A 57,671-nucleotide genomic window follows, 5' to 3' on the forward strand; every position below is an offset into this window, starting at 1 on the left:
CGAAAAAAATTGACTTGTCATGTCTTGTATATATCTAGTTTTCAAAGAACTTCTTTGCTATCAAAAGCAAGAATATTATAACACTAATTATTTTTTTATTCAAAGTTTTTTTAAAAAAATAAAAAAATAAATTACTTGATCAAGGTAATTTATTTTGATTATATATGTTTAATTTAAAAGTATTAGAGAAATGATTAAATTAACCCTTTGTTTTTAAGAGTTTTTAATGTTTTTGCACTTACTCTTAATGTCATTTTTTGACCGTCTATTGTAACTCTAACTTTTTGTAAGTTAACATTAAATTTTCTTTTTGTAGCATTTAATGCGTGTGAACGTTTGTTACCTGTTTGAGGTCCTCTACCTGTTAAAACGTCTCTTCTTGACATAATTTCTTCCTTTCTATAAGTAATAAATGTTTATAAACTTTTATTTAATCTTTATAAAAAGAGTAAAAATAAAATTCTTTGATATTATATCAAAAAACTTTATTTTATTGTTTTTTTATAAAAATCATTTTGATTAATTAGATATGTTTAATTTTTCAATGAAATTATCTTCAAGTGTAAAGTTTACATTTTGATCAATTCAATATCTTCTGTTTTCAGCATTTTCTCCCATAAGAACCGAAACTCTTCTTTCTGCAATAAGAGCATCTTCAATTGTTACTTGAACTAATGTTCTTGTTCTAGGATCCATAGTTGTTTCTCACAATTGATCAGCATTCATTTCTCCAAGACCTTTATATCTTTGGAGTTCATATGATTCTTTTATATTTTCCAGCATATCACTTAAATCATCTTCGTCTCATGCATAAAGAATTTTTTTACTACTCTTAAGAGTCACTTTATATAATGGAGGAAGTGCAAGGAAAATTTTTCCTTGTTCAATCATTTGTTTCATAAATCTATAAAAGAATGTTAATAATAGAAGTTGAATGTGAGCACCATCGGTGTCAGCATCGGTCATAATGATTATTTTTCCATATTGCGATTTTTCAATATCAAAATCTCTACCGTATCCTGCTCCAATTGCATTAATAATTGTGTTGATTTCTTCATTTTCAAGAACTTCAACCATTTTTTTCTTTTCAGAGTTAATGACTTTTCCACGTAATGGTAAGATAGCTTGAAATCTTCTATCTCTTCCACTTTTTGCCGAACCACCGGCTGAGTCACCTTCGACTAGAAATAACTCATTTTGTTCATTATTTTTACCAGTCGCAGGTTTTAATTTGTCGCTTAAAATTAATTTTTCTTTACCTGTTTGCTTTGTTTTTCTACTTTCATCTTTTAATGATTTTTGTTTTTGTCTTAAATCATATGAAGATTCAATTTTATCTATGATTAATTTAGCTTGTTCTTTATGTTCACTTAATCAAGAATCCAAATATTTAAAGACAATTTCTTCGACAACAGGCTTAGCGTCTGGAGTCCCTAATTTATCTTTAGTTTGACCTACGAATTCAAGAATACTTTCAGGAATTTTTAAAGAGAGAACGCAACTAAGTCCTTCTTTAATGTCTGCTCATTCATAAATTCTTTGACCTTTGACTACATTTTCTTTTGACACAAAGTTATTAACTGATTTAACAAATGCAGTTTTTAGTCCAACCACATGTGAACCACCATCACTTGTTTTAACATTGTTAACAAAACTCAGAATTGTATCTTCATATTGAGTTGTTCATTGAAAAGCAAAATCAACAGAGATACCTCTTTTTTCATCTTGAAATGAAATAGGTTTTGAAACTAAATCTTTTGAATCATTTAAAAAGTTTAAGAATGATTCAAGACCTTTAGTATATTCATAAATTTCTGTTTTATCATTATTTTGATCTCTTAAGATTATTTTTAAATTAGAAATTAAGAAAGCTCTTTCTTTAAGTCTTTCTGAAATTTTGTCAAAACTTAACTTAGCTCTTTTAAAAAGTGGATAATCAGGTCAGAAAGTCACTATTGTTCCAGTATTTTTAGATACACCTACCTCGTGAGTTCTTTGAAGGATTTTTTCTTGTTGAAATTCAGTTAAATAGATCTTTTTATCTCTGGAAACTTCGACAACAACTTTTGTTGATAAAGCATTAACAACACTAGCTCCAACACCGTGAAGACCTCCTGATGTTTTATACGCACTATCATCAAATTTTCCACCTGTATGCAATTCAGTGAAAGCGGCTTCTACAGCTGTTTTTGTTGAACCTTTAATTTTATCAACCGGAATACCACGTCCATTGTCTTGAACTGAAATACCCCCATCATTTCTTAATGTAACAATTATTTCAGTTGCATAACCAGCTAGTGCCTCGTCGATTGAGTTATCTACAATTTCTCAAACTAAGTGATGTAAACCATGTACATCGGTTCCACCAATGTACATACCAGGTCTTTTTCTAACAGCTTCAAGCCCTTTTAATTGTTGAATATTACTTGCATTATACGTATTGTTTTGACTCATAGTTTAAATATTATAAAAGATTAAATAAAAAACATACGAATTAATCGTATGTAACTCCTTCTAAATTTTTAGCTCAATTTATAAAATGTTGGTAAGTTTTTACAGTGTCAATTCTTTGGTTTTCTTTGTAAATTTTAAATCTTTCACCATAGTTAAATAATTGTGAGTAAATTTCAATATCATCTTGAGATGGTTTTAGTCCTAATTGTTCTAATTTTTCTGGATAATATTTTGAAATTAATCCATAAAACTTCATTGAAGCAACCTCTGGTGAGAAATTATCTAATTTAATAGCACCTGTGATTAATAATTTAACAGCAACTTCTTGATCTTCAAATTTAGGAAGCAAAATACCTGGTGTATCTAAAAATAAATATTCACCATTGACAACTCACTTATTTTCTCTGGTTACACCTGGATAGTTAGCGACTTTTAAAGTTTTTTTGTCTGAAACTAAATTAATAAGTGTGCTTTTTCCACAGTTTGGAACGCCAACAACAAATGATTTCATTCTGGTTATCAACATCCCTTTTTCTCTGTTTTTATTAATTCTTTCTTGTGAAAGTTTTTTAATTGTTTTTAAAATAACTTGTTTTGAAGATGATTTTCTAAGATCTAATCATAATAACGTTTCGTTTGCAAATCTTTTTTCAATTTTTGCTTTTTTGGATTGATCCATTAAATCTGATTTAGTAATAATGAACAATCTCTTTTTTTGTGGTGCAATTTTATCAAAGTCTTCGTTATATGAACTAATTGGACATCTTGCATCTAAAACTACTATAAAAATATCAGCTAATGAAGCTTTTTCTTTTAATTCCTTGAAAGCCTTAGCCATATGACCGGGGAATCATTGAATTAAATTCTCATATTTTTGTTCTTTGTGTTCTAATTCCATATTTATCCTATTTATTTAATTTTTCCAGTTCTAATCTAAGTTTATTAACTTCTTCAGTAAGAATTTTATTTTCTTTGTAAAGTTCTTTATATTGAGCTTTATATAATTCTGTTCTTTCTGTTGATTCATTTATTTCATTAACAATTTCATTAATTTGTCTAATCAATTCATTTAAATGACTTTCAACTTCTGTTTTATTGTACCCTTCTAAAGATAAATGAAAGTTATAGTTTTTAATTTGTTCAATTAAATTATCGAATTTATTCATAATTACCCATTTCTAACTTTGTTCAACACAATTGCTGCAGCAGTTGCTACATTTAAACTTTCAAATGAAATTGGAATGTAAACTTTTTCATCAGATAATGAAGCAACTTGATTATCAATTCCATTACCTTCGTTTCCTAAAATAATGACAATTTTTTCTTCTCTTGAAAAATCAATTTCATTTAACTTCTTAGCATTTGTGTCTAACATAGTTGCATATAAAATATAGTTTTGTTTTTTAAGTTCCACTAAAATATCAATATTATTTGTCTTGATTAAATTTAAATCAAAAAGCGCCCCTTGTGAAGAACGAATAACTTTTGGATTAAAGTAATCAAAGTTTTGGATGATAACAGTATCAAAATCAAAGGCTCTTGCCAATCTAAAAATTGTCCCTACATTTCCAGGTTCTTGCAAATTATTTAAAAATAAAACTCTGTTACTAATTGATTTTGAGACATCAGGAAATTTACAAATACCTATAATCCCTTGTGGTGTAGATGTGTCTGATAAATAATTTAAGATGTCCTCTGTGACTAAAATCGAATCAGCAAATTTATTTTTATCAACTACTTCGATTGTTTCTAGCAAAATTCCCTTTTCTTTTGCTTCATTGACTAAGTGATAACCTTCAACTAAAAACTTAGATTCTTTACTTCTATATTTTTTATCTAAAAGTTTATAAACATCCTTGATAAACTGATTTTGTTTACTGGTTATTATTTTCATCATATTGTTCTAAGTAATGTTTTCCTTTTTCAACTTCAAATTTTGATAAATCTTTAAAATCAAGTTGTCTCATAACTTCAAAACCTAAAATAGCAACACAGTTAGCAAGATTAATTGAACGCATAGCTGAAACCATCGGTATTCTGATGCAATCTTCTAAATTTTCTTTTAAGATTCTTTTATCAATACCTGTAGATTCTCTACCAAACATTAATCACACTTCACCAGTTTGTTGGTGAACTTCATTATATTTAACATTTGTATATGTCTCTAAACCATATCTAGTTACATAAAAGATTTTTTTATCTTTATACTTATTGTAAAAATCTTCATATGAGTCATGAATTTCATGTTGAATGTCACTGAGCATTCTTCCTGCCCCTGCTCTTTTAAGATATTTAGGATGAAGATCAAAACTTGTTGGTTTGATAATGTGTAATTTTGCACCTAGTGCATAACAAGTTCTGATTATATTCCCTGTATTTGGGGCGATTTCCGGTTGATATAAAACTATATTTAACATAATACTATTATACATAGTATTATGATCCTGATTAATAACTCCTTGATTATTGAGTTAATTTTACTTTTGCAATAGTGTATAAGTTAAATAAGTAAAAAATAAAAAGTAGGATATACCTACTTTTTTAAATTATTTAAAGTGAAAATTTAAATATTAATCTTCATCTTTATCTTGAATGTTTCTACGTTTAATAATTTCATCAGCAATTGATTTTGGAGTTTTTTCGTAGTGATCAAATTGCATTTGGTATGTTCCACGTCCACTTGTCATAGATCTAAGTTCTGTTGAGTAACCGAACATTTCTGAAAGAGGAACCATTGCTCTAACAATAACAGCTCCATCATTTCTTTGCTCTTGGTCGTTAACAAGTCCTCTACGTCTTGATAAGTCACCGATAACATCTCCGATGTGATCTGATGGAACAACTACTGAAACATCCATAATTGGTTCTAATAATACTGTACCAATTTTATCTTTTGCTTTTGTAAGTGCTTTAGAAGCAGCGATTTTGTAAGCCATTTCTGATGAGTCAACGTCGTGGTATGATCCATCAAATAATGTAGCTTTAACGTCGATCATTGGGTAACCAGCTAAAATACCAGCTGCCATTTTTTCTTCAAGACCTTTTTGAATTGATTTAATGTATTCTTTAGGAATTTTTCCACCAACAATTTTGTCCACGAATTCAAATCCACCATCTGGGTTTGGTTCGAATTTGATTCATACGTGTCCATATTGTCCTTTTCCTCCTGATTGTTTGATGTGTTTTCCTTCAACTTCAGCAGGAATTGTAATTGTTTCACGGTATGAAACTTGAGGTGCTCCAACTTTAGCTTTAACACCAAATTCACGTTTTAAACGATCAACAATAATGTCTAAGTGTAATTCACCCATTCCGGCAATAATTGTTTGACCTGTTTCTTCATCAGTATATGTTCTAAATGTAGGGTCCTCAGCAGCTAATTTTTGTAATCCTAATGATAATTTTTCTGTAGCAGCTTTTGATTCTGGTTCTAAAGCTTGTGAGATAACTGGTTCTGGGAATACCATTTTTTCAAGAACGATTTTTGGTGATTTTTCTCCAACTAATGTATCTCCTGTTGTTGTGTATTTAAGACCAACAGCAGCAGCAATATCTCCAGCTCTACATTCATCAATTTCTACACGTGAGTTAGCGTGCATTTGTAAAATACGTCCGATACGTTCTTTTTGTTCTTTAGTTGTATTGTATACGTAGCTTCCTTTTTCAAGAACCCCACGGTATACACGGAAGAATGTTAATGAACCTACGTAAGGGTCTGTCATAACTTTGAAAGCTAATGAAGAAAAGTCTCCATCGTCTGTTGCATTAACAAATATTTCTTTATCCCCATCAAAAGCAGGGATTGGTGGTACATCAAGTGGTGATGGTAAATAATCAACAACAGCGTCAATCATTCTCTTAACACCTTTGTTTTTGAATGATGTTCCACATACTACTGGGAAGAATTCTGATGTTAAAGTAGCTTTTCTAATTGCAGCTTTAAATTCTTCAACACTTAAATCTCCACCTTCAAGAACTAACATCATTAATTCTTCATCAAAGTTAGCAACCGCTTCTAATAATTCTTGACGTTTTTCAGCAACGATGTCTTTTAAGTGAGCAGGAATTTCTGTTGGAAATTCTTCTTCTTGTGGTTCTCCGTTGTATTTAATTGCTTCTAATGTAACAAGGTCAATAATACCTTCGAAATCTGATTCAGCACCGATAGGTCATTGGATAGCAACTGCATTTCCACCTAAACGTTGTTTAACTGAAGCAACTGAAGCTGCGAAGTCAGCACCAGCTTTATCCATTTTGTTAACGTAAACAATACGAGGAACTTTGTAGTTTGTAGCTTGTCTTCAAACTGTTTCTGTTTGAGGTTCAACTCCTGATTGAGCATCAAGAACTGCTACAGCACCATCTAATACACGTAATGAACGTTCAACCTCAACTGTGAAGTCAACGTGTCCTGGTGTATCGATAATGTTAATTCTTTTTCCTTTTCAGAAAGCTGTTGTAGCAGCTGATGTAATTGTAATTCCACGTTCTTGTTCTTGTGCCATTCAGTCCATTTGTGAAGCACCATCGTGTGTTTCACCAATTTTGTGAATTTTACCTGTGTGGAATAAAATTCTTTCTGTAGTTGTTGTTTTTCCAGCATCAATGTGGGCCATAATACCGATATTACGGTAATCTTTTAATTCATATTCTCTAGCCATAAATAAACCTTAGACTATCATCTGAAGTGTGCAAATGCACGGTTAGCTTCAGCCATTTTGTGTGTATCTTCACGTTTTTTGATAGCTCCACCTGTTTTGTTTGATGCATCAATGATTTCGTTAGCTAAACGAACATCCATTGTTTTTTCATTTCTTAATCTTGAGTATTGAACAAGCCATCTTAATGCTAATGTTTGTTTTCTACGAGGAGAAACTTCTGTAGGAACTTGGTAGTTTGTTCCACCGATTCTTCTTGTTCTGATTTCTAATTGAGGTGTAATGTTTTCTACTGCTTCTAAGAAAACTTCCATTGGTTCTCTTTGAGTTTTTTCTTTAATAATGTTAAATGCTGAATATAAAATATCTTGAGCGATAGATTTTTTACCATCTAACATAATTTGGTTAATTAACTTTGTAACAATAACAGAGTTAAAAACTGGATCTGCAAGTACTTCACGTATTGGGGCACTTTTTTTTCTTGACATATGTCCTCCTTATATTAATAATTATTGTTTGTATAAATTAATTTAAATTATTATTCTGATTTAGGTTTTTTAGCACCGTATAAACTACGTCCTTGGTTACGTTTTGCTACCCCAGCAGCATCTTGTGTTCCACGAACGATGTGGTATCTAACCCCAGGTAAGTCTTTAACACGTCCTCCACGGATTAAAACAACTGAGTGTTCTTGAAGGTTGTGTCCTTCTCCTGGAATGTAAGCTGTAACTTCCATTCCATTTGATAATTTAACACGAGCATATTTACGTAATGCAGAGTTAGGTTTTTTAGGTGTCATTGTAGCAACACGAGTACATACACCACGTTTAAATGGTGAAGCCATTTTTTTAGCTTTTTTAATTAATGAGTTGTAGCTAACGCTTAAAGCAGGAGCGTTTTGTTTTTTAATTTTTGAGCTACGACCATTTGTAACTAATTGATTAGTTGTTGGCATTTTATGCTTCCTTTCGTTTGTGATTTGATAAATTTTAAGATTAATATTGTTAAGCTATTTATTTTGATAATAATTTAGCAAAGCAATTATATAACAACTTACCCGTGTGTATCAATATTTTTTAATTTTTTTATTTAGTTTTATTAATCCCTGAAAAAATACTTTTAACACTTACACATAAATGTTTTGGTATTTATATTGAAAGTTGTTTTTGAAAATATCCAAGCTTAACAGAGTTTAAAAATCGCACAAAATTAAACAAAAATGTGAAATTAATCGCAGATAAACTTGCTCAAAGTATATAAATTTAAAAATGTTATAATTACATTACTTTTCTAAAAGAAAAGTTAATTAATTTAAATGTACATTAAAAATTAAATAAAGGAGACTAAATGTCAGCAATTAAAAAAATTCACGCACGTGAAATTCTAGACTCACGTGGTAACCCAACTGTTGAAGTTGAAGTATTCACAGAATTCGGTGGATACGGTATTGCTAAAGTTCCTTCAGGTGCATCTACAGGATCACGTGAAGCTCTTGAATTAAGGGACAAAGGTTCTGAATATGAAAGTAACTGATTTGGTGGAAAAGGAGTTATGTTAGCAGTTGATCATGTTAACAAAGATATTGCTCCTTACATCGAAGGTATGGAAGTTACATTACAACGTGAAATTGATAGAAAAATGATTGAATTAGATGGTACAGAAAACAAATCTAAATTCGGTGCTAATGCTATCTTAGGAGTTTCATTAGCTGTTGCTAGAGCTGCTGCTAATGAATTACAAATTCCACTTTACAAATACTTAGGTGGATTTAACGCTCACGAATTACCAGTTCCTATGTTAAACGTTATCAATGGTGGAGAACATGCTTCAAACACAATTGACTTCCAAGAATTTATGATTATGCCAGTTGGAGCTAAAACATTCCGTGAAGCTTTACAAATGGCTAACTTTGTTTTCCATAACTTAGCTAAATTACTTAAAAAACACGGACACGGTGTTCAAGTTGGTGATGAAGGTGGATTTGCTCCAAACTTCAAATCACACGAAGAAGCTTTAGACTTCTTAGTTGAAGCTATTAAAGCGGCTGGATATGTTCCTGCTAAATCAGGTGAAAATGCTGTTGCTATTGCAATGGACTGTGCATCAAGTGAATTATATGAAGATGGTGTATACACATTCAAAAAATTAAAAGCAGCTGTTGAAAAACAATTACCTGGATTTGAACACTTAACAGATACTAAATTCACATATACATCAGATGAAATGTTAGATTACTTAAAACACTTAGTTGACAAGTACCCAATCATTTCAATCGAAGATGGGTTTGCTGAAGGTGACTGAGAAGGATTCAAAAAATTCACAGCAGAATTAGGAAACAAATTACAAATTGTTGGAGATGATTTAACAGTTACAAACACAGCAATTTTAAAACGTGCTATTGAAGAAAAATCAATGAACTCAATCTTAATTAAAATTAACCAAATCGGTTCATTAACAGAAACTTTTGAAGCTATTCAAATGGCTCAAAAAGCAAATATGACAGCAGTTGTATCACACCGTTCAGGTGAAACAGAAGATACAACAATCGCTGATATTGCTGTTGCTATGAACACAGGACAAATTAAGACAGGTTCATTATCAAGAACAGATAGAATTGCAAAATACAACAGATTATTAGCAATTGAAGAAGAATTAGGTTCAGTATCTTCATTCAAAGGTAGAGAAGCATTCTACAACATTGAAAAATAATGATTTAATTTAAAAAAAAATAGAGAGACTTTAAAATCTCTCTATTTTTTGTTACTTCTATCTAAAAAAGATAACTTTCTTTCCTGATTCTTCAAAATTCTAACTAAATTATCTCTGTGCATTATAACTATTAGTAGCACTGCTGCTATAAAGAAAATTCCACTAGCTATTTGATAATTGTAAAGTGATGCGCTTGTATGCTGATTATAGTCAGCAAGTCATTTCATATTAGTTGCTCAAGAAAGATCTGAACTTAAAAATCAGTGACCAAACATAATTACAGGTGTCATTAAAATAGCTGACACAATACTTGCTAATGAAACATATTTTTTTCAGAATAATACTGCAAAGAATATAACTGCAGCAATTGGTAAAAGTGCAATGTTGATAGAAATTAATAAACCAATTGATGTAGCAACTCCTTTTCCTCCTTTAAATTGGAAGAAAATAGGGAAACAATGCCCAACAACAACGCCTAAACCACATAAAATCGGAAACACATATAAGCTCATATTTAAACTATTTTTATTGATACCCTTGCACAATCCATATGCAATTGAAACCATTAAAATTGTTTTAAAAATATCTATTAATAAAATGCATAGTCCTGCTTTTTTTCCTAGTACTCTAGAGGAATTAGTTGCTCCTGCATTTTTTGAATGAAGCTCTCTAACATCTTTTTTAACAATTTTCCCTCATATAATTGAAGTGTTTAAGGATCCTACAATGTATCCAAAAACGAATAATGAAATATTAAACAAAATTGAATTGCTAAGTTGAATCGCTGTCATTGTCTCTCCTAATTAATTAAATATACTTCGTTAGCTAATTTATATTAAATTATAATTAATTTAATATATTATAATTAATATTATGAATAAAAAATTTAAAGTAGAAATCGTACAATTACCAGAAAAAGTACTTAGAAAAAAATCACAAGATGTGCCTCTTCCATTAACAGATGAGGATATTGAATTAGCTGAGAAAATGATTTATCACATTGATGATTCGCAAAAAGAAGGTTCTGAATTTAGAGCTGGAGTTGGTGTAGCAGCAGTTCAATATGGTGTTCTTAAAAATGTCTTTTATGTTTTTATACAAGATGAATTAGGTAACACAATTTATAAAGATGTTTTATTTAACCCTGTTATTATTGCTAAAAGCGATAAGAAAATTGCACTTTCTGAAGGTGAGGGTTGCTTAAGTGTTTCTGAAGATTGACCAGACCAAGAAGGATATGTTTATAGATCTGAAAAAATAACAGTTAGAGCTTACAGCTATTTTGCTAGAGAATTCCAAAACTTAACAGTCGACGGATATTTAGCAATAGTATTTCAACACGAATTAGACCACTTAAACGGAATGTTATTTATCGATAGAATTGCTAAGAAAAACCCTTGAAAGAAACTACCTAAAGCTAAATTCTTGTAATTTAACTAACTAAAAAATATAGAAAGGAAAATATGCTTACATTTTTTGAAACTCAAGCATCATCAAGTAGTGAGTCATCGAACGCAATGGATAAGTTATATGACTTCTTCGCGAATTTGATGTCGTCTAAAATTTCAGACCCAACTATTTGAATGCCTATTTTAATTGTTACACTTGTTTTATTTTCATTTGTAACAGGTTGATTCTTAAGATGAAAATGAACTATTTTCAAAACAGTTTCAATAGTAATCACAATTATTGTTTCTGTTATTTTATCAGTAGCTCTTAAAGCTGCATTTGAGAAAAAAGCACAAGAAGATCAAAAATTTCAATCTGCATATGAAATTCTTACATTTGCAATAACATTCATTTCTTTAGGAGTTTACTGAGGCGTTAGAGGATTTTTATGATTCATAATCGGAATCATTCATTTAGCAACAATAAAGAAAAGAAAAGAGAAAAATAAGAAAAGAAGCAGATTATCTAGAGCAGGTTTCGGTGGGTTATGAGGAATTACAAACGTAATTCTTACCTTACCTGGTTCATTATTACTTGCTAACGTAATTTCAACAATGGCACCCAACTCGAATAAAGCAAATAAAGCTACAGAACTTGGTGTGAAAATTATGACTGGTGGTCAAGGTTCATCTGTAACAAACTTGGCTTCAGGAATTTACTCAATGGTTCAATTATTTGTTGACTCAGAATTACATGATTTAGCAATTAAATTTATCAAGGATCCAAGTTCATTATCTAAAGATGATATTGAAAAATTACTTAAAAACTCAAACACTATTGCAGCTATGTTAGAAAATGAAAAATTTGTTGATATAGTTGCCAAAAACATTCCTACATTATTAGATGAAAAATCTAAAAATGAAATCGAAAACAATAGAGAACTTGAAGCTTACATTACAAAATATGAAGCTCAATTTATTGCATCAAATCCTGGTTCAACATTGAACTCAAGCGAACAAAATAAAGCAGACTTTACAAAATTTGTTGTTGATAAAATCAATGAAGAATTACAACAAAATTCAATTACATTAATTCCGGAAGAAGTCAAAAATGTCTTCGGAATGCTAGGGTTAGCAGCAGCTAAATCAGATAGTTCACAAGAGCAAAACTTATCAAAAATTGTTGATGCGATTTTAAAAATTAACCCAACAATCTCTGAAAAAACAAACACAGCAGTTTTAGCTTCAGGAATTTTAGGAAACCTTAAAAATTCTGTTTTAAGAGATCTTAATAAACAAGAAACAACTGAAACCTTAGCCAAAACAAATAACCAACCAAATACAGAGAATCCACAACCAGGTGCAAATATGTCAACTGGAGCAAGTGAGTAATTATGAATAATCAAGAACAACAAAATCAAAATCCAGTTTCAGTTCAAAACTCTTCTGGTTCAACTGGTGTTTATGCAAATCAAACACAAGTTCAAAATGTTACCACAAACGAAGTTACTAATGTAAATCCAAAAAGCATAGTTCCTGAAAATATTCTTAAATTATTTAAAAGAGAGAAAAAACTAGCATTACTTTCTTTCTTGATATGATTTTCTATTTTCTGTCTTTGTATAGTTGCTGCAATTATTAATTATTTCGTTAATACATTTAATTCACAACCACCTCATACACAAGGTATTGCTTGATACATTGGAATAAGCATTATGTTCTTAATTTCATTAAGTTTATGAATTAAAGCTTTAACAAGACGTAAGTCATGAATTAAAACTGAAGAAATAACTAAAAACAGTTACATTAACGGAACACAAATGAATGGTGTTCTTATTGCTGAAGCATATAGAGCAATTACACTCAAAATGCTTCGTTTAAGTTGAATTTATGCTTTCTTCTTAACATATACTGGATTGTTCATTGCTGTTGTTTGCTTACTTTACTTTACATCTCCTTGAGAAGTAAATACGGGGCAAGAAGGTTCATGAATTTACATTAACTCAAAAGTTGAATGAACTGACATTTTAGATAATGCTTTTGGGAGCACTAAAAATATGCTCATTATTTTAGGAACTACAATAGCAGCTTCTGCAATTGTATTTACCGTTCTTAGAATTTACGATAGAAAAAGACAAGCTGAAATTAAATTAGCAATCTTAAACAACCCTGAAGAAGTTGTTGCTAAAACAAATACAGATAGAAGATTAGAGAATAAAGCTTGAATTAAAGCTTACATTATTGTTTTCATCTTAGTTGTATTATTACCTTTAACAGTATTCTTATACTTAATTTGAAAAGGTGTGATTAAAAGAGGTAAAAAATAATGAAACTTCTTGTAATAATTGAAGATAAATTTAATGACATAGAACTAAATACAACTTTATCTGTTTTAGTTGCTTCAGGCAAACTAGAATCAATTACTTATTATTCTCCAAACTTAAAAGAAGCTTCAGGACAATTTAATATTGTTAAAATAACAAACATTGTTAATTCAGTTAATTTAAATGAATTTGATTTAATGTTCGTACCTGGTGGTAGAGGTTGTCAAACACTTAGGAAAAATCAGCAGTCATTAGAATTAATTAACAAATTCTTTAATGACCTCAACAAACCTCTTGCAGCTATCTGTGATGCACCAAACGTTTTAGCTGAATTTAATATAATCAAAGATCAAAAATACGTTTCATTCTTTTCTGAATGAAGTAAACCATTTTGAAAAGATGGAAAAATTATTAACTCTGACAGTTGAAAAAAATCTCCATTCACTAATATAGACAACAACCTTATTACAGCTTCAAATGCAACTGCTTCATTAGATTTTGGCTTCGCTATATTAGAATACTTTTATGGTGAAGACTTCTCTGATACTGTACGTTCAAATATGACTTTTGGAAAGCTTGCACAAATATAATCAAAATTACCTACACAATATTTGTGTAGGTTTTTTGTTAAAAAAACAACCAAAATTGGTTGTTCATTCAATTATTAAGCACGGTGTGAATGTCTTACTGTTGTTTTTTGTGTTGTAAATTTATCGTGTAATGTAAATCCTAATTGGATTGAGAATAGTGTTAATGAAATTGATTGTCATACTAATCCACCGACAGCTGATGTGATTGATTGCTTAGGAGTTGCGCTAATATTAATAAGAATTAATAAGATTCAGTAAACTATTCAAATAATGTTGTTTACAACATATAAAACATACATTCAGTATGAAACACCTTGTCATTGTTTTGTTTTGAACGATGTTATTAACTGAGGTAAGAAAGCAAATGTAGTAAATGCCGGGAAGATGAATCCCATAACAGTTGAAATTTCAGAAGGTAATTTTCCAATTATATATGGAGCTTTTTCACTACCATTTCTACCGTAATCAATAATGTAAAATACAGTAAATATTCCAGCGATAATTCATGTAGCTAAAACAGCAAGATAACCTTGTAATTTTTGTTTCTTAGTAAATTCTTTTTTGTAGTAGTAAAGTAAACCTGTCATAATTCCGTTTACAAGTATACCTACTCCATCTGCGACCATAACAGTTATGAATTTTTCATTATTCGCATCTGTTGCACCTCAAATTACTCAAAGTAAAATCCCAATATGGAAAATTCAGAATGACACAAAGTTAACAGGTCCTGTCTTTTTGTCTTTAAGAATTTTCAATAATTGAGGAATACTTAATGAGATAACAGTAATTGCACAAATTCATTTAATAATTTCAAATGCAGTTGACATAGTATTCCTTTCAAATATAAATTGTTTCCTTTAATATGATGTATATTTTATATTATTTTTTATTTTAAGTAAATTAAAATAAAAAAGCACAAAATGTACTTTTGTGCCTATGTATAGGTGTTAAAAGTTTTCTGAAATGAATTGTCCAATTGTGTTTGTGTCATTGTCGCCAATAACAAAGTTAGCAGCTGATTTTGCTTCAATTGTTGCGTTTCCCATAGCTACACCCACGTGTGCTTCAGAAAGCATATGAACATCATTTCCACTATCACCAAATGCTACAACTTGATAATCTTTTAATTGTTCTAATTCAACAATTTTCATAATTCCAGCTCACTTAGAAATATTTTTAGGGTTAATATCTGTGTAAACTGAGTTTGTTAAGTAAACTTCACAATCAAAATCTCTTAAACTATTCATAATGTTTTCTGTAGCATCTTTAGCATTGTATGCTTGGTTTCTCATGGCCATTTGAGTTATTTTTGTTTCAGGATTACTGATTGCTTCTTTTACTTCTTCAATTGTAGCTTCATTAAAAATGTTCATATTTTTAACTTGCTGTGGTGACATTCATTTTGGATAAGTTCCATTAGGTAAAATTGAACCATTATAGTTATTTCCATCAACCGAAAGAACTAAATCATATTTAAGTGCATGTGCGTGAACTGTATCTAACATTTCTTTTGATAATTCACCTAATGTGTATGTTGTATTAGTTTTCATATTGTGAACTAATGCACCATTTGAACACACTAAATAATCAACAAATTTGAATGTATCGTGATTTAATGCAAGCATCTTAACTAAACCACGACCTGTTGCAATAACAATTTTATTTCCTTTAGTTTGCTCTTGAAGTAAAACTTCTTTTGTTGAAGGGTGAATTGTTTCACTTTTTGTAAATAATGTACCATCTAAATCGAATGCAAATATTTTTGTTTGCTGCATAATTTTAATCTCCTTGTTCTTTGTACGGAATGACGTGAATATGTGTGTGGAACACAACTTGTCCTGCTTCTTTACCTGTGTTGATTAATATTTTAAAACCTGGGATGTTGTTATCTATGACTCTCTGTTTAGCTAACGTTCTAGCAACTTTCATAGCGTGTAAGAAAGTTGCTTCATCGTGTTCTAAAATATTAGATTTCTGCTCTTTAGGAATAACTAAGAAATGCCCTTCTTGTTGTGGAAATGCATCTAAAATCGCAATAACAACATTATCTTCATAGATGATGTTTGAAGGAATTTCTCTTTTAATTATTTTTGTAAAGATTGAATCATTCATTATTCAAGACCTGCTGTTTTATCTTTAAGTTCATCAATAGATGAAATTTTGTAACCCATTGCAATGTAAGCTGCTTTTGCATTTTTGTATAAGTTTTCATCACTGATTGAAATGAAGATAGCTAATTTATCTAATGAATCTTTGTAAATTGTTTGGTCGAATGATAAAACTGTTTTTTCTTCTTTTGTTCCGTTTTCAGCTGCATCAACTGTAATTTTTTTAGCAACTGGAACAATTTTAGCGAAGTAAGCTACTTCAACTTTTTTACCATCTTTTGAAACAGGAATTGCTTCAGCTAATTGTCCATTTTCATCAACTGAAACTAATTTACCATTTGTTAAGTTATAGAAACCAACTAAATTTTCAGGTGATGTTACTTTTAATAATTCATCAACAGTATAGTCTGATTTGTAAGGGTTAGATTTAATACCTTGGTATCCACCCATTGTAGCTTCAAATTCAGCTTTAGCAGGAACATTATTGAAAATTAAATCTGCTGTTGCAATGTTTTGAGCTTCTTTAGAATTCTTTAATAAGTTATTGTAATCTAAAACGTGTTTAATAACTTTATTAGCATCTGTATACATTTCATTTACATTGTCATTTGTGTAACTTCATAATTGAACTGTTTTATTTGAGATAACATATTTAATTAAGTTAAATTGCTTGTTATCGTATTTTTTACCATATAAATTGAATGAACTTGGATCGATTTTTTCTAATGCAACAACATCTGAAATAAAGAAGTAGTTTTTAACTAAAAGAAGTTTATTAACTGTGAAAGCTACATTTGTATTTTCATTGTTGTATAAGATTTGAAACTGTTCATTTGTTAAGTTAATGTTGTAAACATCTCTATATAAAGCGTTCAATGCAGCTAATTCAGTTTCATTGAAAATTCCGTTTGATTTTCACTTGTTTAATTGAGTAGCTAAATATAAGTTATTCTTTTGTGATTCTGTAGCTAAAAATCCTTTGTAAGCAATTAGAGCTTCATTAAAGAATTTTTTATTTGAAAGTAAGTTTGTATCTTTTTCAACTTTGTATTGGTCTTGTAAAACCGATTTCAATCATAAGTTTTCTGCAATAGTTGAAACTGCAGGTTTATCAAATAAAATGTTTTGTTTGTTTTTTTCTTCTGTGTTTTTATCAACTCCACATGAAAGCGCAACTAATGGTGTGAAAGCAACTGGTGCTAAATATAAAGATTTTTTAAATATATTTTTCATTATTTGCCCCCTTCATTTTTTTCGAAGATTGAATAAACTAAGTCATTAATAACTTCAATAGCTTTTTTATCGCTATATACATTATCGTTATGGTTGTAAACTATTTTTGTAAGACCTTTATCAACTATAAAGTTGTAACTGTTTCCATAGTTTAATTGTTTTTGAATGAACTCACTTACTGATGTTAATACTGAAATTAATTTGCTTGTGTCTTCTCCACTTTTTACACTAGTAGCTTTTGCTTGCAAGCTTGTTACATCAGAATCTGTATAGTTTGCTCCTGTAATTGTATTTGTTTTTGTTTTAAGTTCTGCAACAAATTTTTCATCACTTAAAGCTAATGAAAGAATTTGTGAACTTGATAAGTTATTTGAAATTTGTGCAGGTGTGTTGAAGTATGAAACATTTCCTAAAGTTAAGTTTTTAGCATCCTCAGCAATAAATTGTTTGAATTTATCTAATTCTGTAATTTGTGAATATCTTACAATTTGCACATTACTATCTGTAATTATCATAAATGCATCTTTCATATCTGATAATTTGAACACGTAAGGAATTAATGGATTATTTGTTGTTTGTGCATCTTGCACTTTTGAAAAAATATAGTCAGCAATAACTTTGTTAATTGTGTTAAATCTTGAAGCCTCAAATTTTAAGTCTTCTAACTTCTTATCGATTTGAACATCGTAATCTTTAACAATTTTTGCTGCTTCATCAAAGTTTGTAGCTGATGTTAAATCAGGTTTCTCTGGAATGTTTAAAGCACCTTTGATTGCGTCAATTAATTCTTTTAATGAGAATTCAGGTAAGTTATTTTGTTCGTTAGCAAAAATTGAAGTTGCATTTACACCTAATGCAAGATCTAAATCTTTAGTAAATAAGTTGATGTTTGATGTTAAACCTGGTGTTGCTAATTTTTCAACATCAGAATTTGTGATTGATGATAAGAAGTTTTTATATTTTTGAACTCTACTTACAAATTCTTCTTTAGTTTCATTTTCTTTTTGGAATGCATATTCTTCTGCTTTATTAAATTTTGTTAATGATGCAACGTTTGATTCTGCAATAAATGAATCAGCTGTTGGAGTTACATTTCATTTTAATAAGTTAAATAATTTCACTTTGTCATCGTCAGATGAAATTTTTCATGGATAAACTACATCATTTTTAGAAATGGTTCCTGCTAATTTGTAAACTGTAGGAATGATGATGTTATTTTTGTTGAAGTATTCAGAAATGAAGTTTGCTGGTGATTTGAATTCTGTAATGAATGATTTTGTTGTTAATAAAGTAACTTTTGTTGAATCTGCTGATGGTGCAAAGTAATTAACGTTTTCTTCTAAATATGGGAAAACTTTGTCACCTTTACTGAATAATTTAATCGGTTCACTGTTTTCACCTTTAACTTTGTTTCCGTTTTTATCAAGTTTATAAATATCTTTTGTAGCAGTTCTATTTACAAATGTTCTATCAACAACTTTGTATTCTAATTGATATCTACGTGTAGCAATTTCTTCAACTTGTTTGAATAATAAGAAATTTGTTGCATCTGTTTCATTAGCTGAATTTCCGTATTCATCTTTTTTAAGTTCTTCAAAAAATTGTTTTTCTCAATTTTGGAAACCATAAACTTTTTTGAAGTTAACTTTTAAATCTTCAAATTTAGCTTTAATTTGTCTTTTGATTTCATCTAATGATTTAAGTTCGATTGAATTGTTAACTTCTTCATCTTTTTGTAATGAACTATTGTAAATGTTTTGATATTGAATTGATGCTTCAACTTCTTGTTCATACATATAGAAAATTGCTTCTCTGTATGCATTTTTGATTTCTTCTGAAACTTCTTGACTTTGTGATTTTACTAAATCTGTTAATTTACCAACTGTTAATGAGTTAAGTTCATTACCTTTTGCATCATTAACAACAAAAGCAGATTTTTCTCCATCAACTGGTTGAATGTAGTTGACCTTTGTAGTTGTAATTGTTAAAGGAATTGTAATAGATGCAATAACTCCAACTGTTAAAGCAGAAAAAATACCGATTAAGGTTTTAGATCTTTTTGATTTGTTAGTTGAAGTTTTATGTTTCTTCTCATCATGTCTATCATTTAACTCAACTAAACGTTCAAAGAATGATTTTTGTCTTTTAGCCATTAATACCTCTTAGTTTTATAAAATTTATTTATTATGTAATAATAAATATTGTTTTAATTATATCAAATTTAATTTATTATAATTTCACTATGAAACAAGCAGAAATTAAAAATGTTTTTGAGGAATTGCTCAAAATTAGCAAGGAAGAAAAATTCATTTTCTCCCTATTCTCTAGCACTTTAAGTCAAATTAAAGAGAAAAAAGAGTTAACTAAACCAATTCAAATTGTGATTGATGTTTATGCATTTTTGAAATTAAAAAACAAGTTCCCTGAGTTAATTAACATCTCTAATAAAATGAATAAAAACGAGAAATTTCTGCCTATTTTTTCTTTAAATAACACTGATATTATCCTTAATTTGCTGATTCAATCAACTGATAATAATGCTAAAAAGATTAATTTAGCTAAGAAAATTGTCGAAAAAGAAAATAACAAACAAAATCAATATTGTCATGAATTAATTGAAGTTTTGTTTTCACAAAACCCAAATACAAGGTTTTTAATTTCTAGAGATAAGGAAGCTAAACTAGTTATTTCTAGAGTTAAAAATCTTAACCCGAACTACTATGATGTAATTGAATTTGATGATTTAAAACTTCCTTATTTTCATATAGAAAATGTTGATTTAGATTAAAAACACCACCTGAAAAGGTGGTTTTAAATTATTATTTTTATAAAAAGATATAAAAAAAGCAGCGGCTCCCTATTTTCACTGTAAAGCTATCTTCGGCATTAAAGGGCTTAACTACTGAGTTCGGAATGGATTCAGGTGATCCCCTTTGCTATAACCACTGCATATATTATAGCACTATTAAAATAAAGTCAAGTAAATTTTTTATTTTTTTAATGCTTATTATTTAAATGAAAAAGTTATTTATCGAGTTTTCTTATTTATGAATTTCTCTTTAAATTTCTTAGAATGTATAAGTTTATGAATAATTAATGTTTGCATAATTGTTCATATTGAACCGAATAATCAATAAACTTGAACACCAGCTGTAAAGATTAAGGTAATTGCTGTGAACACAAGCATCATAATCTTTTGTGTTCTTTCAGATTTCTTAAGTGCTTCAGCTTCTGCAATTGTTGTTTTACGTTTCATTTTCTTTCTATTAAGAAGTCTTGGTAAGAAGCTTGAAAGTAATTGAAACCCAACAACAAGTACTAAAATTCATAAGTAAACTCATTCTCCCTCAAACAATCTCTTATATGATGTTGAGGCGAAGTTAATACCAAGCCATGTTGTTTGTTTGATTTCAGGAATACTTTGAATAACTCTTCACATAGCAAGGAAAATCGGCATAGTAAGCAACATATTTCCAAATTGGTCTAATGGATTTATGTTGTATTTTGTATATAAAGCTTGAATCTCTTGATTTTTCTTAAGTTTCATAGCTTTATTATCTTCTAAACCTTTATATTTAGCTTCAATAGCAGCTTTTTTGTATTTAAGTTCTTCCATTACCGATTGCATTACGGTTGTTCTAAATGTAAATGCAAGTGTAATAAGACGTGAAATAATGATTGCAACTATAATTGAGATAACAGAAGCTCATCCAAGCATATCAGGCATTGATTGACGCATTGATTGCACCAACACTGAAAGTGGATATACTAATAAACCGTAAAATGGTCCATATTTTCAAGCTTCCCCTCAAGTTGTAATAGCTTGTAATGGTAAATCACCTCTTAAAGGAAGTGTGTTAATGTTTTCAGAATAAAGAATATTTGTATTGTAGTCATATTTATCAGTTCTATTTAATTTGTATTGATTTTGAACTTGTTCTCTTCTTTCTTTATATTCTTCAGAAGATGAGTTAGGAACTTCTCCATTAAAGAACCCTAATTCATTCATGTATGACTGCATTGTATTTTGATATTCAATAAGCAATTGGTATTGTTCTTGAGTTAAGGTAAATAATGTGTTATTGTGTTCTGAGATATTTTCTTCTTTAACATTTGCTGGAATGTTATCAACTAATTCTTTAATAAATAAAGAAGGTTCTTTTCCTAATTTTGTAGCAAATTTAGATCCTTCACCAAATGAATATGTATATAACATTTGGAGAATATCTCGAGCAAACTTATTAGAAACAGATTCTTTTTCTGATGTGTAGTTATAAATTTTTTGAATACCTGAAATGTATGTAATTTCGTATTCTTTTGCATCAGTAAGAACAGGGATTATTTTATCTACTTCTTGTTTACCATTGACTTCCTTGTATTTTTTTTCTGTTTTGAAAGTCATGTAACTTTGAAGTTTACCTTTATCGTAGTTATTTTTTTCATCTTGTGGGAAAGTGAATGGGAAAATAAAGATATCTGTAGGTTCTTTTACAAAGTTGTAAGTTTTATCAGATGCTGTTGCAAATAAATAATTTTTAGCATCATCTGAACCTGTGTAAATTAATTTGAATTTTTCATCAAATTTGTAACCTGCGTTTTTAAGAATTTCAGAATTAAATGGAATTCTTAAAACAGACATGTATCCACCAGGGATACCATATTCACCCTGATGTGATTTTGTTTGTTCTCTAAGTTTGTTTAATATCTCTTTATCAGTAACAAAAATGTTTGATTCAGTATCAAGTGCTAATCTGTCGTATTCAAATACTTCTGATGTTTTGTTTTCTCCATTTGGATCTTGAAGTGTTACTAAATCTCTTTTTTGATTTGTGCTCTTTAAAGTATTAACTCTAGGTGCTATGTCACCTTTATCTCTATAAAACTCAAGTCCGTTACCTACGTTGTAAGAGTTTTTAATAACAAAGGATTGAACACACCCTGTTACAGTAAGTCCAAAAATTAACACATAGAAAACTATTTTTAATCATTTAAGGATTTTTTTAGTTAACTCTTTACGGTTGGTTTTCGGATCGTTACCGTTAGTAAAGTATGAAAAATTTTTTGCGTTTTTCTTCATTATTTAAATTTCTCAAAGAGTTTTGCTATATGTTGTTTTTTGATAGCAAAATCTTCCTTCATAAATTCTTTACGAACAATCAAAACAAAATGATATTTGAGGTGATATAAATTCAACTCATGCATAATTGCTCTTAATTGTCTTTTAAAAAAATTACGACCTACAGCTTTTGCGAATTTTTTTGGAACTGTAATTCCTGCAGCGAAGTTTTTGCTTTTCTTGAAATAGATGATTAAATATCTATTTGAAACAAAGTTACCTTGTCTTGCGTTAATTACGTCTTCAAATTCTCAATTCTTCTTTAGTCGATATTGTTTTTTCATTGTTTAGAATTATTTATCAGAAACTGTTAATCTTTTTCTACCTTTAGCTCTTCTTCTTGCTAATACTTTTCTACCATTTGCTGTTTTCATTCTAGCTCTAAAACCATGAACCTTAGCATGTTTACGCTTGTTTGGTTGATAAGTTCTTTTACTCATAATTTCCTCCTTATGTGAATAATTTTATATATTTTATATAAGCGTGTTTAAATTATAGCAAATGACTAATTTTTTAGCATCTATTTTTTTAGTATCATTTTTTGAATTATTTTGCTTAATTTAAGGGTTAAAAAATCTATTTTCAACATAATAATTCATTAACTCTTTATTAATGTATAATTTAAACAATTCAAATTACGAGGTTGAAATGCTAGATATAAAATATGTTTTAAATAATGAAGAAAAAGTAAGAAAAAACCTACAAAACAGAGGTTTTAAAATTGAAATTTTTGATGAATTTGTTTCATTAGCTAAACAAAGAGGTAGCGTGATGAAACAATCACAAGATAAAAAAAGTGAATTAAACAATCTTTCAAAACAATTTGGTTTATTTAAAAACGATAAAGGTAAATTAGTTGAATTAAAAGCACAAATTGAAGTAGTTAAAAACGAAGATTTAACTTTATCTAACCAAGAGCATGAGTTAAATAGTAGAATTAATGAATTAATTTTACAAATCCCTAACGAAACTTTAGAAGAAGTTCCTGTTGGAGAAGATGAAAATCAAAATGTAATCATTAAAGAGCATGATAAATTAGGTAGAGGTCTTGTTAAAGATGTGTTACCTCACTATGAAGTTGCTAAAAATTTAGGTATCTTAGATATTGAAAGAGCTGTTAAATTATCAGGTTCAAGATATGTAATTTACAAAAACAATGGTTCAAAATTAGTTCGTGCATTAATTTCATTTATGTTGGATTTACACACTTCAAAAGGTTATCAAGAATTCACAACACCTGTAATTGTTAAAGATAAAATGTTATATGGAACAGGTCAATTGCCTAAATTCAAGGAAGATTTATATAAATTAGAAGGATTAGATGAATATTTAATCCCTACTGCTGAAGTTACATTAACAAACATTTACAATGATGAAATCATTGACTTAACAACTCCTTTTAGAGCTACAGCATATACAGAATGTTTTAGATCTGAAGCAGGAAGCTCAGGTAAAGATACAAAAGGTATCTTAAGACAGCATGAATTTAAGAAAATTGAACTTGTAAAAGTTACATCTGCAAAAGATGCTATGGTTGAGTATGAAAAAATGGTTGAAGATGCTAAAGATGTGCTTGAAAAATTACAAATTCCTTACAGAGAATTACTTTTATGTACTGGTGACTTAGGATTTTCTTCAAGAAAAACAATTGACTTAGAATTATGATTACCTTCAGAACAAAGATATAGAGAAACATCTAGTGTAAGTTATATGGGTGATTTCCAAGCTCGTAGAGCTATGATTAGATATAAAAATGATGAAGGTAAAACTGAATATGCTCACACAATGAATGGTTCAGGTTTAGCTGTTGATAGAGTAATTGCAGCTATCTTAGAAAACTACCAAAACCCTGATGGAAGTGTTTCTGTTCCTGAAGTGCTTGTGCCATATATGGGTGGATTAAAATCATTATAATAACGCTTATGCGTTATTTTTTACACATTTTGTGAAAAAAATAACTATTTACTTAACTTATAGTTAAGTATGTAATAAAATGAATTTATATTTATTATTTTATTCACTCAATTTACTAAGGAGATTTATGAAAAAATTAAAATACTTATTATTTGGAGCAGGTTCAATTATTTTAGCCGCTGCACCTATTGTCACTAACTCATGTCATTCAGAAAAAAAACCTGAAGCACCCAGAGTAAAAACATACACAGAAGAAGAAGTTGCTGAAAAAATTAAAACAGCTCAAACTCTAATTGCAAATGGTGGAGGAATTGGTAGTTCAAATGCATGAAACTCATTTTCTGGAGAAAAACACGCTATGGGGATGCAAGTTTACAAAAATGCTAAAGCTGCTTTTGACAAAATGATTACACAACCAAATGTTGATTTAACTAAAGTTAATATTTCTGGTAATGAAATTGTTGTTTCAGCACCAGAAGAAGGTAAATTCATTCCAGTGGTATTTATGGATTTAGATGAAACTGTTTTAAATAACTTTAAATACCAAAACTATTTATTCCTTAACAACAAATCATACGATGGACGTGCATGAGACGATTTTGTTAGTCAAGCTATTTCTACAGAAGTTCCTGGAGCAATTGATTTTATTAAGCATGTTTACTCAAAAGGTGGGGTAGTATTTTTTAACTCTAATCGTTCTCAAAAATGACATAAAGAACCAAGTAAAACAAACTTAATTAATTTAGGGCTTGAGGCTAAATATATGCCTGATTTTGTTTGATGAATGCAAGGTGTGGATTTAGCTAATAAAGAAAAACCTTATTCATCAACAACCACTACAAGATCAGAAAAAGAAGAAAGAATGCATCTTGTAAACAATAATAAAATTACAATTGGTGAAACACCAGTTCAATTCAAGGTTGTTATGAGAGTCGGAGATGATATTTCTGATTTCAATGACAACTTCACTAAAAAATCAGGTGTAACTTCTGAACAAGTTGTAGGTGAACTTAAATCTGATTCAAATAGATATGGTGATTTATTCGGAAATATGGATATTTCTGTAATGGGAACATACTACAACAAAGAAACAGGTACTTGAGAGGATGAAACTCACTCTGAATCATATGTTTTAATCCCTGGAAATTCATCATATGGAAGTTGATTATCACATTTAATCGGTCAAAAAGGATACAACTACGCTAAGATTGCTGAAAAATTAAAAGGATTCATTTACGTTCCATCAAAAGGTTAGTTAATTTAATATAAAAAAATAAACCAATAAAATGGTTTATTTTTCTTTTTCAATTACATAAATTTGGTCGTTTATTCAAACAACATCACCTGGGTGTATTTTTGAAGATCTACCTTCAGGTTTTTTATTATTAATTTTAATATCATTTGTCTCGATAAAGAATTTAGCTTGACCACCTGTATCAGTCTCATTAATTTTCTTTAAAAATTGACTTAATTTGATTGAATCACCTGTTATTTTAATTGTCATAATTAATTGTTATAAAACTTTCTTAATGGTGTAATTAACTGAATATGTGAATTATCATTTTCCGTTAATAAAAGTACTCTATCTTCTTTTTCAGAAATGAAAATATTAATATTACCTGGTTCTAACTGTGAAACTGCATCTTTAATATAAATGTAGTTAAAGTCCATATCAATAGGTTTTCCTTTTAAAATTTGAAATTTATTTGAAATAGCCTTACCTGTTCCGATCTCAGGAACTTCAAATAAAACTTTAATTTCATTTTCATTAAATGAGAATTCCATTTTTCTATCTTTTTCTGTGATTTGGAATAAAGCTGTATTAATAACTTTTAATAATTCATCTTTTTCAATAGAAAATCTTCTTGTATATTTTGTCTGGAACAATGATGAAATATCAATATATTGAATTTTACTTACAGAAATATAAATTACTGTATTTTCGTAAGAAATACCTATTTTATGCTCATCAAAGAATAATTGAACTTTTTCTGGTGCATCTTTTGTAATAAGTTTTTTAAGACTTTTTGCATCAACTGTTAAATCGATATCAACTTTCTTATCAACTTTTAAAATTTCGGTTGAAAGTCTATATGAATCAGTTGCTACAAATCTTACATTTTCTGAATTTTTAGATGTTATATTAATACATTTAAAAACTATTGAGTTTAATTTATCATTACTTATTGTTGTTGAAATCGAAACATTGTTGATAATTTTATCTAATCTCTTAGCGTCAATTTCTAGAGTATTTTTTTGATCTTCAAAATTTGTATCAATATATTGTGTAATATCATTTGTTGTTAAAGTAAATGAAGTTGAACCTTCATAGATATCAATTAAATTACCTCTTTGTTTAAAGGTGATTTCTTTATTAAATTTCTTAATAATGTTTTTTAATAAAGAAGCTAAAATACAAAGTTTTCCTGCTTTTTCAACTTTAATTTTATCTTCATCAACTTTAATAACTTTTCTAGCTGCTATAGATGCGTTAGCTGCTGTTAAAACTAAGTTTTGACTATCTAATTCAATCTTAATTGTTCTTGATAAATAATGCATATCATTATTATCAATATAATTAGACATAAATTCAATCAATTGATCTATTAAATGTTTTGAAATTGTAAATTTCATATCTTCTCCTTAATATAAATATTAACAGTTGTTAATATGTTTATAACTTTCAAAAAATTAAATTTTAATGTGTTTTTCTATTATTTTTTAAGTTTTTAGTTAAAAATAAATGTTTATAAATTATTAATAATTCTTGCGCATCTTATCTTCTACTTCATTTATAACTTTTTTAACTTTAATATCATCTTTAGTATTTATTTTCTTTAAAGCACTTAATATAGTTGAATGATCTCTTTTAAATAATTTACCTAATTCATTAGATGAATAATCTAAATGTTTTTTAATCATATAAATCGCAATTTGTCTCGCTAAAAAGATATTAGATTTTCTTGATGTGCTTAAAATATCTTTAACTGGTATTTTGTAATATTCAGAAACGGCTTTTAAAATTATTTCATCAGTAATTTCTGCTTTATCTTTAATAAAATCACCAAAAATATTTTTAATTGTTTTTATAACTAAAGTTTTTGGTAATGATTTAATTTCTTTTTCGTAGAAACTTAATCTTTTCACAGCTCCTGTAAGTGTTCTAATTGAATTTGAATGATTTCTTATGATGAAATCTTTTGATTCATCATCTAATGTGTTTGTGTCGAAGTTGTTTTCTGTAAGTAAGAAATCCAAAATCTTATGTAAATCTTCTTGTTCAGGTTGTTTGATTTTTGTAATAAACCCAGATTGAATTCTCGAAACAAGTCTTTCATCAAATATTTTAGAAATTCCATTTATATCTGTATCTGAACAAAAAATGGTTAATTTACCTTTTTCCATTCTACTATCTAGAACTTGGAAAATATAATCCTTTGTAGCTTTTTTATTACCTGAACCATACAATTGGAAATCGTCAAACATTAAAATGTCGTAATTATCAATCAATTTCTTCTGAAATTTATTAAGAACATCAACCGAATTTTCTTTTAATAAAGGCTGAATTCATCGAATAAACTCAGTTGCATTAACAAGAAATGATGATTTACCTTCTTTGTTTAAAGCGTTAGAAATAGCTTTTAAAAGGTGAGTTTTACCTAAACCAGAGTTACCTGTGATAAATAAAACTTCTAGTTTGTATTCATCATCAATAATTGATTTACAAATATTTAAAGCTTCATCATTGAATGAACCATGAATATAGTTATGAAATGTATATTCAATACCATCTGTTTTCTTTTTATTTGTTGTAGGTATCTGAATATTTAAGTTTTTACTTTGTTTTTCAGTTTCTTTAAGTGCATCTAAAGTCTCTTTATCAATTATTCTGTAAGCAACATTAGCTCCAAAAATTTCTTTGACTGACTTATCAAAAACATTTTTGTAATAATTTTTAAATGAACTTAAATTAGGATGGACTTTAGGAAAATAAATAACAACTTCATTGTTTTTGAAACTAAGAATTGTTAAATTTTTAAAAAACGTTTTAAAAGCGAGATTATCTTGAATTTCATTCTTTATATACTCAATATAAAGTTCATTGTAAGAGTTTAATTTCGCTTCTTCTTTGTTTTTCTCTTCATCGAAATTATTAATATTCATAGCTAAATTTTATTACTATATAAAAAACATATTTAAAAATAAGTTATAAACAACTTTAACAACATAGTTATGCAAAAGTTATCCACAACTAAAGTATCTAAAATGTAAGTAAAAAAGTACTTATTAACATATTTATATTTTATTGTTTTAAGTATGTGGATAACTTATTAAAAACAATCTAATTTGACACCTAAAATAAAGGGTGCTATATAAAAATTAAATCTTTATAATTTAAATAAATAGACAGAAAGCAAGGAGAGAAAATGAAGGGTAAATTTATTAAGCAAATTAAAGGTGGTAAAGAATTAGGTTGAGCACTTATGCTATTTTTACCTGAAGGTAAAAGTCAAACATTCTTAGTTTTTGTTACAAATGTCTTTCCGAATTTGTATAAAAAATACGAAGTTGAATTTGGAGATAATCCTAAGGCTAGTTACAAAAACTCAAAAATTATTAAGAATTTAGAGTTGATAATCGAAGATGTGCAAACAGATTGAGTTGATTATCTTTCAAAAAATGTACCTAACATCGGAAAATTAACCGCTAAAAAAATAATTGATGAATTTGGTCAAGATTTATTTACTAAACTAGCAGATATTGAAAATTATAGAGATGAATTATTAAGTGTAATTACAGATAAACAACTAGAATCGTTAGTTAAATATTATGAAGAAAATAGTGCAAGATTAAAATCACTACTAAACTTAACTGAAGAAGATAAGAAAAATATAAATTTATTCAATAACCCAAGAGTTAGTGATTTAGTTGAAAAATTAGCAACTATTCACGGTTCTAGAGAATTTAACTTCATCGAATATTACAAAAACAACTCTCCTTATTACTTGTTTATAGATAAAGTAATTGATGATATTTTTAAAGTTGATACTTTTGCATTCTTATTGAACTGAACTAAAGAAAATTATCAAAGATACGTAGCTTACTTATATAAAGTTGTTTGAGATTTAGAAACTCAAAACAGTACAATTTTTGATTTAGATACATTGCAAGTGAAATTTAAAAAAGCTATTGAAGATGCGAATATAAAATGAAATTCATTAATAAATGAAGAAGAAAGTGATTTTGCATTCATAAAAAACGAAATTGATGTAGATATCATTTTTGAAAGATTTATTAGAGATGAACATTTAATTCAAGTCTTACCTGGTTTCTTTACTTTGAAAGCTACATTTGATAAAGAAGCATATATTTACAACAGATTAATGAAATTAGCTAATTCAGAATTAATTTGCAAATTAAAACCTGAAGATATGATTGATTTAAAATTCTTATCAAAGCAACAAAAAGCTGCTTATGATAATTTCATAAACAAAAATATTTCAATAATAAGTGGTGGACCAGGAACAGGGAAAACATTTGTTATTAAGCATATTTATGAAACATTAAAGAAAAACAAAGTTAAAGCAAATGAATTCGCTATCTTAGCGCCGACAGGTAGGGCTGCAACTAATGTTTCTATAAAGATTAAACATCAAATTAGAACAATTCATAGCTATCTACAAATAGCTAATACTGACGAAAAAATTTCTTTAACTAATTTAGAAGAAATTGTTGATTTAAGAATTTTAATTATTGATGAGTTTTCAATGATTGATGTTAACTTATTAGATAAATTGTTAAAAGCAAGTCCTAAATTAGAAAAGATTGTTTTAATCGGGGATGCTTTCCAGTTACCAGCAATTGGACCTGGTAACTTATTAGATGATTTAATCTTTTCACAAAATATACCTACAACATACTTAACTAAGTTTTATAGAAGTGATTCAGAAACAATTTGAAAACATTTTTCAAATATTAACAGAGGTGAAGTTGATGATTCAATGTTTGAACCTTCTGAAGTTGATTTAGTTAAAGTAGATAACAAAAACTTTCATAATGATTTATTAACGCTATATACAAAAGAAGTTGAAAAATTCGGAATTAATAACGTTATTATCCTTATTCCAACTTACAGACATCAATACGGAATTAATGAAGTTAATAAGAAAATTCAAAATGCAATAAATAAAAATGATGTTTTTGCAACAAATTGAAAAAACTATAGTCAAATCGAATATAGAATAAACGATAAAGTTATGCAGTTAGAAAATAGAAATAATGAAAATATTTCTAATGGTGATATCGGTTATATAACTGATGTTGTTTATGAGGATGCAGCCTCTAAATCAGGTAACAAAAAAGTTAAAAAAATTAAAGTTACTTTCTATAGAGGGGATGAATGAAAAAAAGAAATTGAGTATTCATTAAGAGAATTTCAAGAACAAATTCAACTTGCGTATAGCACTACAATTCACAAATTCCAAGGTAGCGAAATTGACTCTGTTATTATGGTGATTCATAATGAACATGCATTTATGCAAAGCAAAAAAATGCTTTATACAGGTGCATCAAGAGCAATTAAACACTTGCAAATATTTATTGACCAAAGTGTTGATTACAAAAATTTAATTGAAAGAATACACGCAACAAGTGCTAATCAAGTGCATACAAACTTAAGATTCTTTATCCAAACAGAAAGAAGGGCGTAATGAAATTAATAGTTGGTTTAGGAAATCCGGGAGATAAATACAAATACACTAGACACAATGTTGGTTTTATGGTTATTGATAAAATCTGTAAGCAAATGGGTGTAGAGTTAAATAAATCTAAATTTAATGGAGAATATGTTAAGTTAGATGATTTAATAATTGCAAAACCAATGACTTATATGAATAAATCAGGTGAATTCGTTCAAGCAATAGCTCAATTTTTCAAAATTAACCCTGATGATATTTTGGTTATTCACGATGAAAAAGACTTTCCACTAGGGAAAAGTGCAATTAAAATTGGTGGTTCAGGAGGGAGTCATAACGGTGTTTTAAACATTGTTCAAATACTTAGTACTCAAGAATTTAAAAGATTAAAAATTGGGATTAATACAGAACACAGAGAACCGTTAAGAGATTTTGTTTTAGGTAATTTTACACCTGAACAAATGTTGGTTTTAGAACCTGTGTTAAATAAAGCTGCAGAAGCTTCAATTTCATTTGTCTACAATGATATCCTAACTGTTATGAACAAATACAATGTCAAATCAAAAAACTAAATATTTACTAGCTGTTAGTGGTGGACCGGACAGTATGTTTATGTTGAATGAATATAAAAACAAAAACATAATTGTTGCTCACGTTAATTACAATCAACGTGCTGATAGTGGTTTAGATCAAAAAGTAGTTGAAGATTTTTGTAAGAGGCATAATATCAAGCTTTATGTTTTAGAGTTATCTAAAAATGATTACGTTAAAGGTAACTTTCAATCTTGAGCTAGAGAGCAGAGATACAAATTTTTCAAAGAAGTTTATGTAAAAGAAAATTGTGACAAATTATTAATTTCCCATAATAAAGATGATTTTTTTGAGACTGCATATATGCAAAAGCAGTCTAAAAGAAATGTTTTATTCTATGGAATAAAACAATCAAATCTTATCAATGGGATTAATATTTATAGACCTTATTTATTTAAGTATTTTAAGAATACAATAACAAAGAAAAATCAAAAAAATCACACACCTTTTTGTTTTGATTACACGAACAATTTACCTAAATATTCAAGAAATAAAATAAGGTTAGATTTCGCTAAAAAAACAATCTATAAAAATACATTTATAGCTTGTACACTAGTAAAAAACTTCTTTTTAAGTTTCAAAAGAAAAAAAATTCAAAAAGAATTTCAAATTTGAAAAGAATCAAGATTTAATCAAGATGTTTTTAAAAAACTCAAGCACAAAAAGCATTTAGTTTTTCAATACATTCACACATATTTCTCTGATGAAAACATTGAATTAAGCTCATCGAAAATCAAATCAATTATTGATTTTATTCTGTCTAAAAACAGAACTTCAAAATACCTTTTAAAGAACGGTTTATATTTTGTCAAATTAAAGGGTGAATTGCTAAATTAATAAGGTATAATATAAAAAAATATTAAATAATAAAACATCTCAAAGAAAGGAGATAAAATGCCAAGAAAAAGACGTTGACCTGGTATATTGATAGCTTTTGTTGTTGTTTTAATAATATCAGTTGGACTTTACTTAATTATCAGTAAGTTAACAGGTCCTCAAAATATTTCAACAAGCAAATTTGTTGAATACATCAAGGATGCAGCAAATAGTCAAGATGATGGAACATACTTTAAATTAATTAAGTTTGATCCTTTCACTAACCAAATGCACGGTACCCTTATAAAAAATAATAGTCAACTTGAGATTGTTGCACCTGGTTCATTTAACTTCATAAATGAAGTGTATGAAATTAAAGATCCTCTTAAAGAAGCAACAAAATTTGTAAATAATGGTGTGGTAAGTTCAGGAGAAATTCAAAATGCAGCAGCACCACAACCAGGATTTTTCTCAACATACATTCTTCCATTTATTCCTACATTATTATTCCTTGGAATAATGTTCTTTATTTTTAGATCACAAGCTAAAATGATGTCAGGGCAAGGTGGGGCTATGTTTGGTGACAATAGTCCTGCTCAAATTATTAAATCAGATAAAAAATTCTCTGATATTGCAGGAAATAAAGAACCGATTGAAGAAATTTCAGAAATAGTAGATTACTTAAAAAACCCTAAAAAATATGAAGTGTCAGGAGCTAGAATGCCTAGAGGTATCCTTTTAGGGGGTCCTCCTGGTACAGGAAAAACTTTATTAGCTAAGGCAACAGCAGGAGAAGCTGATGTTCCTTTCTTCTTTGTATCAGCATCTAACTTTGTTGAGTTATTTGTTGGTATGGGGGCTAAAAGAGTAAGACAAGTTATAGCAGAAGCACGTAAAAATGCGCCAGCAATTATTTTTATTGATGAGCTTGATGCTATTGGTAGAACAAGAGGAAGCGGTATTGGTGGAGGTCACGATGAACGTGAACAAACCCTTAACCAACTTCTTGTTGAAATGGATGGTATTAAAGAAAACTCAGGGCTATTATTTATTGCAGCTACAAACCGTACAGACGTTTTAGACCCTGCTTTAACAAGACCTGGACGTTTTGATAGAGTTATTACAGTTGGATTGCCAGATGTAAAAGAACGTGAAGCAATTTTAAAACTACACGCTAAGGGTAAACGTGTTTCAAGTGATATTTCGTTTGAAAATGTTGCAAGAAGAACACCTGGTTTCTCAGGAGCTCAATTAGAAAACGTAATTAACGAATCTGTTCTTTTATCAGTTAGAGAAAATACAGGTATTATTACAAGAGATCAAATCGATGAGGCAATCGATAGAGTTATGGCTGGTCCGGCTAAAAAATCTAGAACTATTACTAAGGAAGAATTAACATTAGTTGCTTACCACGAAGCAGGACATGCTGTTGTTGGTATAAAAGTTCCTGGTGGTAATAAAGTTCAAAAGATTACTATTATTCCACGTGGTCAAGCTGGTGGATATAACTTAATGATGCCTGAAAATGAAAAATACAACTATACTAAAGAAGAATTATTAGCTTCTATAGCAAGTTTTATGGGTGGTAGAGCAGCAGAAGAAATTATTTATGGAGAAGATAAAATTTCAACAGGTGCTGCAGACGATATTTCGAAAGCAACAGCAATTGCTAGAAGAATGGTTACTGAATTTGGTATGTCTGATTTAGGTCCGATTAAATATCAAGAAGAAGAAGGTTCTCCATTCTTAGGAAAGACTTTAGCTACAAATTCATCAATTTCTAACCAAATTAGTCACGAAATTGATCTTGAAGTTAGAAAAATAATGTTAGAAGCTAAAAATATAGCTACAAAAGTCATTAAGAAAAATAGAGAACTTTTAGAGTTGATTAAAACTTCATTACTTGAAAAAGAAACAATTGTTGCAGAAGAAATTGAATACATTGCTAAAAACTTACAATTACCTCCTGAAAAAGAAAAATCAGAAGAAAAAGCTAGTGCTGTAGGTTTAGATGAATTAATTGAAATGACTTCTGACCCTAATATTGGACAAAGTACACAAACTGATTTTTACAATAATAAAGAAGAAAGTATTTCTGCTGACTTAGTTTCAGATGGAGTTATTGATAGTGACAATTCAGTTATAGAAGATGGAACTGAAATTGAAAAATTATAGTGATTAAACAACTGGTTTTCCGGTTGTTTTTTTTATACAAAAATCCTTTATAATTAATAAATTAATTATAAGTAAATTTTTAAAGGTGGATTTTATGAAGAATTTGTTTAAAGAAGTCTTTAAGTCATTATTTAAAAACAAAGCTACTGTTATAGGGTTAACTATCCTTGTATTTTTAACAGCAGGAGTTTTCACTGTTTTAAATGATGCTGCTAAATCAATGAAGCAACAATATGAAGCTGCTAAGAAAAAATCAGTTTCGCACAATGTTACAATCGATTTAAATCTATCAACAAATGCGAAAGCATACAATGATGGATATTTTGTTAACGGACTTTCTAAATCAGATTCACTTGTTTACGAAAATAAAAGTGTTTATGATAAGGGGATTAACTATATAACGGATAATTACAAAAAAGAAGGTTATGTAATTGACTTAACAAGAATTACAGATTCATTTATTCCATTAAGTTTATTTGTTGATGAAGAAAAATATAAAGACAAATACATTGATAGAGTTGACTTTATAAAAATCTACAACACTTATGACTTCAAGAATGAAAACGCAAGTTCATTAACATTGGATTTTGATAAAGCAATCAAAACAATGAGAATGAAAACTGATTTCATTGTTAACTTATACAAAAAAGAAAATGACTCATATTCACCTGTTACAACACAAGTTGTTTTAAATTTAAATGACCACTTTGTGCTTGAAAAAACTTATAAATTAGAAGACATTGGATACATTACAACAGATACTGAAAGTAATGTTATTCTTTCTCAAGTTAAAACTTTATTCTTAAATATTGTCACAAAAGAAGCTACTTTTGACGTGGTTAAAGGTAAAGAATGAATGTATGAAAGAGTTTGTTTAAGTGTTGAACCAGCAACACTTGCTGACAAACTTGGTTTTGATAAATATCAAAATAACAATTACATTTTCATTCTTAATAAAGATAAAAACTCAACTTTAATTAACATTCCAGAGGATGCTAAACCAACTGATGTTGTTAATGTTGAATTAAATTCAGAATTTGATTATTCATCTTTATATGATGAATCAAGAACATTAGACAAACCGATTCCATTTGTTTTTGAAACAAATCATACTTACAATATTCCTTTAAAATGAGCTGCAAAACAAGAGGAATATACATACTACCAAAGAAAAGTCTATGAAACAACATATGTAGATCCATTCAAGAAAAACTGAGATGGAGCATATGTTACATTTATGGAGAATTTAATTAAAGGAAACAATGGTGAATTACCATCAGAATTTAAAAAATTCTCATATTGAAATAAAAACTCACTTAAATACTTTATCCACTTTGATGAACAAGGTGTTTTAAAAGAAAACAAAGAGTTAATTTATGAGAACAATTCAGTTCTTACATATGATTTAACATACAATGAGCAACTTAGATTAGCTGATTTATCAGATCAACCAGGTTATTTAGATAGAGACTTTGCTATTAAAGAAATTATTATTAATGACTTAAAAACTCTTATTTTAAAAATTTACAACTTCACAAGAAAAGAAGTTGATAACCATCCAGAGTACAAGAGTAGAGTTCCAGAAATTGATGCATTAGCTAACAATGTAAACACAAGATTGCAAACTGCATCAATTAACAAATCACAATCAGTTTCAGAATTAACTGATATTTACAACAAGTTACTTAATGATGTAAGCGCTATTGTTCCAAACAATGTTTTACTTTTACCAGAGTTAAATTATGAAAAGAGAACGAAGATTCCTAATTATGCAGAATATGCATTTGATGGATATAAAACAATTGCACAAATTGAAACATCAAGAGATAGGTTAACAGAAGAAGAATTTGAGAAGTTATCTAATAAAAAAATCTGAGATATCACATTCACAAAAATTAAAAATGGTGCTTTGGATATTGTTAAAAAAGATATCTACAACCAAGTTTCAGAAAAAGTTGGTGTAGATAACATAGGTATCAAGAAATCAATCACAATTGATGCATTCGACACATCTAAAAATGAAAAATTCGTATATCACTTTGTTAATATGGGTGATAATGAACAAAAGATCGATGGAATCAAAAACAATGTAAACAAACTTTTCAATGAAATTGATAATCCAACAGGTTTATTTAATCTTTATTCAAATGTTGATGGTTACTTCAAAACTAGAGAATTACCATATTATGCAATTCACAATATTTTAACCCAAATTATTGGTAACGTCATTCCATATGAAAAATACGTTTCATTAGATATGACATATGGACAAGTGAAAATTTATCAAAACTACCCAGAAACTAAATTATTTGAAGTTTGAGATAGATCGAAAATTTATAAATTAGCAAAATTTGTTGGATCAGAAACAGATGCACAAGGTAATTTATTACCTGATAGCGACTTTAATCAATTTGCTGAATTAGGAATTACTTTTGCTCCATCAAGAGAAGAAGATACATATTACATAATTAAACCTGTTTATGATGCTAATAAAAAGTTACTTTACTGAAAAAATGTTTCATTATCAAAAAAAGGTGTTTCTGAATTTGATAAAGAACGTTTATCAACTGGTAGATTAACTTTAAAAGAAACAGATTCATACTTAGAAAACAATAAATTGACGTTAATGGCAAAAATCAATCCAGAAGGATGAGTTGAACATAGTAATGAATTTGATAACGTTGTTTATTTACCTTTTGGTTATAGAGCACCATTAAGTGATGTTTTAAACGAAGCAGCTACACAACAAACTTTAAATAAAGCTTTTGAAAATATACAAAAAGTATTGTTAGATAGCGATTTAACAAAACAAGGATTTTTAACTAAAGACATTATTTATGCATTTATCGAAGCTGCTGAATATTCAGTTAATATAAATAAATTTGCAACAATTTTCTCATCAGGACGTATTGATTTAGGGATTATTCCTAAATTGTTCCTTGATTTCCTTTACAAGTTATCACACAATGTAAATGGTGATTATGCAAACAAACTTATTGTTAATTTATTTACAAACTTAAGAAGATTTATTGCACAAAAAGATACTCTTGAAGAAAGAAAACAATATTTAACTGAACAAATTCAAAAATTATTTAATGTTTTAAATGTACTTGGTGTAGAAATTCCGGTTAAAGTAGGAACTTTATCAAAATTTATTAAAGATCCTGTTGTTATGCTTGATTCAATTATTGGAATTATTGAATCAGTTAACTTTGTTAAGTTCACAGAGCAATCAAACAATTTTTTCTTAAATGAACATGATCATTTAGTTGATAAAGAAATTACAAAAGCTGATGGAACTAAAGAAATTGTTAAGTACGTAAGAAAATTATCAACGCTTGAATTAATTGAATGATTTATTAGATCAGTTGATCAAAAAGCATTCAAAACACATTTATTTGACTTATTAGACAATATTAACATTGCTTTATTAGCTGATGTTAATGATCGAGCTAACCCATTATATGACGTATTTAATTCATTTATGCCTCAACTTAAACCTATTTGACAAATTATTAACTTGTATCCAGGTTCAGCTGATAAATCATTTAAAAACGTTATAGATTGAACTAAGTATGTAATTAACTTATTTGATTTTGACATCTTTATTGATGCTGTTTTAAGCAAAAAACAAATGTTCTACACTGAACATCAAAGTGTAGATAGAGTAAACAAATATGCGACATCAGGAGTTGGATCAAAAGACTTTATTTATGCACTTATTAAATCATTATTTGCATTACCGGGTTCAAATAAATCATTTAAAGAATCAATAATTTCAATGTTTAACCTTTCAGATAAAGGGACAAATATTGAAATTGATGACAACGGATTATATTTAACAATTCCAGTTGCAGATGATGAAAAATTAGACTACTTTGACCTTCTTAACATCTTTATATCTCCTCAACCTTCTTCATCAACTGAAACAGAAGGAGATACTAATACATCTACATCAACTCAAAATTCATTAAGTTTATTTGACAAACTTTACAACTTTGTTCACTCATACAAAGTTAGATTTGAAAATTGAAATGGAAACACAGTTTCACTAACATCATTCCCATCATCAGAAACAAATGATGCTATGGGTTTGTTTGGATTTGCTAAAGACAAAAGAGAAATACCTTTAAGCGAAGCTAAGCAATTAGTTAATGAATGAATTCAAGTTCTTAACTTAGTTGTGCAAACAACTTCAAATGTTAAATTACAACCTAACTTATCAATTGGAGATATTTACAAATACTTTGCAGAATACAAGCCAATTGAAAACAATTCAGTTCATTCATTAGTTCAAGAAGCTATTAAGAAATTCTTAGATATTTCCAACAAAAATAATGACCCATTCTTCTATGTGAAAGAAGCATATCCATTATTCAAAGTTTGAATGAAAATGTTTGATAAATCAGTAAATTCTGACAGCGCAAAAACTAAAGAGTTTGCTCTTGAATTATTAAAATTAGCTAACAATTCAGAAATATTGTCTGATTTTAGTTCATTTGACTTAATTCAACCATCATCACAAAACATTGTTTCATTTGAAAAAACGGGATTTGGTATTACTAAATCACTTGCAAATACTTTAAAACTTAAAGAAATCTTCTTCGCAAAAGATGAACAAGGTAACTATACAAATTCATTATTAGCTGAATTAATTAAAAAATTCCCTGAATATAAACAATATGTGCAAGATAATGAGTTAGAAATTATTCAATCATTTGCATACATTGCAACAGCTGAGTTATACGGTAAATTCAACCCAGAACACTTCAAAGATGTTTACTCATCAGAATTTACAAACATTGATTCAGTTGTGTTAGAAAACTTAATTAAAGGTGTATTTTCAAACGAATTATTTGTAAAACACTTTGATACATTTAACATTTACTTAAGTAACTCGATTAATGAAATTCCAGTTGTTAGATTAGGAATTTCAGATGCATTATTACACCCATTAACAATTGTTAAACATCCTGAAGTTGCAGTTTGATTCTTAACAAACACAAACAACCTAGGAGACAGTGGTAAAAATAAAGCAAATATTGCTTACTTGATAATGGATAAGATTATTAACTTTGAGGAATTAGCTAGAAATGATGTTGAATTAAGTGAATTTATTAGTTCATTCGAAAAAGGAAAACCTGTGTTTGCAACTATTGGTAAAGAATGACTTTTAAATGTTGCTTTTGACAACGAAATTATTCAATACTGATATTCAAAAGTTGGAAACAACATTGAAAATTATTCGCCATTTGGTGTAAACATTATTAAACTTATTGAAGATGTTTTAAACACAATTACAGGTGTTAACAAATTAGATAACACGCTTAAATTTGACCAAACAAGTTCATACATTGCAAAAGTTAACTATGTATGATTAGCTAAAAACAACAAGAAAATTTACGATGGTGAATTGCCAAATAATCCAATCGGAATGCTTGAATTAATCAAAAATCTTCCTGAAGATTACAAAATTAATGTAAATGGTTCAGAATTCATCATTATCGGTGACGATTATACATATGACAATATTTATCCAGTTGTGGATGAAGCAAACTTACAAGTTAATACAAATAACCAAGCTATTGTTTACGTTAACTCACAAGGGTTTGACAAAATTGCACAAGCTTACAGAGGAAATGTTGTTAAAGAATACTTGCTTGTTAAGAATTCAACAAACTTAACAAATGAAGACCTTAAACAAGAATTAATTCAGGTTGTTAATAAAGCAACAAATAATTCAAATGATTTACCTAGAGTTTATCTAGATGATGAAATTGATGGAATTAACCCTGAACGTGCAATTAGAATTACTGCAGTTAAAAACTTCATTAAAGTAATCGGATTCGTTTCAAAAATCTTATTATCTATCTTAATTACATTAGTTGCTATCTCAATTATTTTCATTATTAAGAGATACATTACAAACAAAAACAAAGCTATTGGTATTTTAGTTTCTCAAGGTTATACACCATTAGAAATCTCATTATCAATGACTGTGTTCGCGTTCTTTACAATCATTATTGGAGGTATTGCAGGATACTTAACAGGTTTCTTAATACATGCTGAAGCTGTTAAGTTATTAAGTGATTATTGAGCTATACCTATTCAGACGCTAAACTTCTCAATAGTTTCATTTGGAATAAACATCATATTACCACTTGCAGCTATGTCTATACTTATTATTGTTGTTTCAATTCGTTCATTAAGATATAAATCAATTGACTTAATGAGTGGAATAACAGAAGTAAGTACAGGTGACTTCCATGCTAAATATGCAAGCTTATTCAAAAAGAGAAATATTAAAACTAAATTTAGTGCTTCATTAATCTTCCACAGCTTCTGAAAACTGGCATCATTTGGTATTTCAATCATTTTAGTTGCTATAACTACATTGTTCGGAATAGCAACCTTTGGTGAATTTGAATCATCAATTAGAAAAACATATAAAAACAGAAGTTACAATTACAAATTTGACTTAAGAACACCTACAATAGAAGGTGGTGGAATTAATTTATTCACAGCACAAGATTTAGAAAACACACTTTATGTACCTGTTGGTGATATTGCTGAAATTAACCAATATCAAAGCGATTACTTCAAACCAGGTACATCAGCAGCTGTAAATAAACTTGCAATTAAAAACCCTGATGGAACTACATCATATAGATATCCAAACGGAAATCCTACAGATTTTGATGGACACGTAATTTCACAATTCTCAGTTAACATTAAGATTGATTCATCAGTTTCAATTGACCCTTGAGATCAAGTTTACAATTCATTACCTGACTCACAAAAATCAAGAATTACATCAGTAAGAAATGAAATTGGTAGAAGACTTGAAAGAACACAATCAAACTTACATTACAAACAAGATGGTGATAGAAAAATTCTTGATATGACTAAAATGATTGAGTTAGTTCAAGCAGGAACAGTTTCAGGATTCTTCCGTTATGTAGAAAATGAAACTAGCCCAGAATTAGGTAAATTTGTTTATCTTCAAGCTAACAAAAATAAAACTGATTTTGATGAAATAATAATTTCAACATCAGCTTATAGAGATGAATATAGAGAATTCTTAATCAATGGATACAAACAAATCTATAAAGAAAATGGTGAATTATTAAAACGGAATCCTAATGCATCAGTTGTAAGTGACTTCTTAGTTTCATTTGGTGGCTTATATTTCGACCCTGAATTTGATGAGCTTTATACATACGTAGATGCAAATCAATTTAAGAAAGGTAAAATCAAGAACGAAACTATTAAGTTATATGGTTACCAAGAAGATTCAAAACAAATTAAGATTAAATCTACTAGTGGACAAGATTTACTTAAATTAATTAACGACGAGTTTAGTCAAAACGGATTTGATGTTAATGATAAACCTATTCCACTTATCATTAACGAAGTTTCATCAAAAACATTTAACTTATTAGTTGGATCAAAATTTGAAGTTGTTGTAAACAATAATGTAAATAGATTCAAAGATAAGATAAATGAATATTATGAGAAATTAGATAACCCTGAATATAAAGAACCAGAGAGACAAACTTACAAATTCATTGTTAGAGGTATAAACCCAACATATATTAATAATGAGTTTATTATTCCTAAAAAAGCTGCTGATATACTTACAGGATTAGATAAAGTTAAACATAACCCTAAATATGAAGTGTTTAACGGTATTATGTCTAAACACCCATTACCAATGCAATTATTATCATCAGCTGGATTATATTCAAACAGTGGTTATTGACCAGCTATCCAATCATTTGACACATCTACTTTAACAACTAAATATCTTGAAGATATGTTTGATGCATTATTTGGATCAAGACAAACAGTAGATAACTCAACAATCGATGGAGTAATGAGTACTTTAGGATATTCAGACTTACAAATTGCTAAATTTATAAATCCTGAATATAAAGAAACTGAAAGCATTAAAGATAACTACTTATTAGCAAGAGCTAATGCAGAACAACACATTAACAAGTTTGCTAATATATTCAATAACGACTTATATATCCCTATGGCTAATACTTTAGATTCTAAAGTTATTGAAGTGGGTTACACGATGTCTATTGCGCAAACAGTTCAAAAAATTGTAACTATTGTAACAATCTTAGCATTCATAATTTCTATAGTTATATTAGTAATCATTTCAACAATTCTTATTGGAGAAAATGAGAAGAATATAGCTATCTGATCAATCCTTGGATATAATGAAAAAGAAAAAATTAAGATTTTCTATGGAATTTACTTACCGTTTATTCTTATATCTATCTTAATAGCTATCTCATTAGCATTTGGATTTATATCAATCTTTAGTGGTTTCTTAACATCAGCTGCATCTATTGCAATTCCTATTGTTATTTCACCTCTAAACATATTAGTGACAGTATTAGTTATTCTAGGAGTATTCTTAGTAACATCAATATTATCTTGAATCGGAATTAACAAAGTTAAACCAATTGATTTATTGAAAGGTAAATAATGGAAAATAAAAACGTAAATGTAAACAATGATACAAATAAAGATACTCAAGAAGTTGTTGTTTTAACTAAAAAAACATCAGATGTCAAAATTACAAAGAAAAATGTATTTGACATTCTTGATGCTGATGGTGGAAGCAACAAAGTTGTATTAGACAGATCAATTGCTAGAGTTATTAGAAAAGCTTCAAACAAAAAGAGATCTAAAGATGGTAATGAAAAACTTAAAAACACAGGTAACGCAGTCATAGAAGTTAAAAACGTAAGTAAGTTTTACTTGTCAGGGACTACAGCTACTAGAGTTTTAAAGAATGTTTCATTAACAATTAACAAAGGTGAATTTGTTATGATCTTTGGTAAGTCTGGAGGTGGAAAAAGTACATTACTTAACCTTATAAGTGGACTTGATAGACCAAGTAGAGGACAAGTTATTGTATGTAATCAAAACTTACCTTACTACTCAGATTTCAAACTTACTTTATTTAGAAGAAAACACGTTAGCTTTATCTTCCAAAATTACAACTTATTACAAAATCTAAATGGTTATGACAATGTTGAAACTGGTGCTTACTTACAAAAAGATAAAAGCAAAAGATTAAACATTGATAAGTTATTTGAAGAATTTGAACTAGAAGATGTTAAAAACAAATATCCATCACAAATGTCTGGGGGACAACAACAACGTATTTCAATCCTACGTGCATTGGCTAAAAATGCTGAAATCATTTTCGCTGATGAACCTACAGGAGCACTTGATGATGCTACTTCTAAGATTGTTTTAAATTACTTATATGACATTAATAAAAAATATGGTGTTACTATAGTTATGGTTACTCACAACCCTCTTATAGCACCAATTGCTGATAAAGTTTTCACAATCAAAAACGGAAAAGTTGCTAATATCACAGTTAACAAAACTACAAAGCATCCAAAAGATATTGATTGAAAAGAATAATTAATTATGTTGAATAATACTTACCACAAAATGGTGGTGAGTATTTTTTTATACCTTGGAGACTATGGAATAAGTACAATTGGACTACAAAAAGTATAATAAAAAACAGACTTTAAAAGTCTGTAATTTAAATACTATTTACGTTTCATTGTAGGGAATAAAAGAACATCACGAATTGAATCTTTTTCAGTTAATAACATTGTTAATCTATCGATTCCAATTCCACATCCACCTGTAGGAGGCATTCCGTATTCTAACGCTTCAACGAAATCTCAATCAATGTCACTAGCTTCATCATTTCCATTGTTCTTTTCTTTTAATTGGTCTTCAAAACGTTCTAATTGGTCAATTGGATCTGATAACTCAGTGTACATGTTTGCATATTCTTTTGTGTTAATGAACAATTCAGCTCTTTCAACGAATCTTGGGTCTTGACCTTTAGCAGTAAGAGGAGAAATTTCTAACGGATGTCCATATACAAAAGTTGGTTGTATTAATGTTTTTTCAATAAGTTCTTCAAAAAGTTCATTAATAATGTGACCTAATTGATGGAATTTTTGAATTTTAATACCATATGATTTAGCAACCTCAACAGCTTCATCAAATGAAATGTTTCTAAAATCTTTACCTGTAGCTTTAGAAACAGCTTCAACCATATCAACTCTCTTAAATGGTTTTGTTAAATCAATTTCAACACCTTTGTTAATAACTGTTGATTTACCTAATTTAGCTGCAACTCTTTTAATAAGTTCTTCTGTACGTTGCATCATTCCTTCAAGGTTTGAGTAAGCTTCGTAGAATTCAATTGAAGTGAATTCAGGGTTATGAGTTGTGTCGATTCCTTCGTTTCTGAAAATACGACCAATTTCATAAACTCTATCAACTCCACCAACTAAAAGTTTCTTAAGAGGAATTTCGGTAGCAATTCTAAGAACAAATTCTTGATCTAATGCATTGTGATGTGTTTTAAATGGACGAGCAGAAGCACCTGATAAATAATCATGTAAGAATGGGGTTTCAACTTCCATATATTCTCTTTCATCAAAGTATCTTCTAATTTCACTAATGATTTTTGTTCTATTTCAGAACACTTGCATTGATTCATCATTAACAATTAAATCAACATATCTGTGTCTGTATCTTTCTTCGACATCAGCTAATCCATGGTATTTATCAGGAAGTGGTTTAAGAGCTTTTGTTAAAAGTTTAATATTTTGAACTTTAACAGTAACTGCACCTGTGTGAGTTTTCATAACATTACCTTCAACATAAATAATATCTCCTAAGTCTAAAGATGATACTAATGTATTAATAGATTCATCATGTTCTTTTTTGTTGAAGTAAGCTTGAATTTTTCCATGGTAGTCTTTGATTAAAATGAAAGGCCCACGCATTGTTAAAATTCTACCTGCAATAGCAACAGAAACTGGATTTTGCTCTAATTCTTCTTTAGATACATTTTCATATTTGGAAACTAATTCATCTGAATATGATCTTTCTTTCAATCCATCTGCTTTTGCAAAAGCTTCAATATTATTTTCTTTGTAAAAGTTTAATTTATTACGTCTTACTTGTTCTTGTTCTGTGTATTTTGTCATATCTTTTACTCCATTAATAAATATGTTTAAAGTATACCACTAATATTAAAAATATTAGTGGGGTAATATTAGAAACATAACTAATAAAATATTGATAGTAACATACCTATTTTTTGAAATTATTTGATTTGAATTTTGTTGTCTAAAAAACAAAAAAACTACCGAAACAGGTAGTGATTTCAAAATAAAATTCTTTTATAAAATGGTTGCTTTAGATTCTATCTTCTTTTACTTTTCTAGCTGAAATTGTCACGTGTTTAGGACAAGTTAACATTTTTTGATCTGGTGTGAATTGAACATATAAAACATTCTCATTATATTTACGGTCATATTTAACAGTTCCTTCAGGTCTTAGAAATTCTAAATGAACCAAAGGTACATTAAATACTTCTCTTTGTTCTTCAGGAATTCTTAAATCAACAATTGGATAAATTTCTACTGAACCACCTCAAAGTATGTTGTTTTTAATCATATCTTTTTCTTCTTGAGGGAAGAATTCATCAACCTGTTTAAATGAAATTTCTAAAACTTTATCTTGTTGTTCATAAGATAAAGTTTTAAATTGTGGATCTTCAGCTAACTCTTTTCTCAAGACTTCTTTATACACTTCAAAGTCTAATAAATATTTTTGTTCTCTAACCATTAATTTAATAACAATATCAAATGGAACTACATCAGCAATTGTTCCAAAAGCATATCTATAATCTTTATTGCACATATCACAATGTGCTGCAACTAATGAACCCATAATATCTCCTTGTTTGGAATAAAATCATTATATTAATTATATTTAACTTTATAATTTACTTATGTTAGATTTTGAAAAGAATTATTGAGACAAATATGATGTTATTATTGGTTTAGATGAAGTAGGAAGAGGTTGTTTAGCTGGTGAGTTAGTAGTTGCTGGTGTGATTTTTCCTAAACGATACTCAAATAGCAAAATTAAAGATTCTAAACAGTTAACTGAAAAACAAAGAGAAGAAATTTATGAAGAAATAGTCAACGATTGTGTTGAATATGTTATTGAAGTTAGAACTCTTGAACAAATCAATAATTCAAATCCTAAAAGAGAATCAATTTTAGGTATGGAATCTATTGTTAAAAAACTTAAAAACAAGCCTGATTTGATAATTACAGATTATGAAAAATTAAATTTAGAAAACTATGAACAAATTAATTTAGTTAAAGGTGATTCAATTTCAATTTCAGTTGCTGCTGCTAGCATTTTAGCTAAAGTTACAAGAGATAGAATGCTTAAAGAATATTCGAAAATATACCCTGAATATGATTTTGAAAATAACAAAGGTTATGGAACTAAAAAGCATTTAGATGCTTTAAATGTGTTTGGCCCAACTAAAATACATAGAACCAAATACAAACCGGTTGTAACATCATACGAAAAGCATCGAAAATATAGATAAATTGACTAGGATAACCTAGTTTTTTGATAAAAAAACACTCAGAAAACTAAAGTGCTAGAAATTTAAATTAAATCTATTTCATATTTTTTAGCTAATATTGAGCCTACAAAACTAAAGATTAAACCAAATACACAGGCTAAAATATATAATACTGCTATTACAATATCATCTTCTGTTTTTCTGTGAAAAAGTCTAACAATAGCAATGATTTGTAAAAACATTAATATTACGTGAAGAATAAATATAATCGTTGCTATAATTCCGCTAATTATATATATTCTAGCAATTCATTCTGAATAATAATAGTAACTTTGTTTTTGAACTGATCATATTATGTATATAGTGCCTACAAAAACGATAAATATTGAAATTAATGATAATCAGAATATTGGTCTCGTATGATACATTTTGTTTTTTATTTTGTTTTCCATATATATCCCTTCGTTTTTATCTATATCCTTATTCTAAAAAAAAAAAAAAAGCAAAGTAGAAAGTGAAATATTTTTGCTTTATAATATGACTATGAAAAAAGAAGTGCAAATTAAAATTGAAATTCAAAAAAACTCAAGAATTAAGTATGAATACAACAGAAAAACAGGACAAATTGAAGTAGATAGAATCTTACGTGAAGATTTTGTTTACCCTTGCAACTATGGTTTCATTCCTGAAGCATTAGACTGAGATGGAGACGAACTTGATGTATTATTATATTCATCAGAACAATTCATTCCAGGTTCATTATTAAATGCAAGAATTATTGGTGCTATGAAAATGATTGATGATGGTGAAACTGATACAAAATTAATTGCAGTTCACGCTGATGATTACAGATTAGATCACATTAACTCATTATCAGACTTACCAAGACCATTTTTAGATACTGTTAAAACATTCTTTAGTACATACAAAAACTGAAAACGTCCAGGAATTACATCAGTTGATGGATTTGAAGATGTTGAATGAGCTATTGCTGAATATGAAGAATGTGTTGATTTAATGAACAAATATGGTTCAATGGATAAAAAAGAATTCATTGAATTAATGAAACAAAAACATCCTGAAAAATATGTTGCTTAATTAGATAATTTTCTATCCTTTAAGGGATAGATTTTTTTTATTTCTTAACAAAAAAATTTTATGAAAAAAGTTAGATTTTAAGTAAAAAAATAGTAAAAAATTAACTTTTTACAAAATAGAAAGAAAAATATGGAGAAAGTTTTGTTTTAAATAGTAAACTTTAGTTTAAAGAACACTCTTGCTTAAGTAAAGTTACAAATAATGTTATTAAGTATTATCGGAACAAATTAGGAATAACAACATTTGGTGAAACAACAAAAGTTCATTCAAAAGTAATATTGCAAAAAGAGTACTACCAATCGGTTCAATGCCTCACGAAGAAGTTTTAGAAGCTATTAGATTATATTGTGAAAAAGTTGCGCTAATTGTTGGAGAATACTTTGAGAATAAAAATAATTCAAAAAATTAGGTACATAATTGTACCTTTTTCTATACTCTACAAGTTATAAAAGTAAAATTCATAGTGATATAATTAACTGAAATTTGTCAACTGAGGAGTTTTATGACTTTAGACTTATTAAAGGAAGAATGATTTGTAAATAATTACTATATTTTTCTATATGAAAATAACTTGCTAGAAAATAAATTAGAAAATAGTGGTTCTATTAGCTATTTCGAAAATGGATTGGTAATTAACACTTTTAGAAATGATGCATATTCTGCATTTATATCTAATGTAAACTACAAAAAAGAAAATGTGGATAAAATTATTAATTTGCTTTCAGATTTTTCACCAACTGTAATAACTTATGGTAATGCTTGCTTGAACTTGGTTCATCAGATTAGTAATCTTAATAATTATGAAATTTACAATCAAACGATTGCTGCATTAGATAAAGATGATTTTGTTTTTAGTGAAGCAAAAGAAGAAGCATTAGATAAAAAGATATTAATTAGAAGAGTTGATTTATTTGATTTTGATGAAATCAAAAAATTCCTCGAAGAAGAAAATTTTTATCCAAACTCAAGAAATCATTGAGTTGCTTCTTATAAAAAATATGTTCTAGAAAATAACTTAAACTATGGTTATATAGCTTTAAAAGATAAAAAAGTAATTTCTCACGCTTGTGTTGTTTATACAAATTCTAAAAACGCAGTAATTTGAGGAGTAGCAACAAATACAGAATTTAGAGGTCTAGGTTTAGCTTCGCATTTAGTTTCACTACTATGTAAGGATATATTAAACAATAATCTTGAACCACTTTTATATTACACGGAAGAAAAGATTGGTAACTTATACAAAAAGTTAGGCTTTAAAGATCAAGCACAATATTTTATAGCTTCAAAAGTGGAAAATTAGTTAAATAAATTAAATTTATTTAAAAATAATAATTTTCCAATAAGAAAGCTATCAAAATATTGCTTTTTTATTAAAATTATATTTATGATTAAGGTAGATAACATTACATTCAGATATAGAGAAACAGATACTCAACCAGCATTGAAAAATGTTTCTTTTTCTATCGAAAAAGGTGAGTATGTTGCTATATTAGGGCACAATGGTTCAGGTAAAAGTACTTTGTCAAAAGTACTTGTAACTTTACTTAAACCTCAAAGCGGTTCAATTAGCATTGATGGAATTGAATATTCAAAAGAGAACTTACTTAAGATTAGAAAGAAAATTGGAATTATTTTTCAAAATCCAGATAACCAGTTTGTGGGTTCTAGTGTTGAAGATGATATTGCATTTGGATTAGAAAATAGAAACGTTCCACATGAAGAAATGCATAAGTTAGTTAAAAAATATGCAGCAAAAGTTGATATGGAAAACTTACTTGAAAGAGAACCTGAAAGCTTAAGTGGTGGGCAAAAACAAAGGGTTGCTATTGCTGCAATTTTAGCCTTAAATCCTGATGTTATTATTTTCGATGAAGTTACATCAATGCTTGACCCAAAAGGTAAATCAAGTGTTATTCAAATAATCAAGGAAATTAAAGAACAAAAAGACAAAACCTTAATCTCAATTACACACGATATGGATGAAGCAATTTTAGCCGATAAATGTTTAGTTTTTGCTAAAGGAAAATTAATCGCAGCTGGCTCACCAAAAGAAATATTAAAGAACCAAGAAATTATTGAAATAGCGAAAATTGAATCTCCATTTATTTACAGAATGAGCACAATGATTAATGGAATCGAACCAACATACAATGAAAGTGAGTTAATAGAAGAAATATGCAAATAAAAGTAAAAAAATTAACTCATACATTTAGTGTAAAGACACCTTGAGAATTTACTGCATTAAAAGATGTATCTGCAACAATTAAGCAAGGTGAATATGTTGGTATTATTGGTGCTACCGGTTCAGGAAAGACTACATTAATCGAACATTTAAATAGATTACTAGAACCTACAAATGGAGTAATCGAATGAGTTTATAAGGATAATATTAGAAGAACATATAACTATGAACTAACAAAACTATTAGTTTCATTAGACAAAAAACATTCTGATAAAAACGATCCTAAATATAAAGCAGAACTTAAAGAAAAAAGTGCTCAAATTAAAAAAGAAATTAAAGCTAATGATAAGCAAATTAAAGAGTTAGAAAAAATCTATAAAAAAGAATACAAGATAGCTTACAACAAATTTAGCGAAGAATACAGTCAACATCAAACTGAAAGAAAATCAAAACTTAAAAACAAGTTTAAATTTTCATTTAGTAAAGAAGTTGAATTGTTCAAAAATGAATTTGATGCTAACTCTGAGACATTAAAGAAAATTAATGAGCTTAAATATGTTGAAGATTTTGTGACTCAACAAACCTACAAAAACAAAATCAAATCATTAAGATCTATGCCTAAAAAAATTAGACAAAGAGTAGCTATAGCTTTTCAATTTGCAGAATATCAATTATTTAAAGGAACAATAATTGAGGATATTGCATTTGGTCCAATGGCTTATGGTGTTCCGAAAATTAAAGCTTATGAAAAAGCTAGAGAATGTTTAAAACTTGTTGGATTAGGTGAAGAATATTTAGAAAGAAGTCCTTTTGAACTCAGTGGTGGACAAAAAAGAAGAGTTGCTCTTGCTGGAATTCTAGCAATGGAACCTGATTTCTTAGTTGTTGATGAACCTACGGCTGGACTTGATCCTCAAGGTGTTGATGAAATTTTAGAAATTCTTAATAACTTACATAAATCAGGAAAAACTATCATCAATGTAACTCATGATTTAGATAACATTTTAAAATACTCAAAACGTATTTTACTTATGAAAAATGGACAAATTGTTAATGATGGTGAACCTTATGATGTTTTAAATGACGTTGAGTTTTTAAAAGAAAACAATCTTCAACCACCACATTTATTAGAGTTTGCTAATAAATTGAGAAAAAGAGGTGTAGATATACCGAAAGTAACATCAGAAGAACAATTAGCTTTCTATATTAATAAACATATGGAAACTAAGAAGGGAGTGTAATGAAAAGTGTATTTGGACGTTACATTCCAGGTGATGGATTTTTATATAAATTAGATCCTAGATTTAAGTTACTTATGGTTATTGTTTATATTGTAATGGTGTTTATGGTTAGATATTTCATTGATATGGTTATCTTACTTTTACCTCTTATTATTATCTACATTTACACAAATAAAAGAGTAAGACCATTACTTAAAATGCTTAAGTTACCTATCTTTGTGTCTGTTGTAATTTTTGCAGTCAACTTGTACACTATAACAAACGAAACAGTACATAATGATGTTGCTAATATGTTGAGCAAATCATATTTAAAAGATCATCAAGATGTAAATAGGTTAGCTCAAGCTTACTGGACGAATGGATTCTGAAGTTTTAACACTTCAGCAAGCAAAACTTTTTATAACTCAATAATAGACACAAATGGTGTGTTATCTGTTTTTAAAGGTGAACATTCAGATGCTCTTATCCAAAAAGTTCAATATGGTGTTTCATTAGATAATATCAATAAAACATTGAGTTTATTTTTAAGAATTTACACAATGATTTTAATTACTACATTGTTAACAAACACAACAAGACCAATATTATTAACAAAAGCAATTGAAGATCTTTTATATCCACTTAAATTCATTTTTGTACCTACACACGTTATTGCGATGATTGTTTCAATCGCGCTTAGATTCATACCGACATTAATTGATGAATCAAATAGAATTATTAAAGCACAATCATCACGTGGGGTAGACTTCAAACACGGGAATATTAAGGAAAAAATTGATGCATTTACTACATTGATTATTCCTTTATTCGTTTCATCATTCTCAAAAGCTGAAGATTTAGCTAACTCAATGGAAACAAGAGGATACGATCCATATGCTAAGAGAACTAAATATAGAAAAATTAAACAATCTTGAATTGATTTAATTTCTTTATTAGTTATATTAGCTATATTATCATTCTTAATTGTAAATATTGTGTATCCAAATTACTTACCATTTGAGTACATTGCAACAAGAATTATTTAATTTTTAGGTCTATAAATCATACGTAAAAAAATGCGTGTGATTTATTTTTTTATATTATAATATATCTAAATTTATACAGCTGTAAAGCACTAGCGCTTTACACTTAATTTAAGGAGGTAAAAATGGTTAAAATTAGATTAAAAAGAATGGGTGACAAGTTCAGACCAGTATACAAAATTGTTGTGGCTGACGCAAGATCGCCACGTGATGGTAAATTTATCGAAGCTTTAGGACACTACAATCCATCTTCTAAAGAATTTGTTTTAAACAAAGAATTAACTGCTAAATGATTAAAACAAGGTGCACAACCTACAATTACTGTTGCTAACTTATTTAGAGCTCACAAATTAACTTCAGAACTTAAAAAATAATGAAAATTAATTTTCTTACTTTATTCCCTAGATACTATGAACCTTTTGTTAATGAAAGTATCGTTAACTTAGTCAAAGAAAAAGGACTAGTGGAATTTAATGTGGTTGATTTCAGAGACTTTTCTAAAGATAAACATAGAAAAGTCGACGATGAGATTTATGGTGGTGGTCACGGACTACTTTTACAAGTAGAACCAATTGACTTAGCTTTAGAAAGTTTAGAAAATAAAGGTGGATATAGAATTTTAGTTTCTCCACAAGGTAAACAATTCACTCAAGAAATAGCAGAGGAATTATCTAAAAAGGATCAAATCACTTTCATCGCTGGAAGGTATGAAGGGTTTGATGAAAGAGTACTTAATTTTGTTGATATTGAATTATCAATAGGTGATTATGTACTTACAGGAGGAGAGTTACCATCAATGGTAATGGCTGATAGTATTATCAGATTACTTCCAGGAGCTATTAGAGATGAATCACATCAAAATGAATCTTTCCAAGGTAGAGGTTTGTTAGAACACCCACAATATACAAGACCAAGAGAATACAAAGGTTACTTAGTACCTGAAGTATTACTTAATGGTGACCATAAGAAAATTAAAGAATGAAAAGAGCAGGCTAGTTTAGAAAAAACTAAAAAGAATAGACCTGACCTTTATGAAAGGATAATTAAAAATGAGAAATAGATTATTAGAGTTAGTAGAACATCCACAATTACGTACAGACTTACCTGAATTCAAAACAGGAGACAATGTTAAAGTTCACGTACGTATCCGTGAAGGTGAAAAAGAACGTATTCAAATTTTTGAAGGTTTAGTAATCAGTAAAAAAGAATCAGGTACAAGAGAAATGTTCACAGTTAGAAAAATTTCTTACGGAATTGGTGTTGAAAGAACATTTCCAGTTAACTCACCTTTAATCGCACACATCGAAGTAGTTCGTTCAAACAAAGTTAGAAGAAAAAGACTTTACTACATGAGAAATCTTAGTGGAAAAAGTGCTCGTCTTAAAGAAATCAAAAAGAACAAATAATTTAATCACAATACCTTATTACATATGAAACCAGTTATAATGACTGGTTTTTTGTATAAAAAAATAGCAACAAGTGCTATTTAATCATTTCATATAAGTCTTGCTCACTTATAATCGGAAGATTTAATTTGTTTGCTTTATCAAATTTAGTTGCCCCAACATTTTCTCCAGCAACCAAGTAATTTGTTTTGCTTGAAATTGAAGATGAAACAGTTCCTCCATTTTGCTCAATGATTTTTGAAAGTTCATCTCTAGAAATTGAATGTGTACCTGTAATTACAAAAGTTTGCTTTTTAAGTTTATCAGATTTAAATTCATTATTTGATGATTTGTAAATTAACACACTGTCTAATTTTTGTATTAATTCTTTATTTTTATTATTTGCGACAAAATCTTTAAGTGATTGAACTATTTCAGGTCCAATTGAATTAATTAAAAGGTATTCATCAAGGTTAATTTCGAATAGGTCTGAAAGTTTTGTTAATTTTTCTGAAATCATTTTTGCAACTACTAGACCTATGTTTTTGATTCCTAAAGCAAATAATGCTTTATGTAATTCAACATCTTTTGCTTCTTCAATAGAAACTAAAATGTTATTTAATCTTTTATCTGCAATCTTGATTTTAACATCAGGATTTGATGAATTTTCTTTGAAGAATTCAAGAATTTCATCAGCTTTATCCTTTAGATTAAAAATTGAATATTGGTCTGTAATTCAACCTTTATCAAAGAAGAAGTTAAGTGTCTTTTCACTTAGTGAAACAATGTTAAGTGCATCTCTAGAAACAAAGAATGATAAGTTTCTAGTTAGTTTTTCATAACAGTTTGGATTTTCACAAAATTGATCAACAATTCCTGGGAATTCAACTAAAACCGAATTACAAGAAGGGCAATTTAGAACCTTAGGGAAAATTGAGTTTGTGTATTTAGTTTTTAACTCAATAATTTTAGGAATAATTTCACCAGATTTGATTAAAACAACTTGGTCACCTATGTTTATGTTCATATTAGAAATAAAATCATAGTTGTGAAGTGTTGCGTTTGAAACTGTTGTTTGAACTAACTCAACGGGGTCAAAACTTGCTACATAAGTTATTTTTCCAGTTCTACCAACTGTAGCTACTATCTTTTTAATAATTGGATATGCTTCTTCGGTTTTGTATTTATATGCAATTGCATATCTAGGGAATTTAGCAGTTTTACCTAATAAATCTCAATATTCAAGTTGATTCAGTTTAATAACAAAACCATCACAGTCATATTCAAATGAATCTTTAACTAATTCAAACTCATTAATTCTTTTGATTATTGATTGAAAATCTTTTTCTACATAATGATATTGATGTGTAGGTAAGTTTAATGATTTTAAGAAATCAACAATCTGTGATTGTTCTTTTAGTCCGTGCTCTAATGGATCTACAATATCATACATAATGATTTGAAGATCTCTCTGAATGATTAATTTACCATTTTTCTGTCTTAAAGTACCTGCTGCCATATTTCTGGTATTAGCAAAATAATCTTCTGTAGGTTCTTTTGGTTCCTTTGGAAGTGCTTTGATTTTACCGCTATTGTAATCATCTAATTTAGCTAAATAAGCTGGTCAAATTTTATTAATAAATTCAAGTTTCTTCTCTTCAAATTCTTCTTTTAATTGTTCATTAATTTCAAGGAATTTAGATTTGTTAATATAAATTTCACCTCTTATTTCAATTGGTTTTAGATAATTAATTGTTTTAGGGATGCTTTTGATGATTAGAGCATTTTTAGTAACATCCTCACCAACTTTACCATCTCCACGAGTTACTGCATTTGCTAATTTCCCATCTTTGTAAATTAACGAGATTGATAGACCATCAATTTTAGGTTCAAGATTGAAGTTAATTTGTGATGAATTTATAGGTGCTGTAGCATTTTTGATAAAATCATTAACTTCTTCTTGTGAATATGCTTTAGCTAGTGAAAGCATTGGTTTTTGATGGGTATATTTAGTGAAGTTTAAACTTGGAACACCACCAATTTTAGTTGTTGGAGAATCTTCTTGAATAAACTCAGGATACTTAATTTCAAGCTCCTCAAGTTCCCTTAATTTACTATCATAAACAAAGTCATCAACAAGTGGTTTATCTAAGTTATAGTAAGCGTGGTTGAGTTTATTTAACTCATTTGTAAGCTCAATAATGTAGTCTTTTATTTCGTTTTTTGTAGCAGGTATTTTCATATTTTTAAATTATATAGCTTATATAAAGTTTTAAACAAAATAAGCAAATTAGTAAGTTATTTGCTAAATTTTCAAACACATTATTTTTATATTTGTATATAATTTAAAATATTAATATATTGAGGAGAAATTATGAAGTTCGAAATTAGAGAGTTCACAGTTGATAAAAAAGAATGATTAACTGTACAAAATAATGTTTTAAGTTACTTAGAATCAAATAAAAGAGAAGGTCAGAAAATTGATCAAAAACTTATTTTAACATCAGCATCAAACGCTTATATGGATTCAGTTAAACAAAAATTAATGGAAGAAATGAATCTTAAGGATGCAGATAAAATTGCATTTTTACCAGTTCCACAAGATGTTAAATTCACAATTGAAGATTTTTCATTTAAATTAAAAGTTTTCTATGAAAATAACCTTGAAAAATATAATTTAGATATTAAACCTGAACCATTTAAATTATTATCAAATGACTATAATGCAAAAATTGATGAGTTTTATAACTTATTTATTTCAGGTTACAAATTTAAACTTAATGTTGATAGAGACGTAGTTGAAACTAATGATAATGTAATCATTGAAACTAAACCTGCAGATATGCAAGAAGCTAAATTTGAAAAATATCAAATTATTGCAAATCCTGAAAGTGAACATCAATTTGAAAAACAATTAATTGGTGCAAAACTAAGAGAAGTTGTTACTGTAAATTATGCAGGAAGAGACTTTTTAGTTAAACCTATTCAAATTGTTGAAATTAAAGAAATGCCGATTACTGCAGAAAATGTTCACTTATTAAATATTGACCAAATTAAAAATATGGATGACGTTAGAAAATATGTTGAAAAAACAATTTTAGAACAAATTGTTAATGATTCTGTTTTTGCTTATGGTGAAAACATTTTAGGTCAATTATTAAAAGAATTTAATCAATTACTTGAAATTGATAATGAATTAATTGAAAACGATATGAAAGAATTTAGATTCAAAGAAGACTTCGCAGGAGATAAAAGAGAAGTTGTTAAATCTACAATTATGAACTACTTCTGAACTATGTTATTCAACAAGAAGTTAGGAATTAAAATTGAATACAGTGAAATGGAAGAAGAAAGACAAAAATTATTCACTATTTTTGGAGAAAAAGCTAACCAATTCGGTGTTCAAGCAATTTCTAATATTGTTTTACTCAAAAAACTAGGTACATACTACTTATCAAAAAATGAACCTGCAGTTTTTGAGGAAAATAAAGAATACCTACAAAAGTATTTAAGCA

General features: G+C 28.3%; 49 protein-coding genes and 1 rRNA gene (1 of these 50 running past the window's edge). 24 read left to right on the forward strand and 26 right to left on the reverse strand.

What is annotated here, in order from left to right:
* Positions 1-194: 194 nt before the first annotated feature.
* From rpmB to rpsL, 9 genes are all read right to left on the reverse strand, one after another.
* Positions 195-386 carry a 50S ribosomal protein L28 gene (rpmB, locus tag VBN07_RS02400; protein ID WP_257089198.1) on the reverse strand — a complete coding sequence of 64 codons (192 nt, stop codon included), beginning with the start codon at positions 384-386 and terminating at the stop codon, positions 195-197.
* Positions 387-519: 133 nt separating this feature from the next.
* Positions 520-2,454: a DNA topoisomerase IV subunit B gene (locus VBN07_RS02405; RefSeq protein WP_323177689.1), complete on the reverse strand. Its 1,935-nt coding sequence runs from the start codon at positions 2,452-2,454 to the stop codon at positions 520-522.
* A 40-nt stretch (positions 2,455-2,494) separates the two neighbouring features.
* A complete protein-coding gene (ylqF, locus tag VBN07_RS02410; protein WP_323177690.1) occupies positions 2,495-3,352 on the reverse strand; it encodes a ribosome biogenesis GTPase YlqF in 858 nt (285 codons plus the stop codon).
* A gap of 7 nt (positions 3,353-3,359) precedes the next feature.
* Positions 3,360-3,620 (reverse strand): hypothetical protein, encoded by a 261-nt coding sequence (locus VBN07_RS02415; RefSeq protein ID WP_323177691.1) that lies wholly within the window; start codon positions 3,618-3,620, stop codon positions 3,360-3,362.
* Positions 3,621-3,622: 2 nt separating this feature from the next.
* A complete protein-coding gene (locus VBN07_RS02420) occupies positions 3,623-4,348 on the reverse strand; it encodes an RNA methyltransferase (protein ID WP_323177692.1) in 726 nt (241 codons plus the stop codon).
* The gene (locus VBN07_RS02425) at positions 4,329-4,886 is read right to left on the reverse strand and encodes a tRNA (cytidine(34)-2'-O)-methyltransferase (protein ID WP_323177693.1); all 558 of its coding nucleotides are present in this window, start codon (positions 4,884-4,886) and stop codon (positions 4,329-4,331) included. Before VBN07_RS02425 ends, VBN07_RS02420 begins: the two co-directional genes overlap by 20 nt.
* A 138-nt stretch (positions 4,887-5,024) precedes the next feature.
* Positions 5,025-7,115 (reverse strand): elongation factor G, encoded by a 2,091-nt coding sequence (gene fusA / locus VBN07_RS02430; protein ID WP_257089179.1) that lies wholly within the window; start codon positions 7,113-7,115, stop codon positions 5,025-5,027.
* A 14-nt stretch (positions 7,116-7,129) separates the two neighbouring features.
* On the reverse strand, positions 7,130-7,600 hold the full coding sequence (gene rpsG / locus VBN07_RS02435; RefSeq protein ID WP_257089177.1) for a 30S ribosomal protein S7: 471 nt from the start codon (positions 7,598-7,600) through the stop codon (positions 7,130-7,132).
* A 50-nt stretch (positions 7,601-7,650) separates the two neighbouring features.
* Positions 7,651-8,067, reverse strand: a complete 417-nt coding sequence (rpsL, locus tag VBN07_RS02440) for a 30S ribosomal protein S12 (RefSeq protein ID WP_257089175.1) — start codon at positions 8,065-8,067, stop codon at positions 7,651-7,653.
* Positions 8,068-8,459: 392 nt separating this feature from the next.
* Here rpsL and eno point away from each other — a divergent pair, with 392 nt between their 5' ends.
* Positions 8,460-9,821, forward strand: coding sequence for a phosphopyruvate hydratase (gene eno, locus VBN07_RS02445; RefSeq protein ID WP_323177694.1), 1,362 nt, complete (start codon positions 8,460-8,462; stop codon positions 9,819-9,821).
* Positions 9,822-9,862: 41 nt separating this feature from the next.
* On the opposite strand, the gene plsY is transcribed toward eno, so the two are convergent.
* Positions 9,863-10,612, reverse strand: coding sequence for a glycerol-3-phosphate 1-O-acyltransferase PlsY (gene plsY, locus VBN07_RS02450; protein WP_323177695.1), 750 nt, complete (start codon positions 10,610-10,612; stop codon positions 9,863-9,865).
* An 82-nt stretch (positions 10,613-10,694) separates the two neighbouring features.
* On the opposite strand from plsY, the gene def reads away from it, so the two are divergent.
* From def to VBN07_RS02470, 4 genes are read left to right on the forward strand one after another with little or no spacing between them, the layout of a single operon-like run.
* Positions 10,695-11,252, forward strand: coding sequence for a peptide deformylase (def, locus tag VBN07_RS02455; protein ID WP_323177696.1), 558 nt, complete (start codon positions 10,695-10,697; stop codon positions 11,250-11,252).
* Between the two features lie 32 nt (positions 11,253-11,284).
* Positions 11,285-12,601, forward strand: coding sequence for a hypothetical protein (locus VBN07_RS02460; RefSeq protein ID WP_323177697.1), 1,317 nt, complete (start codon positions 11,285-11,287; stop codon positions 12,599-12,601).
* Between the two features lie 2 nt (positions 12,602-12,603).
* The gene (locus VBN07_RS02465) at positions 12,604-13,536 is read left to right on the forward strand and encodes an MSC_0882 family membrane protein (RefSeq protein ID WP_323177698.1); all 933 of its coding nucleotides are present in this window, start codon (positions 12,604-12,606) and stop codon (positions 13,534-13,536) included.
* Positions 13,536-14,123, forward strand: coding sequence for a DJ-1/PfpI family protein (locus VBN07_RS02470; RefSeq protein ID WP_323177699.1), 588 nt, complete (start codon positions 13,536-13,538; stop codon positions 14,121-14,123). Before VBN07_RS02465 ends, VBN07_RS02470 begins: the two co-directional genes overlap by 1 nt.
* Positions 14,124-14,197: 74 nt before the next feature.
* On the opposite strand, the gene VBN07_RS02475 is transcribed toward VBN07_RS02470, so the two are convergent.
* The 5 genes from VBN07_RS02475 to VBN07_RS02495 form a co-directional block, all read right to left on the reverse strand.
* A complete protein-coding gene (locus VBN07_RS02475; protein ID WP_323177700.1) occupies positions 14,198-14,950 on the reverse strand; it encodes a PQ-loop domain-containing transporter in 753 nt (250 codons plus the stop codon).
* Positions 14,951-15,070: 120 nt separating this feature from the next.
* Positions 15,071-15,898, reverse strand: a complete 828-nt coding sequence (locus tag VBN07_RS02480) for an HAD family hydrolase (protein WP_323177701.1) — start codon at positions 15,896-15,898, stop codon at positions 15,071-15,073.
* A 4-nt stretch (positions 15,899-15,902) separates the two neighbouring features.
* Positions 15,903-16,235 (reverse strand): histidine triad protein HinT, encoded by a 333-nt coding sequence (gene hinT / locus VBN07_RS02485; protein WP_323177702.1) that lies wholly within the window; start codon positions 16,233-16,235, stop codon positions 15,903-15,905.
* Positions 16,235-17,464, reverse strand: coding sequence for a HinT-interacting membrane complex lipoprotein P60 (locus VBN07_RS02490; protein WP_323177703.1), 1,230 nt, complete (start codon positions 17,462-17,464; stop codon positions 16,235-16,237). The genes hinT and VBN07_RS02490 overlap by 1 nt, the downstream gene beginning before the upstream one ends.
* Complete coding sequence (locus VBN07_RS02495) at positions 17,464-19,617, reverse strand: HinT-interacting membrane complex protein P80 (RefSeq protein ID WP_323177704.1); 2,154 nt, start codon at positions 19,615-19,617, stop codon at positions 17,464-17,466. The genes VBN07_RS02490 and VBN07_RS02495 overlap by 1 nt, the downstream gene beginning before the upstream one ends.
* Positions 19,618-19,706: 89 nt before the next feature.
* Here VBN07_RS02495 and VBN07_RS02500 point away from each other — a divergent pair, with 89 nt between their 5' ends.
* Complete coding sequence (locus VBN07_RS02500; RefSeq protein ID WP_323177705.1) at positions 19,707-20,252, forward strand: hypothetical protein; 546 nt, start codon at positions 19,707-19,709, stop codon at positions 20,250-20,252.
* Positions 20,253-20,308: 56 nt separating this feature from the next.
* Here the strand turns inward: VBN07_RS02500 and rrf are convergent.
* The 4 genes from rrf to rpmH all read right to left on the reverse strand — a co-directional run bounded on the left by rrf (position 20,309) and on the right by rpmH (position 23,020).
* Positions 20,309-20,414 (reverse strand): 5S ribosomal RNA (rrf, locus tag VBN07_RS02505).
* 78 nt (positions 20,415-20,492) lie between these two features.
* Entirely contained in the window at positions 20,493-22,541 is a 2,049-nt protein-coding gene (gene yidC, locus VBN07_RS02510) for a membrane protein insertase YidC (protein WP_323177706.1), read from the reverse strand.
* Positions 22,541-22,864, reverse strand: coding sequence for a ribonuclease P protein component (gene rnpA / locus VBN07_RS02515; protein WP_323177707.1), 324 nt, complete (start codon positions 22,862-22,864; stop codon positions 22,541-22,543). Before rnpA ends, yidC begins: the two co-directional genes overlap by 1 nt.
* 9 nt (positions 22,865-22,873) lie before the next feature.
* Complete coding sequence (rpmH, locus tag VBN07_RS02520; RefSeq protein ID WP_257089135.1) at positions 22,874-23,020, reverse strand: 50S ribosomal protein L34; 147 nt, start codon at positions 23,018-23,020, stop codon at positions 22,874-22,876.
* 208 nt (positions 23,021-23,228) lie between these two features.
* On the opposite strand from rpmH, the gene serS reads away from it, so the two are divergent.
* Both serS and VBN07_RS02530 read left to right on the forward strand, forming a co-directional pair.
* Positions 23,229-24,494, forward strand: coding sequence for a serine--tRNA ligase (serS, locus tag VBN07_RS02525; protein WP_323177708.1), 1,266 nt, complete (start codon positions 23,229-23,231; stop codon positions 24,492-24,494).
* 127 nt (positions 24,495-24,621) lie between these two features.
* Positions 24,622-25,749 (forward strand): HAD family acid phosphatase, encoded by a 1,128-nt coding sequence (locus VBN07_RS02530; RefSeq protein WP_323177709.1) that lies wholly within the window; start codon positions 24,622-24,624, stop codon positions 25,747-25,749.
* 36 nt (positions 25,750-25,785) lie between these two features.
* Here the strand turns inward: VBN07_RS02530 and VBN07_RS02535 are convergent, their stop codons facing one another.
* From VBN07_RS02535 to VBN07_RS02545, 3 genes are all read right to left on the reverse strand, one after another.
* On the reverse strand, positions 25,786-25,998 hold the full coding sequence (locus VBN07_RS02535) for an RNA-binding S4 domain-containing protein (protein WP_323176757.1): 213 nt from the start codon (positions 25,996-25,998) through the stop codon (positions 25,786-25,788).
* Positions 25,999-26,000: 2 nt separating this feature from the next.
* A complete protein-coding gene (locus tag VBN07_RS02540) occupies positions 26,001-27,128 on the reverse strand; it encodes a DNA polymerase III subunit beta (protein WP_323177710.1) in 1,128 nt (375 codons plus the stop codon).
* Between the two features lie 123 nt (positions 27,129-27,251).
* Positions 27,252-28,658 carry a DnaA ATPase domain-containing protein gene (locus tag VBN07_RS02545; protein WP_323177711.1) on the reverse strand — a complete coding sequence of 469 codons (1,407 nt, stop codon included), beginning with the start codon at positions 28,656-28,658 and terminating at the stop codon, positions 27,252-27,254.
* Between the two features lie 263 nt (positions 28,659-28,921).
* Between VBN07_RS02545 and VBN07_RS02550 the strand changes: the two genes are divergently transcribed.
* From VBN07_RS02550 to VBN07_RS02575, 6 genes are all read left to right on the forward strand, one after another.
* Positions 28,922-31,204 (forward strand): AAA family ATPase, encoded by a 2,283-nt coding sequence (locus tag VBN07_RS02550; RefSeq protein WP_323177712.1) that lies wholly within the window; start codon positions 28,922-28,924, stop codon positions 31,202-31,204.
* On the forward strand, positions 31,204-31,761 hold the full coding sequence (gene pth, locus VBN07_RS02555) for an aminoacyl-tRNA hydrolase (RefSeq protein WP_323177713.1): 558 nt from the start codon (positions 31,204-31,206) through the stop codon (positions 31,759-31,761). Before VBN07_RS02550 ends, pth begins: the two co-directional genes overlap by 1 nt.
* Positions 31,742-32,617, forward strand: coding sequence for a tRNA lysidine(34) synthetase TilS (gene tilS / locus VBN07_RS02560; RefSeq protein ID WP_323177714.1), 876 nt, complete (start codon positions 31,742-31,744; stop codon positions 32,615-32,617). The genes pth and tilS overlap by 20 nt, the downstream gene beginning before the upstream one ends.
* Positions 32,618-32,674: 57 nt before the next feature.
* Positions 32,675-34,771 carry an ATP-dependent zinc metalloprotease FtsH gene (ftsH, locus tag VBN07_RS02565; RefSeq protein WP_323177715.1) on the forward strand — a complete coding sequence of 699 codons (2,097 nt, stop codon included), beginning with the start codon at positions 32,675-32,677 and terminating at the stop codon, positions 34,769-34,771.
* Positions 34,772-34,865: 94 nt separating this feature from the next.
* Complete coding sequence (locus VBN07_RS02570; RefSeq protein WP_323177716.1) at positions 34,866-43,274, forward strand: ABC transporter permease; 8,409 nt, start codon at positions 34,866-34,868, stop codon at positions 43,272-43,274.
* Entirely contained in the window at positions 43,274-44,227 is a 954-nt protein-coding gene (locus VBN07_RS02575; RefSeq protein WP_323177717.1) for an ABC transporter ATP-binding protein, read from the forward strand. The genes VBN07_RS02570 and VBN07_RS02575 overlap by 1 nt, the downstream gene beginning before the upstream one ends.
* 134 nt (positions 44,228-44,361) lie before the next feature.
* Here the strand turns inward: VBN07_RS02575 and lysS are convergent, their stop codons facing one another.
* Both lysS and VBN07_RS02585 read right to left on the reverse strand, forming a co-directional pair.
* On the reverse strand, positions 44,362-45,825 hold the full coding sequence (gene lysS / locus VBN07_RS02580) for a lysine--tRNA ligase (protein WP_323177718.1): 1,464 nt from the start codon (positions 45,823-45,825) through the stop codon (positions 44,362-44,364).
* Between the two features lie 211 nt (positions 45,826-46,036).
* Positions 46,037-46,573, reverse strand: coding sequence for a hypothetical protein (locus VBN07_RS02585; RefSeq protein WP_323177719.1), 537 nt, complete (start codon positions 46,571-46,573; stop codon positions 46,037-46,039).
* Between the two features lie 61 nt (positions 46,574-46,634).
* Here VBN07_RS02585 and VBN07_RS02590 point away from each other — a divergent pair, with 61 nt between their 5' ends.
* Positions 46,635-47,249 (forward strand): ribonuclease HII, encoded by a 615-nt coding sequence (locus VBN07_RS02590; RefSeq protein ID WP_323177720.1) that lies wholly within the window; start codon positions 46,635-46,637, stop codon positions 47,247-47,249.
* A gap of 62 nt (positions 47,250-47,311) precedes the next feature.
* On the opposite strand, the gene VBN07_RS02595 is transcribed toward VBN07_RS02590, so the two are convergent.
* Positions 47,312-47,680, reverse strand: a complete 369-nt coding sequence (locus tag VBN07_RS02595) for a hypothetical protein (RefSeq protein WP_323177721.1) — start codon at positions 47,678-47,680, stop codon at positions 47,312-47,314.
* 91 nt (positions 47,681-47,771) lie between these two features.
* On the opposite strand from VBN07_RS02595, the gene VBN07_RS02600 reads away from it, so the two are divergent.
* The 8 genes from VBN07_RS02600 to rplS all read left to right on the forward strand — a co-directional run bounded on the left by VBN07_RS02600 (position 47,772) and on the right by rplS (position 54,177).
* Positions 47,772-48,326, forward strand: a complete 555-nt coding sequence (locus VBN07_RS02600; protein WP_257089104.1) for an inorganic diphosphatase — start codon at positions 47,772-47,774, stop codon at positions 48,324-48,326.
* Positions 48,327-48,828: 502 nt separating this feature from the next.
* Positions 48,829-49,626 (forward strand): GNAT family N-acetyltransferase, encoded by a 798-nt coding sequence (locus VBN07_RS02605; protein ID WP_323177722.1) that lies wholly within the window; start codon positions 48,829-48,831, stop codon positions 49,624-49,626.
* 84 nt (positions 49,627-49,710) lie between these two features.
* Positions 49,711-50,511 (forward strand): energy-coupling factor transporter ATPase, encoded by an 801-nt coding sequence (locus VBN07_RS02610; RefSeq protein WP_323177723.1) that lies wholly within the window; start codon positions 49,711-49,713, stop codon positions 50,509-50,511.
* Positions 50,502-51,749 (forward strand): ATP-binding cassette domain-containing protein, encoded by a 1,248-nt coding sequence (locus VBN07_RS02615; RefSeq protein WP_323177724.1) that lies wholly within the window; start codon positions 50,502-50,504, stop codon positions 51,747-51,749. The genes VBN07_RS02610 and VBN07_RS02615 overlap by 10 nt, the downstream gene beginning before the upstream one ends.
* On the forward strand, positions 51,749-52,774 hold the full coding sequence (locus tag VBN07_RS02620) for an energy-coupling factor transporter transmembrane component T (RefSeq protein ID WP_323177725.1): 1,026 nt from the start codon (positions 51,749-51,751) through the stop codon (positions 52,772-52,774). The genes VBN07_RS02615 and VBN07_RS02620 overlap by 1 nt, the downstream gene beginning before the upstream one ends.
* 122 nt (positions 52,775-52,896) lie before the next feature.
* Positions 52,897-53,145 (forward strand): 30S ribosomal protein S16, encoded by a 249-nt coding sequence (gene rpsP / locus VBN07_RS02625; protein ID WP_257089094.1) that lies wholly within the window; start codon positions 52,897-52,899, stop codon positions 53,143-53,145.
* Positions 53,145-53,831: a tRNA (guanosine(37)-N1)-methyltransferase TrmD gene (trmD, locus tag VBN07_RS02630; RefSeq protein ID WP_323177726.1), complete on the forward strand. Its 687-nt coding sequence runs from the start codon at positions 53,145-53,147 to the stop codon at positions 53,829-53,831. The genes rpsP and trmD overlap by 1 nt, the downstream gene beginning before the upstream one ends.
* Positions 53,821-54,177: a 50S ribosomal protein L19 gene (gene rplS / locus VBN07_RS02635; RefSeq protein WP_257089090.1), complete on the forward strand. Its 357-nt coding sequence runs from the start codon at positions 53,821-53,823 to the stop codon at positions 54,175-54,177. The genes trmD and rplS overlap by 11 nt, the downstream gene beginning before the upstream one ends.
* A gap of 76 nt (positions 54,178-54,253) precedes the next feature.
* Here rplS and ligA read toward each other — a convergent pair whose 3' ends face one another.
* The gene (gene ligA / locus VBN07_RS02640) at positions 54,254-56,398 is read right to left on the reverse strand and encodes an NAD-dependent DNA ligase LigA (protein ID WP_323177727.1); all 2,145 of its coding nucleotides are present in this window, start codon (positions 56,396-56,398) and stop codon (positions 54,254-54,256) included.
* Positions 56,399-56,530: 132 nt separating this feature from the next.
* On the opposite strand from ligA, the gene VBN07_RS02645 reads away from it, so the two are divergent.
* Positions 56,531-57,671: the 5' portion of a trigger factor-related chaperone gene (locus VBN07_RS02645; RefSeq protein ID WP_323177728.1), read on the forward strand. Its footprint extends 5 nt past the window's final position; 1,141 of the gene's 1,146 nt are visible here — the first part of the coding sequence; the start codon lies at positions 56,531-56,533; its stop codon lies beyond the right edge, outside the window.

It is taken from the genome of Mycoplasma sp. 4404, from assembly GCF_034863325.1.
Classification (GTDB): Bacteria; Bacillota_I; Bacilli_A; order Mycoplasmatales; family Metamycoplasmataceae; genus Mycoplasmopsis.